The organism is Pseudomonas sp. UBA7500 (genome assembly GCF_002478435.1).
GTDB lineage: Bacteria > Pseudomonadota > Gammaproteobacteria > Pseudomonadales > Pseudomonadaceae > Aquipseudomonas > Aquipseudomonas palmensis.
In genome coordinates, this window is record NZ_DLNW01000051.1 from 56,359 (window position 1) to 114,029 (window position 57,671).

The 57,671-nt window shown below is 65.7% G+C and carries 48 protein-coding genes (2 of these 48 only partly in view); 26 read left to right on the forward strand and 22 right to left on the reverse strand.

Features of this window, described 5'->3' with window-relative positions:
* From B4I46_RS22295 to pmbA, 6 genes are all read right to left on the reverse strand, one after another.
* Window positions 1–697 carry the 5' portion of a ZIP family metal transporter gene (locus B4I46_RS22295; protein WP_058541430.1) on the reverse strand. It extends 197 nt beyond the left edge of the window, so the window shows 697 of its 894 coding nt (coding positions 1–697); the start codon lies at window positions 695–697; the stop codon falls past the left edge of the window.
* A gap of 11 nt (window positions 698–708) precedes the next feature.
* Entirely contained in the window at window positions 709–1,320 is a 612-nt protein-coding gene (locus tag B4I46_RS22300; protein ID WP_043862464.1) for a superoxide dismutase, read from the reverse strand.
* Between the two features lies 1 nt (window position 1,321).
* Window positions 1,322–1,783 (reverse strand): tetratricopeptide repeat protein, encoded by a 462-nt coding sequence (locus B4I46_RS22305; protein WP_043862465.1) that lies wholly within the window; start codon window positions 1,781–1,783, stop codon window positions 1,322–1,324.
* A gap of 29 nt (window positions 1,784–1,812) precedes the next feature.
* Window positions 1,813–3,189, reverse strand: a complete 1,377-nt coding sequence (locus tag B4I46_RS22310; RefSeq protein WP_286901911.1) for a class II fumarate hydratase — start codon at window positions 3,187–3,189, stop codon at window positions 1,813–1,815.
* Window positions 3,182–3,583: a hypothetical protein gene (locus B4I46_RS22315; RefSeq protein ID WP_043862467.1), complete on the reverse strand. Its 402-nt coding sequence runs from the start codon at window positions 3,581–3,583 to the stop codon at window positions 3,182–3,184. The genes B4I46_RS22310 and B4I46_RS22315 overlap by 8 nt, the downstream gene beginning before the upstream one ends.
* Window positions 3,584–3,752: 169 nt before the next feature.
* The gene (pmbA, locus tag B4I46_RS22320; protein WP_043862468.1) at window positions 3,753–5,099 is read right to left on the reverse strand and encodes a metalloprotease PmbA; all 1,347 of its coding nucleotides are present in this window, start codon (window positions 5,097–5,099) and stop codon (window positions 3,753–3,755) included.
* 108 nt (window positions 5,100–5,207) lie between these two features.
* Between pmbA and yjgA the strand changes: the two genes are divergently transcribed.
* Window positions 5,208–5,729 carry a ribosome biogenesis factor YjgA gene (gene yjgA / locus B4I46_RS22325; RefSeq protein ID WP_043862469.1) on the forward strand — a complete coding sequence of 174 codons (522 nt, stop codon included), beginning with the start codon at window positions 5,208–5,210 and terminating at the stop codon, window positions 5,727–5,729.
* A 42-nt stretch (window positions 5,730–5,771) separates the two neighbouring features.
* Here yjgA and tldD read toward each other — a convergent pair whose 3' ends face one another.
* The 8 genes from tldD to mreB form a co-directional block, all read right to left on the reverse strand.
* Entirely contained in the window at window positions 5,772–7,211 is a 1,440-nt protein-coding gene (gene tldD, locus B4I46_RS22330; RefSeq protein WP_043862470.1) for a metalloprotease TldD, read from the reverse strand.
* A gap of 2 nt (window positions 7,212–7,213) precedes the next feature.
* On the reverse strand, window positions 7,214–8,065 hold the full coding sequence (locus tag B4I46_RS22335; protein ID WP_054916383.1) for a carbon-nitrogen hydrolase family protein: 852 nt from the start codon (window positions 8,063–8,065) through the stop codon (window positions 7,214–7,216).
* Window positions 8,066–8,074: 9 nt separating this feature from the next.
* The gene (locus B4I46_RS22340) at window positions 8,075–11,890 is read right to left on the reverse strand and encodes a YhdP family protein (protein WP_123752931.1); all 3,816 of its coding nucleotides are present in this window, start codon (window positions 11,888–11,890) and stop codon (window positions 8,075–8,077) included.
* Window positions 11,891–11,969: 79 nt separating this feature from the next.
* A complete protein-coding gene (gene rng / locus B4I46_RS22345; RefSeq protein WP_043862473.1) occupies window positions 11,970–13,427 on the reverse strand; it encodes a ribonuclease G in 1,458 nt (485 codons plus the stop codon).
* Between the two features lie 88 nt (window positions 13,428–13,515).
* Window positions 13,516–14,121: a Maf family protein gene (locus B4I46_RS22350; RefSeq protein ID WP_286901918.1), complete on the reverse strand. Its 606-nt coding sequence runs from the start codon at window positions 14,119–14,121 to the stop codon at window positions 13,516–13,518.
* A gap of 37 nt (window positions 14,122–14,158) precedes the next feature.
* On the reverse strand, window positions 14,159–14,647 hold the full coding sequence (mreD, locus tag B4I46_RS22355) for a rod shape-determining protein MreD (RefSeq protein WP_043862475.1): 489 nt from the start codon (window positions 14,645–14,647) through the stop codon (window positions 14,159–14,161).
* Complete coding sequence (gene mreC / locus B4I46_RS22360) at window positions 14,647–15,636, reverse strand: rod shape-determining protein MreC (protein ID WP_370409067.1); 990 nt, start codon at window positions 15,634–15,636, stop codon at window positions 14,647–14,649. The genes mreD and mreC overlap by 1 nt, the downstream gene beginning before the upstream one ends.
* 205 nt (window positions 15,637–15,841) lie before the next feature.
* On the reverse strand, window positions 15,842–16,879 hold the full coding sequence (mreB, locus tag B4I46_RS22365; RefSeq protein WP_008371426.1) for a rod shape-determining protein MreB: 1,038 nt from the start codon (window positions 16,877–16,879) through the stop codon (window positions 15,842–15,844).
* A gap of 205 nt (window positions 16,880–17,084) precedes the next feature.
* Here mreB and gatC point away from each other — a divergent pair, with 205 nt between their 5' ends.
* The 6 genes from gatC (at window position 17,085) to B4I46_RS22395 (ending at window position 22,273) form a co-directional block, all read left to right on the forward strand.
* Window positions 17,085–17,372, forward strand: coding sequence for an Asp-tRNA(Asn)/Glu-tRNA(Gln) amidotransferase subunit GatC (gene gatC, locus B4I46_RS22370; protein WP_043862477.1), 288 nt, complete (start codon window positions 17,085–17,087; stop codon window positions 17,370–17,372).
* A gap of 16 nt (window positions 17,373–17,388) precedes the next feature.
* The gene (gene gatA, locus B4I46_RS22375; RefSeq protein ID WP_043862478.1) at window positions 17,389–18,840 is read left to right on the forward strand and encodes an Asp-tRNA(Asn)/Glu-tRNA(Gln) amidotransferase subunit GatA; all 1,452 of its coding nucleotides are present in this window, start codon (window positions 17,389–17,391) and stop codon (window positions 18,838–18,840) included.
* Window positions 18,841–18,851: 11 nt separating this feature from the next.
* On the forward strand, window positions 18,852–20,297 hold the full coding sequence (gatB, locus tag B4I46_RS22380) for an Asp-tRNA(Asn)/Glu-tRNA(Gln) amidotransferase subunit GatB (protein WP_054916385.1): 1,446 nt from the start codon (window positions 18,852–18,854) through the stop codon (window positions 20,295–20,297).
* A gap of 107 nt (window positions 20,298–20,404) precedes the next feature.
* Window positions 20,405–20,779 carry a septal ring lytic transglycosylase RlpA family protein gene (locus B4I46_RS22385; protein WP_043862480.1) on the forward strand — a complete coding sequence of 125 codons (375 nt, stop codon included), beginning with the start codon at window positions 20,405–20,407 and terminating at the stop codon, window positions 20,777–20,779.
* Between the two features lie 62 nt (window positions 20,780–20,841).
* Complete coding sequence (locus B4I46_RS22390) at window positions 20,842–21,885, forward strand: calcium/sodium antiporter (protein WP_043862481.1); 1,044 nt, start codon at window positions 20,842–20,844, stop codon at window positions 21,883–21,885.
* Between the two features lie 10 nt (window positions 21,886–21,895).
* Window positions 21,896–22,273, forward strand: coding sequence for a carboxymuconolactone decarboxylase family protein (locus B4I46_RS22395; RefSeq protein WP_286901959.1), 378 nt, complete (start codon window positions 21,896–21,898; stop codon window positions 22,271–22,273).
* Between the two features lie 20 nt (window positions 22,274–22,293).
* Here the strand turns inward: B4I46_RS22395 and B4I46_RS22400 are convergent, their stop codons facing one another.
* The 4 genes from B4I46_RS22400 to B4I46_RS22415 all read right to left on the reverse strand — a co-directional run bounded on the left by B4I46_RS22400 (window position 22,294) and on the right by B4I46_RS22415 (window position 26,622).
* Window positions 22,294–23,667, reverse strand: a complete 1,374-nt coding sequence (locus tag B4I46_RS22400; protein WP_043862483.1) for an amino acid permease — start codon at window positions 23,665–23,667, stop codon at window positions 22,294–22,296.
* 50 nt (window positions 23,668–23,717) lie between these two features.
* Window positions 23,718–24,659 carry an AEC family transporter gene (locus B4I46_RS22405; protein ID WP_054916387.1) on the reverse strand — a complete coding sequence of 314 codons (942 nt, stop codon included), beginning with the start codon at window positions 24,657–24,659 and terminating at the stop codon, window positions 23,718–23,720.
* Window positions 24,660–24,805: 146 nt separating this feature from the next.
* Window positions 24,806–25,366, reverse strand: a complete 561-nt coding sequence (locus B4I46_RS22410; RefSeq protein WP_043862485.1) for a response regulator transcription factor — start codon at window positions 25,364–25,366, stop codon at window positions 24,806–24,808.
* On the reverse strand, window positions 25,366–26,622 hold the full coding sequence (locus tag B4I46_RS22415) for an ATP-binding protein (RefSeq protein ID WP_054916388.1): 1,257 nt from the start codon (window positions 26,620–26,622) through the stop codon (window positions 25,366–25,368). The genes B4I46_RS22410 and B4I46_RS22415 overlap by 1 nt, the downstream gene beginning before the upstream one ends.
* Window positions 26,623–26,821: 199 nt before the next feature.
* Between B4I46_RS22415 and B4I46_RS22420 the strand changes: the two genes are divergently transcribed.
* From B4I46_RS22420 to B4I46_RS22485, 14 genes are all read left to right on the forward strand, one after another.
* Complete coding sequence (locus B4I46_RS22420; RefSeq protein ID WP_043862487.1) at window positions 26,822–27,535, forward strand: SIMPL domain-containing protein; 714 nt, start codon at window positions 26,822–26,824, stop codon at window positions 27,533–27,535.
* A 133-nt stretch (window positions 27,536–27,668) separates the two neighbouring features.
* Window positions 27,669–29,294 carry an ABC transporter substrate-binding protein gene (locus B4I46_RS22425; protein ID WP_286901963.1) on the forward strand — a complete coding sequence of 542 codons (1,626 nt, stop codon included), beginning with the start codon at window positions 27,669–27,671 and terminating at the stop codon, window positions 29,292–29,294.
* Between the two features lie 237 nt (window positions 29,295–29,531).
* On the forward strand, window positions 29,532–31,127 hold the full coding sequence (locus B4I46_RS22430) for an ABC transporter substrate-binding protein (protein ID WP_229589542.1): 1,596 nt from the start codon (window positions 29,532–29,534) through the stop codon (window positions 31,125–31,127).
* 72 nt (window positions 31,128–31,199) lie between these two features.
* Window positions 31,200–32,597, forward strand: a complete 1,398-nt coding sequence (locus B4I46_RS22435) for an OprD family porin (protein ID WP_286901966.1) — start codon at window positions 31,200–31,202, stop codon at window positions 32,595–32,597.
* A 74-nt stretch (window positions 32,598–32,671) separates the two neighbouring features.
* Window positions 32,672–34,267, forward strand: a complete 1,596-nt coding sequence (locus B4I46_RS22440) for an ABC transporter substrate-binding protein (protein WP_058541421.1) — start codon at window positions 32,672–32,674, stop codon at window positions 34,265–34,267.
* Window positions 34,268–34,339: 72 nt separating this feature from the next.
* Window positions 34,340–35,350: an ABC transporter permease subunit gene (locus B4I46_RS22445; protein WP_043862492.1), complete on the forward strand. Its 1,011-nt coding sequence runs from the start codon at window positions 34,340–34,342 to the stop codon at window positions 35,348–35,350.
* A gap of 11 nt (window positions 35,351–35,361) precedes the next feature.
* Entirely contained in the window at window positions 35,362–36,291 is a 930-nt protein-coding gene (locus B4I46_RS22450) for an ABC transporter permease subunit (RefSeq protein WP_116052929.1), read from the forward strand.
* Window positions 36,292–36,301: 10 nt separating this feature from the next.
* Window positions 36,302–37,270: an ABC transporter ATP-binding protein gene (locus tag B4I46_RS22455; RefSeq protein ID WP_054916393.1), complete on the forward strand. Its 969-nt coding sequence runs from the start codon at window positions 36,302–36,304 to the stop codon at window positions 37,268–37,270.
* Entirely contained in the window at window positions 37,270–38,238 is a 969-nt protein-coding gene (locus B4I46_RS22460; RefSeq protein WP_043862495.1) for a peptide ABC transporter ATP-binding protein, read from the forward strand. Before B4I46_RS22455 ends, B4I46_RS22460 begins: the two co-directional genes overlap by 1 nt.
* A gap of 130 nt (window positions 38,239–38,368) precedes the next feature.
* Window positions 38,369–39,202 (forward strand): AraC family transcriptional regulator, encoded by an 834-nt coding sequence (locus tag B4I46_RS22465; RefSeq protein ID WP_078479963.1) that lies wholly within the window; start codon window positions 38,369–38,371, stop codon window positions 39,200–39,202.
* Between the two features lie 38 nt (window positions 39,203–39,240).
* Window positions 39,241–40,647, forward strand: coding sequence for an NAD(P)/FAD-dependent oxidoreductase (locus B4I46_RS22470; protein ID WP_253087173.1), 1,407 nt, complete (start codon window positions 39,241–39,243; stop codon window positions 40,645–40,647).
* A gap of 25 nt (window positions 40,648–40,672) precedes the next feature.
* Complete coding sequence (locus tag B4I46_RS22475) at window positions 40,673–41,014, forward strand: cupin domain-containing protein (RefSeq protein WP_043862498.1); 342 nt, start codon at window positions 40,673–40,675, stop codon at window positions 41,012–41,014.
* 54 nt (window positions 41,015–41,068) lie between these two features.
* Window positions 41,069–42,148 (forward strand): polyamine ABC transporter substrate-binding protein, encoded by a 1,080-nt coding sequence (locus B4I46_RS22480; protein WP_054916396.1) that lies wholly within the window; start codon window positions 41,069–41,071, stop codon window positions 42,146–42,148.
* 117 nt (window positions 42,149–42,265) lie between these two features.
* Window positions 42,266–47,029, forward strand: coding sequence for a dermonecrotic toxin domain-containing protein (locus B4I46_RS22485; RefSeq protein WP_286901969.1), 4,764 nt, complete (start codon window positions 42,266–42,268; stop codon window positions 47,027–47,029).
* A 54-nt stretch (window positions 47,030–47,083) separates the two neighbouring features.
* On the opposite strand, the gene B4I46_RS22490 is transcribed toward B4I46_RS22485, so the two are convergent.
* Window positions 47,084–48,667 carry a peptide chain release factor 3 gene (locus tag B4I46_RS22490; protein WP_043862501.1) on the reverse strand — a complete coding sequence of 528 codons (1,584 nt, stop codon included), beginning with the start codon at window positions 48,665–48,667 and terminating at the stop codon, window positions 47,084–47,086.
* 342 nt (window positions 48,668–49,009) lie between these two features.
* On the opposite strand from B4I46_RS22490, the gene B4I46_RS22495 reads away from it, so the two are divergent.
* From B4I46_RS22495 to B4I46_RS22510, 4 genes are read left to right on the forward strand one after another with little or no spacing between them, the layout of a single operon-like run.
* Window positions 49,010–49,723: an ABC transporter permease gene (locus B4I46_RS22495; RefSeq protein WP_054916398.1), complete on the forward strand. Its 714-nt coding sequence runs from the start codon at window positions 49,010–49,012 to the stop codon at window positions 49,721–49,723.
* Between the two features lie 14 nt (window positions 49,724–49,737).
* Window positions 49,738–50,646 carry a glycine betaine ABC transporter substrate-binding protein gene (locus B4I46_RS22500; RefSeq protein WP_253087171.1) on the forward strand — a complete coding sequence of 303 codons (909 nt, stop codon included), beginning with the start codon at window positions 49,738–49,740 and terminating at the stop codon, window positions 50,644–50,646.
* Window positions 50,643–51,296, forward strand: coding sequence for an ABC transporter permease (locus B4I46_RS22505; RefSeq protein WP_043862504.1), 654 nt, complete (start codon window positions 50,643–50,645; stop codon window positions 51,294–51,296). The genes B4I46_RS22500 and B4I46_RS22505 overlap by 4 nt, the downstream gene beginning before the upstream one ends.
* Window positions 51,293–52,447, forward strand: a complete 1,155-nt coding sequence (locus B4I46_RS22510) for a betaine/proline/choline family ABC transporter ATP-binding protein (protein WP_043862505.1) — start codon at window positions 51,293–51,295, stop codon at window positions 52,445–52,447. The genes B4I46_RS22505 and B4I46_RS22510 overlap by 4 nt, the downstream gene beginning before the upstream one ends.
* A gap of 93 nt (window positions 52,448–52,540) precedes the next feature.
* Here B4I46_RS22510 and B4I46_RS22515 read toward each other — a convergent pair whose 3' ends face one another.
* The 3 genes from B4I46_RS22515 to B4I46_RS22525 all read right to left on the reverse strand — a co-directional run bounded on the left by B4I46_RS22515 (window position 52,541) and on the right by B4I46_RS22525 (window position 56,555).
* Window positions 52,541–54,967 (reverse strand): TonB-dependent siderophore receptor, encoded by a 2,427-nt coding sequence (locus B4I46_RS22515; RefSeq protein WP_043862506.1) that lies wholly within the window; start codon window positions 54,965–54,967, stop codon window positions 52,541–52,543.
* A gap of 107 nt (window positions 54,968–55,074) precedes the next feature.
* Window positions 55,075–56,049, reverse strand: a complete 975-nt coding sequence (locus tag B4I46_RS22520) for a FecR family protein (RefSeq protein ID WP_054916402.1) — start codon at window positions 56,047–56,049, stop codon at window positions 55,075–55,077.
* 17 nt (window positions 56,050–56,066) lie between these two features.
* Window positions 56,067–56,555 carry an RNA polymerase sigma factor gene (locus B4I46_RS22525; RefSeq protein ID WP_043862508.1) on the reverse strand — a complete coding sequence of 163 codons (489 nt, stop codon included), beginning with the start codon at window positions 56,553–56,555 and terminating at the stop codon, window positions 56,067–56,069.
* Between the two features lie 620 nt (window positions 56,556–57,175).
* Here B4I46_RS22525 and B4I46_RS22530 point away from each other — a divergent pair.
* Window positions 57,176–57,671, forward strand: the 5' portion of a protein-coding gene (locus tag B4I46_RS22530; protein ID WP_043862509.1) for a type III PLP-dependent enzyme. 668 nt of this gene lie beyond the right edge of the window; the window shows 496 of its 1,164 coding nt (coding positions 1–496); its start codon is at window positions 57,176–57,178; its stop codon lies off the right edge, out of view.

Below are 57,671 nucleotides of genomic sequence, written 5' to 3' on the forward strand. Positions count from 1 at the left end.
CCGCCGCCAGTGGCTCCACCAGCCCGGATGCCGCGCCGATCAGAAACGCCTTGAAACGGCCCATCCCCGCTCCAGCCAGCACCAACGCGATCACCAACCCCTCTGGCACGTCCTGCAGGGCGATACCCATGGCCAGGCTGTCGGCATCCGGCATGCCGCCACCGGCCGACACCCCGATGGCCATGCCTTCGGGGATGTTGTGGGCAATGATGGCGATCACGAACACCCAGATGCGCGCCGGAATCACCGGCCTGCCGGGCACGGCGACTAGGTCGTCCGGTGTTGCGCCCGAGACCCTGCGGTCCACCAGGTAGATGCAGAACGCACCGAACAGCAGGCCGAAGCTGATCAGGCCACCTGCCCCCCATTTGCCGAAGCCGACCGCCTGTGCGGCGTCCAACCCCGGGATGATCAACGAGAACGCCGTGGCGGCCAGCATCACGCCTGCGCCGAACCCCATCAGGGTATCGGCCACGGCCACCGGCATGCTGCGAATCACCAACACCGGCACTGCGCCCAGGGCGGTGCCCAGCGCACACATGGCCCCGCCCTCAAGCGCACGCAACATCCGCGGTTCCAGGTCCAGCCAGGCGAAGCCCTGTACCAGCAGCAACGCCGTCCCCACCAACAGCAGCAGTGTGCCCAGCGCCAACCTGAACAGGCGCACACCGCCAATGGCCATCACCTCCGAGCGCATGCCGCTAGGACTCACACCAGGGCAGCAACGTAGCGACGCTCTACTTCGGACCAGTTGATCACGTTGTAGAAGGCGCCGATGTATTCGGGGCGACGGTTCTGGTACAGCAGGTAGTAGGCATGCTCCCACACGTCCAGGCCAAGAATGGGCGTATTGCCATTCATCAGCGGGCTGTCCTGGTTGCCGCTGCTCTCTACCACCAGGGTTTTCTGCGGCGTTACGCTCAGCCACGCCCAGCCACTGCCGAAGCGGGTCAGCGCAGCCTTGGTGAACGCATCCTTGAATGCCTCGAAACCGCCCAGCTGGTCATCGATCGCCTCGCCCACCGCGCCGTGGGGCTGACCGCCGCCGCCGGGCGCCATCACTGTCCAGAACAGACTGTGGTTGGCATGCCCGCCGCCCTGGTTGATCACTGCGGCCTGCAGATTCTGCGGCAGGCTCTTGACGCTGGCGACCAGCTGCTCGATCGGCCACTCGGCGTATTCAGTGCCCTCGATGGCGGCATTGAGGTTGTTGATGTAGGTCTGGTGGTGCTTGCTGTGGTGAATCTGCATGGTCTGGGTGTCGATGTGCGGTTCCAGCGCATCGTAGGCGTACGGCAATGCAGGCAAGGTATGCGGCATATCAGTGGGTTCCATAATGAAGGGCTGGGGGCTGTAGTTGTTCCTGGCCGGCAAACAGTGCCGGCTGCGCCCCCTGGCGGTAGAGCAGACGTTCGGTACGGGGGTACTGGCCATACTCGCTGATGAAATTGAGCAGTTCGGTGTAGGTCTTGCTGCTCTGGCGCAGCGCCGCATCGCGCAGCAACGGCGAAAGGCGCTGATCCTGGCTGGCCTGCAACAGGCGCTGGTGGATGGCGCACAGGTACTCGGCGCTCTCCTGCGGCTGCTTGAGGCGCAAATGCAGGTCGGCCAGGTTGTGGTGCGAAATCACACAGGCGGCCACCGCCTCGTCGGCGTCCTGCCAGCGCTCGAACAACACCTGGGCCAAGGCCAGGGCCTGCAAGTACAACTCGCGGGCATCCACCAGATCGCCCTGTTGGAACAGGCGGTTGGCTATTTCAGTGGTGCGTTTCCAATGCTGCATGACAGAAACCTCCGAAGCGGTGGGCGGTGTCAGATACCGCCGGCCGTGAGTTTTTCAGGGTCGAGCAGGACTTCCAGCTGGCTGCGCGGCAGGTCGGTGTGTTCCAGCGCAACCTCGATGATCGGGCGCCCCTGCTTGTAGGCGGTCTTGGCGATTTCGGCAGCCTTCTGGTAGCCGATGATCGGGTTCAGCGCGGTCACCAGGATCGGGTTGCGCGCCAGGGCTTCCTTGAGCTTGGGTTCGTTGACCTTGAAGGTGGCGATGGCCTTGTCGGCCAGCAGACGGCTCACATTGGCCATCAGCTCGATGCTGCCCAGCAGGTTCTGCGCAATGATCGGCAGCATCACGTTCAGTTCGAAGTTGCCCGACTGGCCCGCCACGGCGATGGCCGCATCGTTGCCGATGACCTGCGCGGCCACCATGGCGGTGGCTTCCGGAATCACCGGGTTGACCTTGCCCGGCATGATCGAGGAGCCGGGCTGCAGCCCTTCAAGCTCGATCTCGCCCAGCCCGGCAAGCGGGCCGGAATTCATCCAGCGCAGGTCGTTGGCGATCTTCATCAGGGCCACGGCGGTGGCCTTGAGCTGGCCGGAAACAGCCACGGCGGTGTCTTGCGAGCCGATCAGGGCAAACAGGTTTTCCCCCGGCACGAACTGCACCCCGGTCAGGCCGCTCAGTTGCTGGCTGAAACGCGCGGCGAACGCGGGGTGGGCGTTGATCCCGGTGCCCACCGCAGTGCCGCCCTGGGCCAGGGCCTGCAGGCTTGGCAGGGTGTCGTTCAGGTGACCGATGCCCGCCTTGACCTGTGCCGCCCAGCCGCCCAGCACCTGGCTCATGCGCACGGGCATGGCGTCCATCAGGTGGGTGCGACCGGTCTTGATGAACGGGTGCACCTGCTCGGCCTTGTGCCCGATCACCTGCACCAGGTGCCTGAGCGCCGGCAGCAGTTGTTCGTGCAGGGCCAGCGCGGCGCTCACGTGGATGGTGGTGGGGATGATGTCGTTGCTGCTCTGGCCGCAGTTGACATGGTCATTGGGGTTTACCGTGTCGCCCAGCACACGGCTGGCCAGGGTCGCGATCACCTCGTTGGCATTCATGTTGGAGCTGGTGCCGGAGCCGGTCTGGTACACGTCGACCGGGAAGTGCTGCATGAAATCGCCAGCCAGCAACTGTTCCACGGCGGTGACGATGGCAGCGCCCTGTGCCTGGCTGATCTGCTCCAGCTCGACGTTGGCCTTGGCGGCGGCGGCCTTGGCCAGCAGCAGGGCCCGGATGAACTGGGTCGGCATGCGCTGCTGGCTGATCGGGAAGTTGTTCACCGCGCGCTGGGTCTGGGCGCCATACAGGGCCTCGGCCGGCACCTGCAGCTCACCCATGCTGTCACGCTCGATACGGGTATTACTCATCATCAAGTCCTTGCATCAGTTCAGCGAAAGAAATCGAAGGCAGCAGCGTGCAGTTCGCCAGTTGCAGGGCGAAGGGCTGCCAGCGCTGGCCGTGCTCGCCGCCGTCGAGCTTGCGCAGCTGCAGCAGCGGCTTCCAGGCCTGGTCCAGGCACAAGCAGCGCCAATGCCACGGCAGCATGCGGTCGCACGCGGTGTCGAGCAGCAGGCGGAAGGAAGTCAAGGCGACGGTCCAGGCCGAGGTCTCGGTGCAGCAGACCAGGTAGCGACCTTCGGCCAGGTAGTGTTCGATCAGGCGCGGCTCGTCGGGCTCGAGGGCACAGCGAATTCGCCGGCTCAGCCAGCGCCAGTTTTCGAGGTAGGGCAATTCGTGAAGGACAGGTCTCATGAACATCATCGCCTAGATAATGATAGTCATTATTAAGTGATAATCATAATCAGTTCAAGTGCGACCAAAGGCGAAAAGCAAAAAGCCCGGCACGGGGCCGGGCTTCGATGTGTAACCTGAGGTGGCCCCTTCGCCGGCAACGCCGGCACCTACGGGGACCGCGCACAGGCCGGCGGTGTCAGCTGCCGGCGACCGTCATGCGCTCGATCAGCACCGAGCCTGTGTGAATATTGCTCCGGGTTTCAAGATCGTTGCCGATAGCGACAATCTGCTGGAACATGTCCTTCATGTTGCCGGCAATCGTGACTTCCTGAACCGCAAACTGGATCTCGCCGTTCTCCACCCAGTACCCCGCTGCCCCGCGCGAATAGTCACCGGTCACCATGTTCAAGCCATGCCCCATCAGCTCGGTCACCAGTAACCCGCGCCCCATGCGGCGCAGCAATGCAGCCTGATCTTCGACCCCATGCGTCACGAACAGGTTGTGCACGCCACCGGCGTTGGCGGTGCTTGGCAGCCCCAGCTTGCGTCCGGAATAGGTGCTCAGCACATACGACACCAGCTCGCCATTTTCGACGAACGGCTTGGCATAGGTCGCCAGGCCGTCCCCATCGAACGAGGCACTGCCCAGGGCACGCTGCAGGTGCGGCCGCTCGTCCAGGGTCAGCCAGCTGGGGAACAGGCGCTGGCCCATGCAGCCTTCCAGAAACGACGACTTGCGGTACAGGTTGCCGCCGGAAATCGCCGACAGGAAACTGCCGAACAACCCGCCGGCCAGCTCCGCCGAGAACAGCACCGGTACCTCGCAGGTCGGCACCGGACGTGCGCCCAGGCGCGCCGCCGCACGCTGCGCAGCGCGACGCCCGATACTCTGCGGATCGGCCAGCAGCTCGCCCTGGCGGTTCACGTCATACCAGTAGTCACGCTGCATCTGCCCGTCACCTTCGGCGATCATCACGCAGCTCAGGCTGTGGCGGGTGGAGGCGTAGCCACCGATGAAGCCGTGGCTGTTGCCGTACACCCGGCATCCCTGGTGGGTGCTGAGTGTGGTGCCATCGGCGTTCTTGATGCGGGCATCGGTGTCGAACGCCGCGGCTTCGCAGGCCAGGGCCTTTTCGATGGCCTGCTCGGGGGTGATGTCCCAGGCGTGATAGAGGTCGAAATCCTGCAGGTCACGGGCCATCAGGGCCGGGTCGGCCAGGCCCGAGCATTCGTCCTCGGAGGTGTGCTTGGCAATGGCCAGGGCCGCCGCCACGGTTTCGCGGATGGCATCGCTGCCACTGGCCGAGGTGCTTGCCGAGCCCTTGCGCTGGCCCACATACAGGGTGATGCCGAAGCCCTGGTCGCGGTTGAACTCCACCGTCTCCACCTCGCGCTGGCGCACCGAGGTCGACAGCCCCTGCTCCAGCGATACGGCCACTTCGCAGGCGCTGGCGCCCTGGCGCCGGGCTTCGGCGATGATCTGTTCGACCTGTTCCTGCAACGCCGGCAGGGCCTGCGGACCTACGCTCTGGACTGCACTCATGGTTTTCTCCACTCAAATTCTGCGTTCGGCTCGGGTCAATCTACGACCGGACCGGACAAGCGGCCCCCGACTGGTTATCATGGCGGCGATTCTCAGCGGACTGCCCCCATGGTTGATTCTTACGACACCGCCTTCGACGGCGAAAAAAGCAAAACCCAAATCAAGCGCGAGATGCAGGCGCTGGTTGATATGGGCGAGCGCCTTACCACGCTCAAGCCCGATATCCTGGCCAAACTGCCCTTGACCGACGAACTGCGCGCGGCCCTGGAAGAGCACAAGCGGCACACCGCGAACGAAGCCAAGCGCCGTCACAAGTCGTTCATCGGCAAGCTGATGCGCGACCAGGACATCGACGCGATCCTCGCGCTGCTCGACCAGCTCGACGCCTCTTCGCGCCAGTACAACGAACGCTTCCACAACCTCGAACGCTGGCGCGACCGGCTGATCGGCGGCACCGACGACGTGCTGGAGAAGTTCGTCCAGGAATACCCGGACGCCGATCGCCAGCAGCTGCGCTCGCTGATCCGCCAGGCCCAGCACGAGCTGGCGCGCAACAAGGCGCCCACCGCCAGCCGCAAGATCTTCAAGTACATCCGCGACCTCGACGAAATCCAGCGCGGCCTGCGCTGATTCTCGCCACCGGGCAGGCACCCTGCCCGCCCGGTTTCATGCTCATGCGCCCGTGCCACCCACGGTGATCGCATCGATCTTCAGGGTCGGCTGGCCAACGCCCACCGGCACCGACTGCCCATCCTTGCCACAGGTGCCCACACCACTGTCCAGCGACAGGTCGTTGCCGACCATCGACACCCGGCTCATGGCCTCGGGGCCGTTGCCGATCAGCGTCGCACCCTTGACCGGCGCGGTGATCTTGCCGTCTTCGATCAGGTAAGCCTCGCTGGTGGAGAACACGAACTTGCCGCTGGTGATGTCCACCTGGCCACCGCCGAGGTTGGCGCAGTAGATGCCACGCTTGACCGAGGCGATGATCTCAGCCGGGTCGCTTTCGCCGGCGCGCATGTAGGTGTTGGTCATGCGTGGCATCGGCAGGTGCGCATACGACTCGCGCCGCCCGTTGCCGGTGACTGCCATGCCCATCAGGCGGGCATTGAGCTTGTCCTGCATGTAGCCCTTGAGAATGCCGTTCTCGATCAGTGTGGTGCATTCGGTCGGGGTGCCTTCGTCATCCACGCTCAACGAACCGCGGCGCCCTTCGAGGGTGCCGTCGTCGACGATGGTGCACAGGCTGGACGCGACCTTCTCGCCCAGGTGGCCACTGTAGGCCGAGCTGCCCTTGCGGTTGAAATCGCCCTCCAGGCCATGCCCGACCGCCTCGTGCAGCAGCACACCGGACCACCCGGCGCCCATCACCACCGGCAAGGTGCCGGCCGGTGCCGGAATGGCCTCGAGGTTGACCAGTGCCTGGCGCAGCGCCTCGCGGGCAAAACCCATCACCCGCTCGTCGGTGAAGTAGCGGTAGTCGGTGCGCCCGCCGCCGCCATGCCCACCACGTTCGCGACGGCCATTCTGCTCGACGATCACACTGACGTTGAAGCGCACCAGCGGCCGCACGTCGGCCGCCAGGCTGCCATCGGCAGCGGCCACCAGAATGCGCTCCCACACCCCGGCCATGCTCACGCTGACCTGCTGGATACGCGGGTCCAGGGCACGCGTGGCCACGTCGACACGCTTGAGCAGCTCGACCTTCTCGGCGCGGCTGAGCACATCCAGCGGGTTGCCCGGCGCATACAGCGCGGTCACGTCCTGGCTCTTGAAGGCCTGCACGCTGCCATTCTGGCCGGCGCGGGAAATGGAGCGCGCGGCGCGTGCAGCGGAAGTCAGGGCTTCGAGGTTGATCGCGTTGCTGTAGGCAAAGCCGGTCTTTTCACCAGACTGGGCGCGTACCCCGACCCCCTGGTCGAGGTTGAAGCTGCCTTCCTTGACGATGCCGTCTTCAAGCGCCCAGGACTCTGAAATCTGGCCCTGGAAGTACAGGTCGGCGGCGTCGATTCCCGGCCCGGCCAACTCGCCCAGCACCGATTGCAGGCTGTCGAGGGTCAGGCCGCCCGGCGCCAGCAGGTGATCGCTGACAGTGGATAACAACTCGCTCATAGTCACTCCGAGGTGTGCGCAGGCCGCAATGCGTCCTGCGAAAAAAAGCGCCGGTGCGAGGCCACCGGCATCCGCGCCCGAATGGACGCCTGTTCGCTGCTGTCGCGGGGCGCCAGCAGCACCGCTTCACCGCTGGCCTGCTGGGCAACGATACGCCCCCAGGGGTCGACGATGGCGGCATGGCCATGGGTTTCCCGTGGCCCCGGGTGCGTGCCGCCCTGGGCGGCCGCCAATACGTAACACTGTGTCTCTATGGCCCTGGCGCGAATCAGCACGTCCCAATGGGCCGCACCGGTTACTGCAGTAAAGGCTGCCGGTGCACTGATCAGTTCGGCCCCGGCCGCACGCAGCGCGCTGTACAGCTCGGGAAAGCGCAGGTCGTAGCACACGCTCAGGCCCAGGCGCCCCACCGGGGTATCGGCCACCACCACCCGCGCGCCGTGGGCATAATCGTCCGACTCGCGGTAGCGGCCACGGTTGTCGGCCACATCCACATCGAACAGATGCAACTTGTCGTAGCGGGCCACCTGCTCGCCGTGCTCGTCGACCAGCAGGGAGCAGGCATGGGCTTTGGCCTCGGGCCGGTCGAGCGGCGGCAGCGGCAAGGTGCCCGCTACAATCCATAACCTGAGGTCGCGGGCGGCCTGTTTCAACCAGGGCAGGATCGGCCCCTCCCCCAGCGCCTCGGCCCGGCCGATGGCGGCACTGTCGCGCCGGCCCATGGCAGCGAAGTTTTCCGGCAGCACCGCCAGCCGCGCGCCCCCTTCGGCAGCCCGCTCCAGCAGGGCACGGGCCCGCGCCAGGTTGCCCGGCACATCGTCCTGGCTGACCATCTGAATAACCGCTGACGTCATGTCCATGTTCTAGCGCGACTTCTCGAAAGGTTTGATAAAGCTAATCTTAGGCTCTTTCCACGGGCCCTCGACGCGGTAATGCACACTGGCATAGCGCGCCACCCGATCCCCCAGCAGCCGGTCCACCAGGAACAGCGCCCCGCCCACCGCTGGCGCGCCCACGATCAGCGCCGCCAGGGGCAGGTTGTTGGTCACCGGCAAGGTCACCTGCAAGGTCGCATCGACCCGGTCCCGAACCATGTCCAGGGTGCCATCGAGCTCGAGGTTGCTGGACGGGCCGGTCAGGGTGATCGGCTCGCGCGTCACATACACCCCCTCGCTTGCCACCAGCAGGCCCTTGACCCGGTCGTAGCTCAGGCCCTTGTCGAGCAGGTCGGAGAAGTCCAGGCGCAGGCGCCGGCCGATCGAGTTGAAATTGAGCAGACCGAACACGCGCAACGCCTGCGCCCCGCCTTCCACTTCGACGAACTGCCCCTTGCGCAGCAAGGCATCGAGGTTGCCGGAGAAGTGCTTGAGGCTGACCCAGGCCGGCGACCCCTGCCAGCGTCCGTCCACGTCCAGGCGGAAGTCGCGGCTGGTCACCGTCGGCGCGAAGCCCCAGGCGGTCAGCACATCGGCCAGGTTCTTGCCTTCCAGGCGCCCCTTGTACCAGCTGTCGCTGCGCCCCGGCGTGCCTTCCCAGGTGGCGGTGCCATCGATCGCCAGGCCCTTGAGGTTCAGGTCCAGGTCGTTCAGGGCCACGCCCTTGGAGGTGGGACGGGTTTTCAGCGCGACGCTGCCGAGCAGATCATCGCCAAGGAACAGCCTGCCGATGCTCAGGTCGATCGCCGGGATCTTGCGCGGGTCGACATCGGCCAGCGGGTCCGGTCCGTCCACTGCGCTGGCGTCGGCCGGGTCGGACGGCGGCAGGTGGAGGGTCGGCAGGTTGATCACGATCGGGGCGCCCTTGGCATCGGGCAGGCGGGCCGTGCCGATGACCTCCTTGCTGTCCAGGCGCAGGTTCCAGAAGTTGCTCCCGCGGTCCAGGCGTACCACTGCCTGGTTGAGGGTCTGGCCAAAGCCCTTGAGCTGGCCGATGCTCACGTCCACGCTGTTGAGCACCTGCCGGGCATTGCCGCCCGGATCGTCACCGGCCATCTGCTCGAACTGCTTCTGCCAGGGCTCAATGTCCAGCTGCGCGAGCCGGCCACGCACCCGCAGGCCCTGACCGGCCGGCAGTTGCGCCGTGCCGTTGCCCAGCAGCAGCTCACCGCGCCCCTGGCCGAGCTTGCCGGCAGGCGCGGCATAGGCCAGCCTGGCGACGTCGGCGTAGGCCACATCGAAGCGCTGTTGCGGCCCTTGCAGGTTCATCTTGAACTGCGTGGCCCGGGATTCGCTGACCGCCTTGCCGAACGGCGCCGGCAGGTCCACTTTCAGGCCCTTGAGGGTAGAGTCGATGCTCAGCTGGTTTTCGCGGCTACCGACACTGACCTGCAACTGGTAGGGGATTTCTCCGGAGGCTGGCAAGGGCTGGGTGAATTTCAGCCAGTCGGTCAGCGCCTTCAAGGCGATCTGGCCCTTGGCGGCGATACGGGTCTGCAGTTGCCCAGGCTGCCCCTCGGCAAAGATCTGTGCGCTGATGGGCTTGTCGAAGGCGCGCGCGGTGATGTTCTGGCCGCTGAGCCCCTTGTCGAAGTCGAAGCGGAAAGTGCCGTTCAACTGGCTCAGCTCCAGCGGCGGTTCACTCAGCTTCAGGCGCGCCTGTTCGGTGCTGAAGTCCACCAGCACCTTGGGCTGCTGGCCGTGCTCCAGGGGGATATCAAGCTTGAGCTTGCCCTGCAGCGGGCCCTCGCCTTCCCAGCCGGCGAAGGTCGGGCCGGTACCGATCGGCGCGTCCTGCAGGATCTTCACCCCGTCGGCCAGGCGCCCGTCGAACTCTCCGTCCAGGTACAGGTGGGTATGCTCGCCTTCGTTCACATGGGGAATGTTCACGTCCACATTGCGCACCCGGGTGCCGAGCAACTGGCCGCTGCGCGCCTTGACCCGCACACCGGTGTCCTCGATGAACACGTCGCCATCGACCTTGCTCACGTGGGGCCAGCCGGGCTGGAAGTCCAGCTCGGCGTCATGCACCTTGAAGAACAGGCTGATGCTGCGCGACTCGGGGGTCGCGCCGTGGTGCAGCGAGCCCTGGTACTGGAAGTAGCCTTCATCCACCGCGCCCTTGAGGATTGCGGTGCGCAACCAGTGGTCCAGCGCAGGGCTGAGCACTTCGGGCAGGTACTTGGCGGTGTAGCGGCCATCGCCGTCGACCAGGCCCACACGCAGGTCCATGTAGTCTTCGCGTGCATCGTCGAACAGCAGCCGGATCAGGAAGTCGCCGGCAATCCTGCCCTCGTCACCCAGCACCTTCAGGTACGGCGCAACCAGGGTGAAACCCTCGGAGTCCAGTCGCCAGGTCAGGCGTGCATTGGCCTTCAGGTAATGCCAGGGGTCGGCGAAGATCGGCGTCAGGTGCAGCATGAACTTGTCGGTGTCCAGGCGCAGCTCGCCCTGGCCCAGGTCGCCGCTGATGCTGCCGCTGACATTCCCGGCAGCGGGGGCGCCGTGGTAGGCATTGAAGCCGACGCGGTCCAGGTTGGCTGCAAAGCTCAGGCGCTGATCGCCTTCGGCCCTGGGCCGCACGTCCAGGCGCACATTGCGCAGGCCGCCGGTGACCTTGAGGCCCTCGACCACGGCCATGCCCGCCTCCGGCAGCGGCGCGAGCGCCTGGATCAGCGGGGTCAGCGGGGTCAAATCGAGGCGGTCGGCCTGGATTGCCCACACTTCATCGGCCGGCTCGGTGGCGGCGCTCTGCCTGAGTTGAACGTGGGATTCCCAGCGGGTGTCGCCCAGGCTCATGGCCAGGGAATCGAGCACCACGTCAAAGCCCTTGTCGCTACGCCTGAACCAGGCATTGAGCGCCAGGTTCTCGACCTTTACCGCCTTGCGACCGGCATGCGCACCCTTGAGCTGCGGCGCGTTGAGGCGCAGCGTCGCGGTCTGCAACTGGCCTTTGCCCCACCCTACCCAGGCCTCGCCACCGGCACGCAGTTCGCTGGCCGTGTACGGGCCCAGCAGCCGCGCCGGCACCCATTTGGCCCAGTCGCTCTGTGGCAGGCTGAGGTAGGCATCCACCGCACCGTCGCGCCACTGGTCGGCGCGCACGCGGCTGCGCAGGCTCAGGCTCATCGGCTGGCCGTCGGGCAGGGTCAGGCGCGCATCCAGGCGCTGGCGCACGCTGCCGGTCTGCAGCCCGAGGCTCACATAGGTCAGGGTCATCGGCTCATGCGCGAACGGCTCCAGGGTCACCTGGCTGTCGAGCACCGACACCTTCGCCACCACCTGGCTGCGTTCGAGCAACTGCTGTACATCCAGTGGCTGATCGTCCTGCACCGGCAGACCCTTGAGGCTCCAGTGACCGTTTTCATCTTCGTGCAGGTTCAGTTGCAGGCCGCCCAGTTCGACCTGGGCCAGGCGGACCTGACGCTGCATCAGGCTGGCCCACAGGTCGGGCACCACCTTGACCTCGTCCAGGCGCAAGGCGCCGGCGCCTTCGCCCAGCTGCACGTCGCGCACGCGCAACACCGGCGCAAGGCCGCTCCAGCGGCCTTCCAGGGCACCGATATGCACCGGCATGCCCAGTGCGGCCTCGGCCTTCTGCTCCACCTCGGCGCGGTACTCGGCAACCAGTGGCACCAGCTCGCGGCCAAGGCTGACGTACAACGCCACCAGCACGGCAAGCAAGGCGCACAGGCCAAGCCCCCAACGGGTCAAGATGCCCAGAACGCGGATCAGACGCTCCATGGCAAGGGCTCCCCGTGTGGTCCGTTAACTATGGCCCGGTACGCGCAGTTTTCCAGCGCAGGGTAGGTTTCAACGCGAGTCAGAGCAGCACCACATCGTATTGTTCCTGGGAATACATGGACTCCACCTGGAAGCGGATGGTTCGCCCGATGAATGCCTCCAGCTCCGCCACGTTGCCCGATTCCTCGTCGAGCAGGCGGTCCACCACCTTCTGGTTGGCCAGCACCCGGTAGCCTTCGGCCTGGTAGGCGCGGGCCTCGCGCAGGATCTCGCGGAAAATTTCGTAACAGATGGTCTCAGGGGTCTTCAGCTTGCCGCGGCCCTGGCAACTGGCGCATGGTTCGCATAGCACCTGTTCAAGGCTTTCGCGGGTGCGCTTGCGGGTCATCTGCACCAGCCCCAGCTCGGTGATGCCGATGATGTTGGTCTTGGCGTGATCACGTTCCAGCTGTTTTTCCAGGGTACGCAGCACCTGGCGCTGGTGTTCTTCGTCTTCCATATCGATGAAGTCGATGATGATGATGCCGCCGATGTTGCGCAGGCGCAGCTGGCGGGCAATCGCCGTGGCAGCCTCCAGGTTGGTCTTGAAGATGGTCTCTTCGAGGTTGCGGTGGCCGACGAAGGCCCCGGTGTTGACGTCGATGGTGGTCATCGCCTCGGCCGGGTCGACCACCAGGTAGCCACCGGACTTGAGCGGCACCTTGCGCTCCAGGGCGCGCTGGATCTCGTCCTCGACGCCATACAGGTCGAAGATCGGCCGCTCCCCCGGGTAGTGCTCCAGGCGGTCGGCGATTTCCGGCATCAGCTCGGCGACGAACTGCGTGGTCTTCTGGAAGGTTTCCCGCGAATCGATGCGGATCTTCTCGATCTTGGGGTTGACCAGGTCGCGCAGGGTACGCAGGGCCAGGCCCAGGTCTTCGTAGATTTCGGTGGGTGCGCCAACGGTCTTGATCTGGGCCCCGATCTGGTCCCACAAGCGACGCAGGTAGCGGATGTCCATGACGATCTCGTCGGCGCCGGCGCCCTCGGCCGCGGTGCGCAGGATGAACCCGCCGGCGTCCTGGATGTTTTCCTGGGCGATGCAGTCGGTGACCACCTGCTTGAGCCGCTCGCGCTCGCCTTCGTCCTCGATCTTGAGCGAGATGCCCACATGGCTGGTACGCGGCATGTACACCAGATAGCGCGACGGGATCGACAGCTGGGTAGTCAGGCGTGCGCCCTTGGAGCCGATCGGGTCCTTGGTCACCTGCACCACCAGGCTCTGGCCTTCGTGCACCAGGGCACTGATGGTCTCGACACTGGCGCCTTCGCGCTGGGAGATTTCCGAGGCGTGGATGAACGCCGCGCGCTCCAGGCCGATGTCGACGAACGCCGCCTGCATGCCGGGCAGCACCCGCACCACCTTGCCCTTGTAGATGTTGCCGACGATGCCCCGCCGCTGGGTGCGCTCGACGTGCACCTCTTGAAGAACACCGTTCTCCACCACCGCCACGCGTGATTCCATCGGCGTGATATTGATCAGAATCTCTTCACTCATGGCAGGCTCTCGTCAAAGGTCTTCAGCTAATGATGGATTGCCCGGCGGTTGCTGGCGAGCAATTAAAGGGGTACGGGCAGTTCCTCGCTCAACGGGGCGGCAGGCCTTGCCAGCAGGGAATGGCAAATTGCTCCAGCAGCTCGGCGGTTTCGCTCAGCGGCAAGCCGACCACCGCCGAGTAGCTGCCCTGCAGCGCCTTGACGAAAATTGCCGCCAGGCCCTGAATCGCATAGCTGCCGGCCTTGTCCTGCGGCTCGCCGCTGGCCCAGTAGGCCAGGGCCTGTTCGGGGCTGATGGGGCGCAGGCTGACGCGGCTGGCAACGTTCACGCTCAGGCAGCGCTCGCCATCGGTCACCGCCACTGCCGTCAGCACGTCGTGCTCGCGTCCGGACAATGCGGCCAGCATGGCCAGGGCGTCGGCCTGCCCCTGCGGCTTGCCGAGGATCTGCCCGTCGAGCACCACCGCAGTGTCGGCGCCCAGTACCGCCAGGTGCCTTTCCACGCCGCTGGCGCGCAACACCGCCAGGCCGGCAGCCGCCTTCTCGCGCGCCAGGCGCTCGACATAGGCGTTAGCCGGTTCGGCATCCAGAGGGGTTTCATCGATGCTGGCGGCCACCGGGGTGAACGGCACGCCGATCTGGGAGAGCAGCTCACGTCGGCGTGGCGAACCAGAGGCCAGGTACAGCGGGGTCATGTGACGTCTCCGTGTCAGCGTCGGTGGGCAACGCGAATCAGTTGATACTCAGGCGTCGGCGCAGGCCGCGCAAGGCGAAGCTGATCCAGGGCCACAGCAGCGCACTGATCACCGCCGGCCACACCAGCGCCAGGGTCGGCTGGCGGTTGCCGGTCAGGGCGCTGAGCCACAGCTGAACCAGCTGGGCCAGGCCGAAGATCACCAGAATCACCAGGCTCTGCTGCCACATGGGGAACATGCGCAGGCGCTGCTGCAGCGACAGCACCAGGAAGGTAATAAGCACCAGCACCAGGGCGTTCTGCCCCAGCAGCGTGCCGTACAGCACGTCCTCGGCAAGCCCCAGCACGAATGCGGTGGTCATGCCGACCTTGTGCGGCAGGTGCAGCGTCCAGAAGGCCAGCAGCAGGGCCAGCCACAGCGGACGGAAAATCTCCATGAACGGCAGCGTGGGCCACACGCTCAGCAGCAGGCCGATCAGGAAGGTCAACCAGACCACCCAACCGTTGCGGCTACGGGTACTGCTCATCAGTGTCTCTCCCGAGAAGTGGCCGGTGCGGCTGCAGGGGCAGCGGGCGCGGCGGCAGGAGCAGGTGCAGGGGTTGGCGCAGGCGTGCCCGGCGCAGCGGGTGCGGCAGGTGTACCCGGCGCGGCAGCCGGCATGCTGCCATCGATCGGGCTCTGCGCCTGGCGATCAGCCGCTTCCTGAGCCTGCGCGGCATCGGCGGCGCGCTGTTCGGGGGTACGGCTGTCGGAAAACACCAGCAACATGTAGCGGCTGCGGTTGAGCGCCGCGGTCGGCACCGCCCGCACGATGGCGAACGGCTGCCCGGAGTCGTGGATCACCTCGCGCACCGTGGCCACCGGGTAGCCGGCCGGGAAGCGCTGGCCCAGGCCGGAACTGACCAGCAGGTCGCCTTCCTTGATGTCGGCGGTGTCGGCCACGTGGCGCAGTTCCAGGCGTTCGGGATTGCCGGTGCCGCTGGCAATTGCGCGCAGGCCGTTGCGGTTGACCTGCACCGGAATGCTGTGGGTGGTGTCGGTGAGCAGCAGTACCCGCGAGGTGTACGGCATCAGCTCGACCACCTGGCCCATCAGGCCACGGGCGTCGAGCACCGGCTGGCCCAGCACCACGCCGTCGCGTTCGCCCTTGTTGATCAGGATGCGGTGGGTAAAGGGGTTGGGGTCGACGCCGATCAGCTCGGCCACCTCGACCTTCTCGTTGACCAGCGCCGAGGAGTTGAGCAACTCGCGCAGGCGCACGTTCTGCTCGGTCAGGGCCGCCAGCTTCTGCAGGCGACCTTGCAGCAGCAAGGCTTCGGTCTTGAGTTTCTCGTTCTCGGCGATCAGCTCGGTGCGGCTGCCGAACTGGCTGGCCACCCCCTGCCACATGCGTTGCGGGAAGTCGCTGATGGTATAGGAAGGCATCAGCACCAGCGCCATCTGGCTGCGCAGCGGCTTGAGCAAGGTAAAGCGGGCGTCCACCACCATCAGGGCGATAGACAGCACAACCAGCACAAGCAGGTGCACGCCCAGCGAAGGGCCTTTGGCGAAAAGCGGTTTAATAGGCCGCTCCTCGAAGATTCAGGGGGTCATTCATACGGCAACGCACCGGCCTGCTTGCAGGATGGATGGAAACGACGCCCACACGCGCCACCAGCACATACAGGTAGCACTGTGGGCGCTACCTGTAAACCGGGGGACGGGGTGGGCGGTCAGCAAATCACTCGCTGGAGAGCAGGTCCATGGTGTGTTTGTCCATCATCTCCAGCGCGCGACCGCCGCCACGGGCGACACAGGTCAGCGGGTCTTCGGCGACGATCACCGGCAGGCCGGTTTCCTGGGCCAGCAGCTTGTCCAGGTCGCGCAGCAGCGCACCACCACCGGTCAGCACCAGGCCGCGCTCGGCGATGTCCGAAGCCAGCTCAGGTGGCGATTGCTCCAGGGCGCTCTTGACCGCCTGCACGATGGTCGCCAGCGATTCCTGAAGGGCTTCGAGCACTTCGTTGGAGTTCAGGGTGAAGGCACGTGGCACGCCTTCGGCCAGGTTGCGGCCGCGTACGTCGACTTCACGCACTTCGCCGCCCGGGTAGGCAGTACCGATTTCCTGCTTGATACGCTCGGCGGTGGACTCGCCGATCAGGCTGCCGTAGTTGCGGCGCACGTAGGTGACGATGGCCTCGTCGAAACGGTCGCCACCCACACGCACGGATTCGGCGTATACCACACCATTGAGGGAGATCAGTGCGATTTCGGTGGTACCACCACCAATATCGACGACCATCGAACCACGGGCTTCCTCGACCGGCAGGCCGGCACCGATGGCGGCGGCCATTGGCTCTTCGATCAGGAACACTTCACGGGCACCGGCACCGAGGGCCGACTCGCGAATGGCGCGGCGCTCTACCTGGGTCGACTTGCACGGAACGCAGATCAGCACGCGAGGGCTGGGCTGCAGAAAACTGTTTTCGTGAACCTTGTTGATGAAGTACTGCAGCATCTTTTCGCAGACGCTGAAATCGGCGATCACGCCGTCCTTCATCGGACGAATGGCAGCGATGTTGCCGGGCGTACGGCCGAGCATGCGCTTGGCCTCGGTGCCGACAGCGACGACACTTTTCTGGTTGCCGTGAGTACGAATGGCCACAACCGAAGGCTCATTCAGGACGATACCGCGCTCACGCACGTAAATAAGGGTGTTGGCAGTGCCCAGGTCGATGGAAAGATCGCTGGAAAACATGCCACGCAGTTTCTTGAACATGGGAAAGTGACCCTAGGCAACGCGTGGGTAAAAAAGTGCGGCAAACTCTAACAACGGCGGGGATTTTGGGCAAGGCGCCAATATGTTAAATTGGCAGTTTTTCCGAGCAAGCCAGCACACAATCGCGGCCTTATGACCGTAAATCTGCCAGCATGTTCCTCATTCGCGGACCAATTCCGTTTTTTGTTTTCCCCTGGAGATCCCCATGGCGCTTGAACGCTGCGACGTGGAAAAGATCGCTCACCTGGCCCGCCTGGGCCTCAATGAAGCCGATCTTCCGCGCACTACCGATGCCTTGAACAGTATTCTGGGTTTGGTCGACCAGATGCAAGCGGTCGACACCACTGGCATCGAGCCACTGGCCCACCCCCTTGAAGCCCGTCAGCGCCTGCGTGCCGACGTGGTAACAGAAAGTAACCAGAGAGACAGCTACCAGGCCATCGCCCCGGCGACCGAAAGCGGCCTGTACCTGGTTCCTAAAGTCATCGAGTAAGGGAATAGAGCCTGCCATGCATCAACTGACCCTGGCCGAGATCGCCCGCGGACTCGCCGACAAAGCCTTTTCTGCCGAAGAGCTGACCCGCACGCTGCTGGCGCGCATCCAGCAGCTCGACCCGCAAATCAACAGTTTCATCAGCGTCACCGAAGACCTGGCCCTGGACCAGGCGCGTGCCGCCGACGCCCGCCGTGCTGGCGGTGAAACCGGCGCCCTGCTGGGCGCCCCCATCGCCCACAAGGACCTGTTCTGCACCCAGGGCGTGCGCACCAGCTGCGGCTCGAAGATGCTCGACAACTTCGTCTCGCCGTATGACGCCACCGTGGTCAGCAAGCTGGCCGAGGCCGGCATGGTCACCCTGGGCAAGACCAACATGGACGAGTTCGCCATGGGTTCGGCCAACGAATCCAGCCACTACGGCGCGGTGAAGAACCCGTGGAACCTCGAACACGTGCCGGGCGGTTCGTCCGGCGGTTCGGCCGCTGCCGTGGCCGCGCGCCTGCTGCCGGCCACCACCGGCACCGACACCGGCGGTTCGATCCGCCAGCCGGCGGCGCTGACCAACCTCACCGGCCTCAAGCCGACCTACGGTCGCGTGTCGCGCTGGGGCATGATTGCCTACGCCTCCAGCCTCGACCAGGGTGGCCCGCTGGCGCGTACCGCCGAAGACTGCGCGCTGCTGCTGCAGGCCATGGCCGGTTTCGACGCCAAGGACTCCACCAGCATCGACGAACCGGTGCCCGACTACAGCGCCCCGCTCAACGCCTCGCTGCAGGGCCTGCGCATCGGCCTGCCGAAGGAGTACTTCGGTGCCGGCCTGGACCCGCGCATCGCCGACCTGATCCAGGCCAGCGTCAAGGAGCTGGAAAAGCTCGGCGCGGTGGTCAAGCAGATCAGCCTGCCGAACATGCAGCACGCGATCCCTGCGTACTACGTCATCGCCCCGGCCGAAGCCTCGTCCAACCTCTCGCGTTTCGACGGCGTGCGCTTCGGCTACCGCTGCGAAGACCCCAAGGACCTCACCGACCTGTACAAGCGTTCGCGCGGTGAAGGCTTCGGCCCCGAGGTGCAGCGGCGCATCATGGTCGGCGCCTACGCGCTGTCGGCCGGCTACTACGATGCCTACTACCTGCAGGCGCAGAAGATCCGCCGCCTGATCAAGAACGACTTCATGGCCGCCTTCGAAGAGGTCGACGTGATTCTCGGCCCGACCACGCCCAACCCGGCCTGGAAGCTTGGCGCCAAGAACAGCGACCCGGTCGCCGCCTACCTGGAAGACGTCTACACCATCACCGCCAACCTCGCCGGCCTGCCAGGCCTGTCGATGCCGGCCGGTTTTGTCGACGGCCTGCCGGTCGGCGTGCAACTGCTGGCCCCGTATTTCCAGGAAGGCCGCCTGCTCAACGTCGCGCACCGCTATCAGCAAGTGACTGATTGGCACACCCGCGCACCTACCGGCTTCTGAGGGACAGACACATGCAATGGGAAGTTGTGATCGGGCTGGAAATTCATACCCAGCTCGCCACCCAGTCGAAGATTTTCTCCGGCAGCGCCACCACGTTCGGCTCCGAGCCGAACACCCAGGCCAGCCTGATCGACCTGGGCATGCCCGGCGTGCTGCCGGTGCTCAACGAAGAAGCCGTGCGCATGGCCTGCATGTTCGGCCTGGCGATCGACGCCGAAATCGGCGAGCACAACGTGTTCGCGCGCAAGAACTACTTCTACCCCGACCTGCCCAAGGGCTACCAGATCAGCCAGATGGAGCTGCCGATCGTCGGCAAGGGCTACCTGGACATCGCCCTTGAAGACGGCACCGTCAAGCGCATCGGCATCACCCGCGCACACCTGGAGGAAGACGCCGGCAAGAGCCTGCACGAAGACTTCAGCGGCGCCACCGGCATCGACCTGAACCGCGCCGGCACGCCGCTGCTGGAAATCGTCTCCGAGCCGGAAATGCGCAGCGCCAAGGAAGCCGTGGCCTACGTCAAGGCGATCCACGCACTGGTGCGCTACCTGGGCATCTGCGACGGCAACATGGCCGAGGGCTCGCTGCGCTGCGACTGCAACGTGTCGATCCGGCCCAAGGGCCAGGTCGAGTTCGGCACCCGCTGCGAGATCAAGAACGTCAACTCGTTCCGCTTCATCGAGAAGGCGATCAACACCGAGGTGCAGCGCCAGATCGAACTGATCGAGGATGGCGGCCGGGTGATCCAGGAAACCCGCCTGTACGACCCGAACAAGGACGAGACCCGCTCCATGCGCAGCAAGGAGGAGGCCAACGACTACCGTTACTTCCCCGACCCGGACCTGCTGCCGGTGGTCATCGAGCCGGCGTTCCTCGACGCCATCCGCGCCACCCTGCCCGAACTGCCGCCGCAGAAGCGCGAGCGCTTCCAGAGCCAGTTCGGCCTGTCGGCCTACGACGCCAACGTGCTGGCCTCCAGCCGCGAGCAGGCCGACTACTTCGAGCAGGTGGTCGGTGTGTGCGGCGATGCCAAGCTGGCGGCCAACTGGGTCATGGTCGAGCTGGGCAGCCTGCTGAACAAGCTGGGCCTGGAGATCGACCAGGCGCCGGTCAGCGCCGCGCAACTGGGCGGCATGCTGCAGCGCATTCTGGACAACACCATCAGCGGCAAGATCGCCAAGGTGGTGTTCGAGAAGATGGCCGCCGGTGAAGGCGATGCCGACCAGATCATCGAGGCAGAAGGCCTGAAACAGGTGACCGACACCGGCGCGATCGAGAAGGTACTGGACGAAGTGCTGGCGGCCAACGCCGAGCAGGTCGAGCAGTACCGCGCGGCGGACGAGGCCAAGCGCGGCAAGATGTTCGGCTTCTTCGTCGGCCAGGCGATGAAGGCGTCCAAGGGCAAGGCCAACCCGCAACAGGTGAACCAATTGCTCAAGAGCAAGCTCGAAGGCTGAACCGCGTCGCCTGCATTCGCCGGCAACGCCGGCTCCTACAAGGACGCACCAATCCCTGCAGGAGCCGGCGTTGTCGGCGAAGGCCACACCACGGAGTAACCGGATACATGTGGCGTCCCCTTAGCGCACTGCTCGCGCTTTTCACCCTGCTCGCCGGCTGTGCCAGCCACACCCTCGACCCCCGCGGTTACGACCAGACCGGCACTGCCTCCTATTACGGTTCCCGCCATCACGGCAAACGCACCGCCAGTGGCGAACCCTTCGACCAGCACGGCCTGACCGCCGCCCATCGCAGCCTGCCCTTCGGCACCCGCGTGCAGGTCACCAACCTCGCCAACGACCGCCGCGTCGTGGTACGCATCAACGACCGCGGCCCGCATACCCGGGGTCGACTCATCGACCTGTCACGCGCCGCCGCCGACCAACTGGGCATGCTCCGTAGCGGAACCGCGCGGGTACGGGTACAAAGTCTCAGCAACTGACCCTGCTTCGGAGCACGACCATTTTCGACCTGGCCGCTTTACCCACCTTCAGCCTGCTGCAACTGGCCCTGGGCCTGCTGCTGCTGATCACCGGCGCCGAACTGCTGGTGCGCGCCGCCCTGCGCCTGGCCGCCAGCCTGCAGGTGCGTCCGCTGATCATCGGCCTGAGCCTGGTGGCCTTCGGCAGCAGCGCCCCGCAACTGACCGTGAGCCTGCAGGCGGCCTACACCGGCGCACCCGACGTGGCGGTGGGCAGCGTGATCGGCAGCAACATCTTCAACGTGCTGGTCACCCTGGGCCTGGCCGCCCTGATCATCCCCCTGCGCGTTTCGCGGCAACTGGTACGCCTGGATATCCCGCTGATGATCGGCGCCAGCCTGCTGGTGTACCTGCTGGCCCTGGACGAGCGCATCGGCCGCCTCGAAGGCGCCCTGCTGCTGCTCGGGCTGGTTGCCTACCTGGCCATCCTGTGGCATCAGTCACGCCACCACGCACGCACCTACCCCGCCCCCGGCCCGCGGCCGCAGCGTGGCGTCGGCTTCTGGTTCGGCACCCTGGCACTGATGCTCACCGGCCTGGGCCTGCTGAGCCTGGCCGGGCACCTGTTGCTGGAGGCAGCAGTGGAAGTGGCCGTAGACCTGGGCCTGTCGGAGCGGGTGATCGGCCTGACCGTGGTGGCGGTATGCACCTCGCTGCCGGAGCTGGCCACCTCGCTGATCGCCGCCTTGCGCGGCGAGCGTGAAATCGCCGTGGGCAACGTGATCGGCAGCAACCTGTTCAACCTGCTGGCGGTGCTCGGGCTGACCGCGCTGGTGGCCCCGGTGCCGCTGTCGATCTCGCCCAACGCGCTGGCCTTCGACCTGCCGGTGATGCTCGGCGTGGCCGTGCTGACCCTGCCGGTGTTCTATTCCGGCTACCGCGTCACCCGCGCCGAAGGTCTGGTGTTCCTGTGTCTTTACCTGGCCTATGGTCTGCACGTGGTGGCCTTCACCACCGGCATGCCGCTGGCCAACCGTCTGGAGCAGCTGATGCTGCTTTATGTCCTGCCGACGCTGGCGGTGGTGCTGATGTACACCACCGTGCGCGCCTGGCGCCGCCAACACTAAGGAAAACAACATGGGCGAGAGCAAAAAAACCGGCGAACAGGTTCGCCGCCAGGTCATGGGCGATGCATTCGTGGACCGTGCACTGGGCAATGCCACCGAGTTCACCGAGCCGCTGCAGGCGTTCGTCAACGAGCACGCCTGGGGCAGCGTGTGGAGCCGCGAGGGCCTGCCGCTGAAAACCCGCAGCCTGATCACCCTGGCGGCGCTGACCGCGCTCAAGTGCCCGCAGGAGCTCAAGGGCCACGTGCGTGGCGCCCTGAACAACGGCTGTACGGTGGAAGAGATTCGCGAGGCGTTGCTGCATTGCGCCGTGTACGCCGGCGTACCGGCGGCGATCGATGCGTTTCGCGCCGCCCAGGAAGTGATCGACAGCTACCAGCAGGGCTGACCGATCACCCCGCAGGGCCGTCAGCCGGCGACGGCGGCGGCCTTCTGCCCCTTCTTCTTGAGCCAGAACGCCACGCCCAGGGTGGCGATCCAGGCCGGAATCAGCAGTACCGAGATGCGGATCGGCGGGGTCAGGTACATCACCACCAGAATCAGCACGATGAACGCCAGGCACAGGTAGTTGGTGACCGGGTGCCCCCAGCTCTTGTAGAAGGTCGACTCGCCGGCAGCGATCTTGGCCTTGCGAAACTTCAGGTGGGTGATGCTGATGCTCGCCCAGTTGATCACCAGTGCCGACACCGCCAGCGCCATGAGCAGGCCGAAGGCTTCGCCCGGCATCAGGTAGTTGATCAGCACGCACAGGCCGGTGGCCACCGCCGATACGCCCAGCGCCGCCAGCGGCACGCCACGACGGTTGATCTTGAGCAGTGCGCGCGGCGCATCACCCTGGCTGGCCAGGCCGAACAGCATGCGGCTGTTGCAGTACACGCAGCTGTTGTACACCGACAGCGCGGCAGTCAGCACCACCACGTTGAGAATGGTGGCCACCAGGTTGCTGTCCAGGTTGTGGAAGATCATCACGAACGGGCTGCCGCCCTGCACCACCTTCTGCCAGGGGTACAGCGACAGCAGCACCGCCAGTGCGCCGATGTAGAAGATCAGGATGCGGTACACCACCTGGTTGGTCGCGCGTGGAATGCTGTAGCGCGGGTTGTCCGCCTCGGCCGCGGTGATGCCGACCAGTTCCAGCCCGCCGAAGGAGAACATGATCACCGCCATCGCCATCACCAGCCCGGTGATGCCATTGGGGAAGAACCCGCCGTACTGCCACAGGTTGGCCACGCTGGCATCCGGCCCGCCGCTGCCGCTGGCCAGCAGCCAGGCGCCGAAGCCGATCATGCTGACGATGGCGATCACCTTGACCAGCGCGAACCAGAATTCCAGCTCGCCGTACACCTTGACCTGGGTGAGGTTGATCAGGTTGATCGCCACGAAGAAGATCGCTGCAGTGGCCCAGGTGGGGAAGTCCGGCCACCAGTACTGCACGTAGATACCCACCGCCGTCAGCTCGGCCATGCCCACCAGCACATAGACCACCCAGTAGTTCCAGCCCGAGACGAAGCCGGCGAACTCGTTCCAGTAGCGGTGCGCAAAGTGGCTGAAGCTGCCCGCCACCGGTTCCTCGACCACCATCTCACCCAGCTGGCGCATGATGAAAAAGGCCATCAGGCCGGCGATGGCGTAGCCCAGCAGCACGGCAGGGCCTGCCATCTGGATGGTCTGGGCGATGCCCAGGAACAACCCGGTGCCGATGGCGCCGCCCAGCGCGATCAACTGGATGTGACGGTTCTTCAGGCCGCGATGCAAACGCTCGGGCGTGATCTGGTCTTGCATGAAGTGTCCTCAGGCAGGGAGGCCGTTATTTTGAGTGTGGGCGACAGGATCTAGATCCAGCCGCCCCACTGCAAGATAAATATGCCGATATTCGTCGTAACTGCGGCCATCAGCGTGGTAATCACGATGATCGAGGCGGCCAGCTGGTGATTGCCGTTGGCCGCGCGCGCCATCACATAGCTGGACGCGGCGGTGGGGCTGGCGATGTACAGGAACAGCACCCCCAGCTCCGCGCCGCGAAAGCCGCACAACCAGGCACCGAAGGTGGCCAGCAGCGGCAGCCACACCATCTTTACCAGGCTGGCACTCAGCGCCATGCGCCCGCTGGCGTGCAACGAGGCCATCGACAGCGTGCCGCCGATGCAGATCAGCGCCAGCGGCAGGGTCATCTGCGCCAGGTAGTCACCGGAGGTCAGCAGCCAGTTGGGCAGCCCCACCTTGGCATACGCCAGCACGCCGGCCACCAGCACACTGATGATCAGCGGGTTGCGCAGGATGCTCTTGAGGATGCTCCAGGGGTCGGACTTGATGGTCGGGCTGTACACCGCCAGCACCACGGCCGACAGCGAGTTGTAGAGCAGGATCACCAGCCCGGCCAGCACCGCGCCGATGGAGATGCCATGATCGCCGTACATGCTCCCGGCCAGCGCCAGGCCGATGACCGCATTGTTGCCGCGAAAGCCGCCCTGGGCGTAGATGCCGCGATCTTCACGGGGGCAGCGCCAGATCGCGATCAGCCAGGCCAGGCCGAAACTGCCCAGGGTGGCGACGGTGAAATACAGCAGCAGCGAGGGCTGGACCGCCGCCTCGAGATCGGCGTGGTAGATGCCCAGAAACAGCAGCGCCGGCATGCTCACGTTGAACACCAGGGCCGAGGCGGTCTGGATGAAGCTGTCGTTGATGGCGTTGATGCGGCGCAGCAGCACGCCCATGAACATCATCGCGAACACCGGCGCGGTGATGTTCAGGGTCTGGAGAAAAAGGGCGAGCATGCAGGTGGTCCCGTCGGCGTCGTTAGGGAGCTAATCATACGTCAACCTTGGGGCTGCCATGCAGCCCCTTCGGCGCCAGTGCCGGCGCCATCAGGTTCACACCGACCACGTAGGAGCCGGCCTTGCCGGCGAAGAGGCCCTGAGGTTCAGCGCCGAACCGGGCGCTTCTGCAATTTGCGCTGCAGGGTACGCCGGTGCATGCCCAGCGCCCGCGCCGTGGCCGAGATATTGCCCTCATGCTCGGTCAGCACACGCTGGATGTGCTCCCACTGCAGGCGGTCCACCGACATCGGGTTTTCCGGTACCAGCGTGTCCAGGTCGGCGTGCTCGGACGCCAGCGCCGCCAGCACGTCGTCGGCATCGGCCGGCTTGCACAGGTAATTGCAGGCGCCGCGCTTGATCGCCTCCACCGCGGTGGCAATGCTCGAATAGCCGGTGAGGATCACCACGCGCATCTCCGGGTCCAGTTCCAGCAGCTTGGGCAGCAGCACCAGCCCGGAGTCGCCCTCCATCTTCAGGTCCAGCGTGGCGTAGTCCGGCACGTCCTGCTGGGCAATCTGCAGGCCCTCTTCGGCAGAACCCGCCGTGCTCACGCGAAACCCGCGCCGGCTCATGGCCCGGGCCATCACCCGGGTAAACGTGGCGTCGTCATCCACCAGCAGCAGGTGCGGCAGCTCTTCGCCTTCAGCCTGAATTTCATCACTCATCACACGTCTCCTCGCGCGTCACGCGGCAGGCGCAGCTCGGTGAGCGTACCGCCTTCCTCATGACTATAGAGTTTTACCGAGCCGCCAGCACGGGTCACGCTGGCCTTGCTCAAGAACAGGCCAAGGCCGAAGCCCTTGCCCTTGGTGGTAAAGAAGGGTTTGCCGATCTGCTCGGCGATTGCCACCGGCACGCCGGGGCCATGGTCGCGAATGCTGATCACGATGTCCTCGGCGTCCCAGTCTAGGTACACCTCCAGGTCATTGGGGCAGGCATCGGCTGCATTGTTCAACAGGTTCAGCAGGGCCTGGGTCAGGTCCGGCGGCGGCGCCAGGCGCGGCACCGTACCCTGGCCCAGGCGCTGGAAGCGATAGCTGGCCTCGGGGCGCATCAGGTGCCAGCGGTTGAGCGCCTCGTCCAGCCAGAAGCTCGCCTCCTGCTCTTGCACCGCCATGCGCCGATTGGCCTCGGCGGCGCGCACCAGGTTCTGCAAGGTGTGCTTGCACTGCTTGACCTGCTCCTGCAGCGTCTCCAGGTCTTCCTGCAGCAGCGGGTCGGTGTGGTCCTGGCGCATCTCGTTGATCAGCACGCTCATGGTCGCCAGCGGCGTGCCCAGCTCATGGGCGGCACCGGCGGCCTGGGTGGCCACGGCCAGCAGTTGCTGGTCGCGCAGGCCTTCCTCGCGGCGCTGGGCCTGGAACTGCTGCTGGCGACGCAGCTCTTCGGCCATCTTGGCGGCAAAGAAGGTGATCACCCCGGCGGCCAGGGCAAAACTCAGCCACATGCCGTAGATCTGCATCTTCTCGCGGGCCATGGGGAAGGTTTCGAGCGGGAAGTACTGCACCAGCAGCAGGGTGTAGGCCACCAGCGCAATGCCCGACAGAATCAGCGAATACAGCCATGGCAGCGTCACCGCGGCAATCGCCAGGGGTACCAGGTAATAGGACACGAAGGGGTTGGTCGAGCCCCCGGAAAAATACAGCAGCGCACTGTGGATCAGCAGGTCGCAGGCCAGCTGCACCGCATACTCCAGCTCGGTGACCGGCAGCGAGGTGCGCAGCCGGATGGCCGTGAGCACGCACAGCACCATGGAGAACCCCAGGGTGATGCTCAGCGCCAGCCACGGCAGTGGCAGCAGTTCGGTCCAGTAGGCGACCGCCACCGAACCGGCCTGGGCGGCCAGCACCAGGGTGCGGATGAAGGTCAGGCGCCAGAGGTTCTGACGTGTGGCAGACAGCATGAGTACGGGGGCGAGCATGAGCTCTCCTGATGAGTGCTCCAGGTGAATCGTGGCGAGTATACCCAAGCTGCACCCCGCGCTGCAGCAATGCGGCAAAGCGCCACAGGCACACCGGCATCGATGATGGCTTTTTGAACCTCGTCGGTTTGTGCGAGTCTGATGGGGTCTGCGTGGTCGGGATCGACCGCCGCCACGCCTCAATTTCAAGGAGTTGCCCATGCACACTGTGTCTCGCGCCAGTACCACCCTCGTCCTCGCGACCGGCCTGTTTGCCAGCTTTGCGGCACTGGCCGACGAGCCTCGCTACAACCAGGTCTCACTGCGCGCCGAAGCCAGCAAGGAAGTCGCCCGCGACCTGATGGTCGTGACCCTGTACACCGAGGCGCAGAACACCGACCCGGCCAAGCTGGCCAACGAGATCACCACCAGCATGAACAAGGCGCTGGAAAAGGCCCGTGCGGTCAAGGACGTCAAGCTCAGCCAGGACAGCCGCAACAGCTACCCGATCTACGACAACAAGAACCAGAAGATCACCGGCTGGCGCGAACGTGCCGAGCTGCGCCTGGAAAGCGCGAACTTCCCGGCGCTGTCCAAGCTCACCGGCGAGCTGCTGCAGGACCTGAAGATGGGCGGGATGGATTTCGCCATCGCCCCGGCCACCCGCAAGAGCAGCGAAGACGCCCTGCTCAAGGATGCCATCGACGCCTTCAAGGCCCGCGCCCAGCTGACCACCGAAGCCCTCGGCGGCAAGGGCTACAAGGTGGTCAACCTGAACCTCAACAGCAGCGGCTACCCGCACCCCTACGCCCGCGGGGCCATGATGATGAAGGCCAGCATGGACGCCGAAGCCGCGCCAAGCCCGGAAATCGAAGCCGGTACCAGCCAGGTCAGCCTCAGCGCCGACGGCACCATCGAAGTGCTGATGCCCTGATTCACCCGCGGGCAACGCCTGCATCGCTGTCAGCTATGGTTTGAGGGTCGCGCTGGTCAACAGGCCAGCCTCCCTGCCCGCCGAGCGGCCCCACTGGCCGCCCGGCGCACCAATGACATCGATGAGGCCAACAATGCTCAAACACGCGGTCCTTCCCTACCTGCTCGGCGCAGGCCTGCTGGCCGGCGCACCGCTGGCCCATGCGGCCAGCAACCTGGTGTTCTGCTCCGAGGGCAGCCCGGCGGGCTTCGACCCGGGCCAGTACACCACCAGCACCGACTTCGACGCCTCGGCCGAGACCGTCTTCAACCGCCTCAGCCAGTTCGAACGCGGCGGTACGGCGGTGATCCCCGGGCCTGCCACACGCTGGGACATCAGCGACGACGGCCTGAGCTACACCTTCCACCTGCGCGAAGGCGTGCAGTTCCACAGCACCGACTACTTCAAGCCCAGCCGCCCCTTCAACGCCGATGACGTGCTGTTCACCTTCAACCGCATGCTCGACAGGAACCTGCCGTTTCGCAAGGCCTACCCCACCGAGTTCCCCTACTTCACCGACATGGGCATGGACAAGAACATCGTCAAGCTCGAAAAACTCGACGAACACACGGTCAGGTTCACCCTGGCCAGCGTGGACGCCGCGTTCATCCAGAACATGGCCATGAGCTTCGCCTCGATCCAGTCCGCCGAATACGCCGAGCAACTGCTCAAGCAGGGCAAGCCGGCCGACATCAACCAGAAGCCGATCGGCACCGGCCCCTTCGTGTTCGCCAAGTACCAGAAAGACGCGCAGATCCGCTTCAAGGGCAACAAGACCTACTGGCAACCGCAGGACGTGAAGATCGACAACCTGATCTTCGCCATCACCACCGACCCGTCGGTGCGCATGCAGAAGCTCAAGAAGAACGAATGCCAGATCACCCTGTTCCCGCGCCCGGCCGACCTCAAGTCGCTGGAAGCGGACCCCAACCTGAACCTGCCGCACCAGGCCGGCTTCAACCTGGGCTACATCGCCTACAACGTGACCGACCCGATCAAGGGCACCACCGCGCCCAACCCCATGGCCCAGCTCAAGGTGCGCCAGGCCCTGGACATGGCGGTGAACAAGCAGCAGATCATCGACGCGGTGTACCAGGGCGCGGGGCAGCTGGCAGTCAATGCCATGCCGCCCACCCAGTGGAGCTACGACGACACCATCAAGGACGTGCCCTACGACCCGGCCAAAGCCAAGGCGCTGGTGCAGGAGGCCGGGGTCAGGGAGGGCACCGAGATCACCCTGTGGGCCATGCCGGTGCAACGCCCCTACAACCCCAACGCCCGGCTCATGGCCGAGATGATCCAGGCCGACTGGGCGAAAATCGGCATCAAGGCCAGCATCGTCAGCTACGAGTGGGGCGAATACATGAAGCGCGCCAAGGCCGGTGAGAACGGCGCCATGCTGATCGGCTGGAGCGGCGACAACGGCGACCCGGACAACTGGCTGGGCACCCTCTACGGCTGCGACGCGGTGAACGGCAACAACTTCTCCAAATGGTGCGACCCCGCCTACGACGCACTGATCAAGCAGGCCAAGGCCACCCCCGACCAGGCCCGACGCACCGAGCTGTACAAGCAGGCGCAGCACATCATCAAGGCGCAGGTGCCGATCACCCCGATCGCCCATTCCACGGTGTACCAGCCGATGCGCAAGACCGTGCAGGACTTCAAGATCAGCCCCTTCGGCCTGAATGCCTTCTACGGCGTAAGCGTCAGCCAATAGACACGCAACGCGATGTTTAGCCTGTCCCTGCGGGCGCCGAGCTCATCGGTGCACGCGGGGCACTGATACCTGCTTGAAAATTACGACACCACACCAAGATTTTTCCCACGCCTCACACCCACTTCCTTACCTGCACGCCCGCCGCCCGCGTCCCTACCGTGGAGCGCGTGGTGGTGCTGGCACCCTGCTGTCGCCGCGCCCCCCACGCCTCGTACAACAACAAAGGAATGGGACCGCATGCGTATTTCTCCGGTTTTCGCCGCACTGCTGGGCCTGGGGGCACTGGCCTATGGCCCGACAGCCCTGGCCAAGGGCAACCTGGTGTTCTGCTCCGAGGGCAGCCCGGGCGGCTTCGATATCGCCCAGTACACCACCTCCATCGAAAACGACGCCGCCGAGCCGCTGTACAACGGCCTGGTGGAATTCGAACGCGGCGCCACCCGCGTCATCCCCTCGCTGGCGACCGGCTGGGACGTTTCCGATGACGGCCTGACCTATACCTTCCGCCTGCGCCAGGGCGTGAAGTTCCACGCCAACAAGGACTTCACCCCCACCCGCGACTTCAACGCCGACGACGTGCTGCTCACCTTCCAGCGCATGCTCGACCCGCAGCACCCGTTTCGCGTGGCCTACCCGGCCGAGTTCCCCTACTTCGTCAGCATGGACCTGGACAAGAACATCGCCCGGGTCGAAAAGCGCGACCCCTACACGGTGGTCTTCACCCTCAACAGCGTCGACGCCGCCTTCATCCAGAACCTGGCCATGGGCTTTGCCTCGATCGTCTCGGCCGAATACGCCACCCAGCTGATGGCCAGCGGGCGCCTCAGCGACTTCGACCAGAAGCCGATCGGCACCGGCCCCTTCGTGTTCCAGCGCTACCAGAAGGATGCGCAGATCCGCTACCGGGCCAACCCCGACTACTGGGACCCGCAGCAGGTCAGGCTCGACCAGCTGATCTTCTCGATCAACACCGACGCCTCGGTGCGGGTGCAGAAGCTGCGCAAGGGGGAATGCCAGGTCACCGTCAACCCGCGCCCCGCCGACCTCAAGGCCCTGGCCGCCGACCCGAAGATCAACATGCTCGACCAGCCCGGCTTCAACCTGGGCTACATCGCCTACAACGTGCAGCACCCGCCGTTCGACCAGTTGCAGGTGCGCCAGGCCATGGACATGGCGGTGAACAAGGCGGCCATCGTCAAGGCGGTGTACCAGGATGCCGGCCAACTGGCCGTGAACTTCATGCCGCCCACCCAGTGGTCCTACGACCCGAGCATCCGCGATGCCGGCTACGACCCCGACAAGGCCCGCGCCCTGCTGGCCGCCGCCGGGGTCAAGCCCGGCACGCGCATCACCCTGTGGGCCATGCCGGTGCAGCGCCCCTACAACCCCAACGCCAAGCTGATGGCCGAGATGCTCCAGGCCGACTGGGGCAAGGTCGGGCTGGACGTGAAGATCGTCAGCTACGAATGGGGCGAGTACATCAAGCGCACCAAGAACGGCGAGCACGACGTGATGCTGCTGGGCTGGACCGGTGACAACGGCGACCCCGACAACTGGATGGGCACCCTCTACAGCTGCGGTGCCATCGGCAGCAACAACGTGTCGATGTGGTGCGACCCCGAATACGACGCCCTGGTGCAGCAGGCCAAGCGCATCACCGACCCCGCCGCGCGCACCGCGCTGTACCAGCAGGCCCAGCAGCGCATGAAGCAGCAGGTGCCGATCACCCCGGTCGCCCACTCCACCGTGCATCAACCGCTGAGCGTCCGGGTACAGGACTTCAAGGTCAGCCCGTTCGGGCGCAACAGTTTTTCGGGCGTCAGCGTCGACTGACCTCTGCCCGCCCCCTCCCAAGGTTCACCGCCGCACCCGCCGGGCTCACGAGGCCCGGCGGCTAATAAAAACATGCAAAGGAGCATCACCTTGAGACCTACCCGACACGCAGCACTTGCCCTGGCCCTTGGCGGCCTGAGCGCGCTGGCCCAGGCCGAGCCCGTCAGCCAGGATTTCGTTGCGCTTACCCTGCGCACCACCTCCGACCAGGCCCAGGCCAGCGGCTTTATCGACGGCCAGCGCCTGTCCGGCTCGACCCGCAACTGGTACGCCCACGAGCACGCCACCCGCGGGCCACTGTGGTCGTACAGCAAGCGCGACGGCAGCCGCCACCCCACCAGCAGCCGCGACAACTGGGTCCAGGGCACCCTCCTCAACTACACCTCCGGCTTCACCGAGGGCACCGTGGGCCTGAGCACCGAAGTGGCGCTGTACAACGCGGTGGCCCTGCAGCGCGGTCGCGCCAGCGTGGCCGGGCCGAACAACCGCACCCTCACCCACGGCGACGGCGAGGTGCTCGACCAGTGGAGCAAGATCGGCCTGGCCAACCTCAAGGCCCGGGTGTCCAACACCACCCTCACCGCCGGCCGCCAGTCCATCGACACCCCGGTGATCGCCTACATCGGCAACCGCGCACTGCCCTCCAGCTTCCAGGGCGTGAGCCTGCACAGCGCCGAGTTCGACAACCTGAGCTTCGACCTGGGCACCTTCGACCGCGTGTCGATGCGTACCGAGCAGGGCCAGAGCAAGTTTCGCTCCGAGTATGGCGATTCCCGCCAGTTCACCGACCGGGTCAGCATGGCCGGGGTCAACTACCAGCCGCTGCAGAGCCTGAGCACCAGCCTCTACGTGTCCAAGGTCGAGGACCTGTGGAACCAGTACTACTTCGGCGCCAACCACCTGCTGGGCGACAACGCGGTGCTGGGCCTGAACACCGGGCTCAACTACTACAAGACCCGCGACGCCGGCCAGAGCAAGCTGGGCGCCATCGACAACGACACCTTCAGCCTGTCGCTGGCCCTGACCCACCAGGCGCACACCGTGTCGGTCGCCTACCAGCAGGTCAACGGCAACGAGTACTTCGACTACCTGCACGACACCAACGCGATCTTCCTGGCCAACTCGCTGCTGTCGGATTTCAACGGCCCCAACGAGAAATCACTGCAGATCGGCTACGTGCTGAACATGGCCCCCTTCGGCGTGCCCGGCCTCAAGTTCAACCTGTACAACGCCCGCGGCTGGGGCATCGACGGCACCCATTACAAGGGCGGTGGCTACGACGTGAAGAACCTCGACGGCGAGCACCACGACGAATGGGGCATCGGCACCAGCTATGCCGTACAAGGCGGCGCGTTCAAGGACACCACCGTGCGCGCCACCTACACCACCCACCGCGCCAGCAAATTGCAGGGTGACGGGAGCCTGAACGAGGTGCGCGTGGTCACAACCATTCCGTTCAACATCCTCTAGGGCGGCAGGTCGCGGCCGATTCGCCGAATCGGCCGCGATGGCTACGCTGGTTTAATCGAATGCAGGGAAGTGTCATGAAACAGTCAACCCTACAGGCTGCCCTTGCAGCCATCCTGTTGAGCGCCGCAGCCCCGCTGATGGCCAAGCCCCTGGTGGTGTGCACCGAGGCCAGCCCCGAGGGCTTCGACATCGTGCAGTACACCACGGCCGTCACCGCCGATGCCGCCGCAGAAACCCTGTTCAACCGCCTGGTGGACTTCAAGCCCGGCACCACCGAGGTGCAGCCGGCCCTGGCCGAACGCTGGGAGGTCAGCCCCGACGGCCTGACCTACACCTTTCACCTGCGCAGCGGGGTCAGGTTCCACACCACCGACTACTTCACCCCCACCCGCGACCTGAACGCCGACGACGTGCTGTGGAGCTTCCAGCGCCAGCTCGACCCCGCCCACCCCTGGCACGACAAGACCAGCATCGGCTTCCCCTATTTCGAGAGCATGGGTTTCCAGCACCTGCTCAAATCGGTGGAAAAGCTCGACCCGCACACCGTGGCGTTTCACCTGACCCGCCCCGAGGCGCCGTTTCTGCGCGACCTGGCCATGGCCTTCACCTCGATCTATTCCGCCGAATACGCCGACCAGTTGCTCAAGGCCGGCACCACCGCCGAACTCAACAGCAAGCCGGTCGGCACCGGCCCGTTCATCTTCCAGCGCTACAACAAGGACGCGCAGGTGCGCTACAGACCCAACCCGGACTACTTTCGCGGCAAGCCGCCGAGCGATGCACTGATCTTCGCCATCACCCCCGACAACAACGTGCGCCTGCAGAAGCTGCGCGCCAACGAGTGCCAGGTGGCGCTGTACCCCAAGCCCGACGACATACCCGGCATCAAGGCCGACGCGCGCCTGAAGGTGGCCGAAATGGAGGCCCTGACCACCGGCTACATCTCGCTCAACACCGAGCACAGGTACCTGAGCGACGTGCGCGTACGACGCGCCATCAACCTGGCCTTCGACCGCGAACACCATGTCGAGCAACTGTTCGGCAAGGGCAACGCCCTGCTGGCGGTGAACCCCTACCCGCCGACCCTGATGGGCTACAACAGCCAGAACCGCAACCCGCCCCGCGACCTGGAACAGGCCCGCGCGCTGCTCAAGGAGGCCGGCGTACCCGAAGGCACCGTGCTCACCCTGTTCACCCGCAACGGCGGCGGGCCCACCAACCCCAACCCGCGCCTGAGCGCCGAGATGCTTCAGGCCGACCTTGCCCAGGTCGGCCTGAAGGTCGACATCCGCGTGATGGAATGGGCCGAGATGCTGCGCCGCGCCAAGGCCGGCGAAGCCGACATGGTGTCGGCCGGCTGGGCGGGCGACAACGGCGACCCGGACAACTTCCTGACCCCGCTGCTCAGCTGCGCCGCAGCGAAGAATGGGGAAAACTACGCACGCTGGTGCAACCCGCGATTCCAGGTGCTGATCGACCACGCCCGCGAAACCGCCGACCCCGATCAACGCGCCGCACTCTATGTCCAGGCACTGGCGGTGTACGATGAGGCCAAACCGTGGATCAACATGGCCCACCCGAAGGTGTTCACCGCCCTGCGCGAGAACGTCGAGGGCTACGTCATCAACCCGATGACCAACAACAACTTCGCCACCACGCGGGTGAAGTAGAACGATAACGCTTGCAGCGCCCGCCCCCGGGCGCTCGCAGGCATGCCTTAGGCTGATGAGGTACACCACACGATGTTTAGTTTTATTGCACGGCGTCTGGGCCTGTTGATCCCGTCGTTCTTCGGCATCACCCTGCTCACGTTCGCGCTCATACGCCTGATCCCCGGTGACCCGGTGGAGGTGATGATGGGCGAACGCAGGGTCGACCCCGAGATGCACGCCCAGGCCATGGAACGGCTCGGCCTGAACAAGCCGCTGGCGCAGCAGTACCTGGACTACGTCGGCAAACTGGCCCAGGGCGACCTGGGCGAGTCGCTGCGTACCCGCGAAAGCGTGTGGCACGAGTTTCTCGCGCTGTTCCCCGCCACCCTCGAACTGGCCATGGCCGCGCTGCTGTTCGCCGGCATCGTCGGGCTGCTGGCCGGGGTGATCGCCGCGCTCAAGCGCGGCTCGCTGTTCGATCACGGGGTCATGGGCATCTCACTGGCCGGCTACTCGATGCCGATCTTCTGGTGGGGCCTGATCCTGATCATGTTCTTCTCGGTCGGGTTGGGCTGGACGCCGGTGTCCGGGCGCATCGACCTGCTCTACGACATCGAGCCGACCACCGGCTTCATGCTCATCGACACCCTGCTCAGCGACGAGGAAGGCGCGTTCAAGGACGCGTTGATGCACCTGATCCTGCCGGCCATCGTGCTCGGCACCATCCCGCTGGCGGTGATCGCACGCATGACCCGCTCCTCGATGCTCGAAGTGCTGCGCGAGGACTACATCCGCACCGCACGGGCCAAGGGCCTGTCGCCGGCACGGGTGGTGTTCGTGCACGGCCTGCGCAACGCGCTGATCCCGGTGCTTACGGTGGTCGGCCTGCAGGTCGGCACGTTGCTCGGTGGCGCGGTGCTTACCGAAACCATCTTTTCCTGGCCGGGCATCGGCAAATGGCTGATCGAAGCCATCGGCGCCCGTGACTACCCCGTGGTACAGAACGGCATCCTGTTGATTGCCTGCCTGGTGATCCTGGTCAACTTCGTCGTGGACATCCTCTACGGCCTGGCCAACCCACGCATCCGACATCAGCGCTGAGGCCTTCGCTCATGACCAATCCGCTTGCAAAAAACGCTGCCGTCGACGCCGCGCCGCTCGACCAGAGCCTGCTCTACCCCTCCCCCTACAAGGAATTCTGGCACGCCTTCTCACGCAACAAGGGCGCGGTGGCCGGCCTGCTGTTCATGTGCCTGATCGTGTTCTGCGCGCTGTTCGCCCCGTGGGTGGCGCCGCACAACCCCAGCGAGCAGTACCGCGACTTCCTGCTGACCCCGCCGGTATGGCTCGAAGGCGGCCAGTGGCAGTTTCTGCTGGGTACCGACGAGCTGGGCCGCGACCTGCTCTCGCGGCTGATCCAGGGTTCGCGCCTGTCGCTGCTGATCGGCCTGTCGTCGGTACTGATCTCGCTGATCCCGGGCGTGCTGCTGGGCCTGCTGGCCGGGTTTTTCCCGCGCCTGCTTGGCCCGTCCATCATGCGCCTGATGGACGTGATGCTGGCGCTGCCCTCGCTGCTGCTGGCGGTGGCCATCGTGGCGATCCTGGGCCCTGGCCTGATCAACACCGTGATCGCCATCGCCATCGTCTCGCTGCCGGCCTACGTGCGCCTGACCCGCGCCGCGGTGATGGGCGAGCTGAACCGCGACTACGTCACCGCCGCACGCCTGGCCGGGGCACGCCTGCCGCGCCTGATGTTCGTGACCGTGCTGCCCAACTGCATGGCGCCGCTGATCGTGCAGGCCACCCTGAGTTTCAGTTCGGCGATTCTCGATGCCGCCGCGCTGGGCTTCCTGGGCCTGGGCGTGCAACCGCCGACCCCGGAGTGGGGCACCATGCTGGCCTCGGCCCGCGACTACATCGAACGCGCCTGGTGGGTGGTCAGCCTGCCGGGCCTGACCATCCTGCTCAGCGTGCTGGCAATCAACCTGATGGGCGACGGGCTGCGCGATGCGCTGGACCCGAAACTCAAGAATGCCGCCTGAGGAGAAGCCCATGTCACTTCTACACATCAAGAACCTGAGCGTGCGCTTCGGCGACGCCTCGGCGGTACCGGTGGTCGACGGCCTCGACCTGAACGTGGAAAAGGGCGAGGTGCTGGCGATTGTCGGCGAGTCCGGCTCGGGCAAGTCGGTGACCATGATGGCGCTGATGGGCCTGATCGACGCCCCCGGGCGCATCACCGCCGACGCCTTGACCTTCAACGGCAGCGACATGCTCACCCTGAGCGGCCGGCAGCGGCGCAAGGTGGTCGGCAAGGACATGGCGATGGTCTTCCAGGACCCCATGACCGCACTCAACCCCAGCTACACCGTGGGTTTCCAGATCGAGGAGGTGCTGCGCCAGCACCTGGGGCTGCGCGGCAAGGCGGCTCGCCAGCGTGCGCTGGAGCTGCTGAAGAAGGTCGAGATCCCGGCCCCGGAAAGCCGCCTGGATGCCTACCCCCACCAACTCTCCGGCGGCATGAGCCAGCGCGTGGCAATCGCCATGGCGATTGCCGGCGAACCCAAGCTGCTGATCGCCGACGAGCCCACCACGGCCCTGGACGTGACCATTCAGGCGCAGATCATGGAGCTGCTGCTCAACCTGCAGAAAGAGCAGGACATGGCGCTGATCCTGATTACCCACGACCTTGCCGTGGTGGCCGAAACCGCCCGCCGCGTGTGCGTGATGTATGCCGGCCAGGCAGTGGAAGTCGGCCAGGTGCCCGAGCTGTTCGAGGTGCCTGCGCACCCCTACAGCGAAGCCCTGCTGGCAGCGATCCCCGAGCACAGCGAAGGCGCCGAGCGCCTGGCGACCCTGCCCGGCATCGTGCCCGGACGCTACGACCGGCCCCACGGCTGCCTGCTGTCGCCGCGCTGCCCCTACGTGCAGGACCACTGCCGCCAGCAGCGTCCGAGCCTGGACCCCAAGGCCCACAGCCTGGCCCGCTGCTTCTACCCGCTCAACCAGGAGGTGGCGTGATGAGCGTCGTACTGACCGCCCGTGACCTCACCCGTCATTACGAAGTGTCCCTGGGCCTGTTCAAGGGCCATGCCCTGGTACGCGCCCTCAATGGGGTGTCGTTCGAACTGGAGGCCGGCAAGACCCTGGCCGTGGTCGGCGAATCCGGCTGCGGCAAGTCGACCCTGGCCCGCGCCCTGACCCTGATCGAGGAACCGTCGTCGGGCTCGTTGCAGATCGCCGGGCAGGAGGTGGCCGGTGCCAGCAAGCAGCAGCGCCGGCAACTGCGCCGCGATGTGCAGATGGTGTTCCAGAGCCCCTATGCCTCGCTCAACCCGCGCCAGAAGGTCGGTGACCAACTGGCCGAGCCGCTGCTGATCAACACCCGGCTGTCCAGGGCCGAACGCCGCGAGAAGGTGCAGGCGATGATGCAGCAGGTGGGCCTGCGGCCCGAGCACTACCAGCGCTACCCGCACATGTTCTCCGGTGGCCAGCGCCAGCGCATCGCCCTGGCGCGGGCCATGATGCTGCAACCCAAGGTGCTGGTGGCGGACGAGCCGACCTCGGCGCTGGACGTGTCGATCCAGGCGCAGGTGCTGAACCTGTTCATGGACCTGCAGAAGGAGTTCAACACCGCCTACGTGTTCATCTCGCACAACCTGGCGGTGGTGCGGCATGTGGCCGACCAGGTACTGGTGATGTACCTGGGGCGCCCGGCGGAAATGGGGCCCAAGGAGGATATCTATGCCAGGCCTTTGCACCCTTACACCCAGGCCCTGCTGTCGGCGACCCCGACCATTCACCCCGACCCGCTCAAGCCAAAGATCAGGATCGTGGGCGAGCTGCCCAACCCGCTGAACCCACCGCCGGGGTGCGCGTTCCACAAGCGTTGCCCGTATGCCACCGAGCGCTGTGCCAGTGAAGAGCCGGCGTTCCGGCCAGTGGGTACACGGCAGGTGGCGTGCCACTATGCGGAGCAGTTTCTCTAGAACCGCTGCGCCAGCAATCGCGGGTCAAGCCCGCTCCCACACGGATCACTGCTGTCCTTGTGGGAGCGGGCTTGACCCGCGATAGGGCCCTGCAGGTATTCTGCTTTCCTACCTCCAATGAGCCAGCCCCATGGCCGCACACCCGATCCCCGACGGCCCCGAACACACCGCCGAAACCGCCGCCACCGTGCTGCGCTACCACCTGTGCTGGAAACACCGCGACCTCGACGGCGTGATGGCGCTCTATCACCCCGACATCCAGTACAACGACTTCTTCCAGAACCGCGTACTGCACCTGGCCGAGCTGCGCGAATACGTGGCCGCCAGCATGCCGCGCCAGGATGGCGAGGACATCGTGCACAGCGACCGCATCCGCACCGACGGCTGCACCGCCTTCATCCAGTACCAGGTAACGCTGCGCGGCGGCGACGGCATCACCGCGTTTCGTGCCAGCGAGGCCATCACCGTGCGCGACGGCCTGATCTGGCAGGTCAACGAATACGCCTCGCTGGTGCGCGAGCCTTCACGCCACACCGGCCACCCCAGCCTGCGCCCGGCCGCCAGCCGCCTGGGCCTGTCACCGCGCCAGCTGAGCTTCATGGCCCAGGACCTGCAGCACTACTTCACCCGTCGCCAACCCTATCTGGACCCGCAACTGGACCTGCAACAGGTCGCCCGCGAGTGCGGCTACAGCCGCAACCAGATCTCCTACCTGCTCAACCAGGTGCTGGGCCAGAGCTTCTACCGCTACGTCAACCAGGCCCGCCTGCAGCATCTGCTGGCTGAACTGGAGCGCGCAGGGCCGGCGCCCAAGGTCGATGACCTGGCCTTCGCCGCCGGCTTCAATTCACTGTCGGCGTTCTACAAGTGCTTTCGCCAGCACACCGGCCTGTCGCCCAAGGCCTACGTGCAACAGATTTCTCTGCGGACACGCACGCAAGACAATCCGCCCGCCCAGCCCTAGCATCGGCCCACACCGTTACGGATGTGGAGCCGAACACAATGCAGGCATGGCGCAGTATCAGCCTTTGGATGGACCAGCTTGACGAGCCGCTGATCGCGCGCCCGGCGTTGCGCCAGGACCTGGACGTGGATGTATGCATCATCGGCGCCGGCTACACGGGCCTGTGGAGCGCCTACTACCTCAAGCGCCAGGCACCGCACCTGAACATCGCCATCGTCGAGGCCAACATCGCAGGCTTCGGCGCCTCGGGGCGTAACGGCGGCTGGCTGATGGGCAACCTGCTGGGCGAAGACCGCCTGCTGGCCGACTGCTCCCCCGAACAGCGCCGCGACGCCTATGACCTGCTGCACGGCATCCCCGACGAAGTGGAAACGGTACTCGAGCGCGAAGGCATCCACTGCGACTACCGCAAGGGCGGCGCCCTTTATTGCGCGGCGCGCTACCCCGAGCAGGAAGCGAGCCTGCGCAGTTACCTGCAAAAGCTCTACCGGCAGGGCCTGAACGAGGCCGAGTATCGCTGGCTGAGCCCGGTCGAACTGGCCGCGCAGCTGCGCATCGCCAAGCCCTATGGGGCGATCTACACGCCGAACGTGGCCACCGTGCACCCGGCCAAACTGGTGCGCGGCCTGGCCCGGGCCGTCGAGCGTCTGGGGGTGAAGCTCTACGAGAACAGCCCGGTCATCGACTGGCACAAGGGGCAGGTACGCACCGCCCAGGCACAGGTGCGCTGCCAGTGGGTGGTGCCGGCGGTGGAAGGCTATGCCGTCGGGCTGCCGCCGCTGGGTCGCTATCAGTTGCCGGTACAGAGCCTGCTGGTGGCCACCGAGCCGCTGCCTGAGCAGGTGTGGGAGCAGATCGGCCTGAACGCCGGTCAGGCCTTCAGCGAAAACAGCCGCCAGGTCACCTACGGCCAGCGCAGTGCCGACAACCGCCTGGTGTTCGGCGCCCGCGGCGGCTATCGCTTCGCCGGGCGCCTGCGCGAAGACTTCACCCTCAGCGACAGCGAAATCGGCCTGCGCCGCTACCTGTTCGGCGAGCTGTTTCCGCAGCTCAAGAACGTCGACATCACCCACGCATGGGGCGGCAACCTGGGCATGGCGCGGCGCTTTCGCCCGCACATGCTGTGCGATGCCGAGCAGGGAATCGCCCTGGCCGGCGGCTATGGCGGCGAAGGCGTGGGCGCCAGCAACCTGGGCGGGCGCACCGTGGCGGCGCTGATCCTGGGCCAACGCAACGCACTCACCGCCCAGCCCTGGGTACACCCCGCGGCGCGCCTGACCAGCCTGGCGCGCTGGGAGCCCGAGCCATGCCGCTGGCTCGGCTACAACGCGATCATCAAGAGCTTCGTCCACGAAGACCAGACCCTTGCCAACCCGGCCAGCGCCCCCTGGCGCCGGCGCCTGGCCAGCGGTGTGGCGGACTTCATGGAAAGCCTGATGCACTGACTTCCCCCTGCACAGGACCACCGGCATGCGCATTACCCAGTTCAAGCACACCCATAGCGTCGCTCTCGAACAGTCAAACCCGGTGGCCGTGCCCCTGGGCGAGCCGGTGGCGGTCACCTCGGTGACCTGCGTGGAGCGCAACGACGGCGTCGAAACCGGCATCTGGGAATGTACCCCGGGCCGCTGGCGGCGCCAGATCGAGCAGCAGGAGTTCTGCCACTTCATCAAGGGCCGCTGCACCTTCACCCCCGATGGCGGCGAGCCGCTGACCATAGAAGCCGGCGACGCACTGATGTTGCCGGCCAACAGCACCGGTATCTGGGATATCCACGAGACCGTGCGCAAGACCTACGTATTGATTTTCTGATCCTTTGATCGCCTGCCTCCTTCGACAAAAACAGACCAAGCAAGGAATCCGGACATGCGCCCATTGCTCTTCGCCCCGCTGTTGCTGGCCGCCTCCATCGCCCAGGCGGCCGACTCGGTAAAAATCTACAACTGGTCCAGCTACATCGCCCCCGACACCCTGAAGAACTTCCAGGCCGCCAGCGGCATCGTGCCCACCTATGACGTGTTCGACAGCAACGAGACCCTCGACGGCAAGCTGATGACCGGCAATTCGGGCTACGACGTGGTGTTCCCCTCCAACCACTTCATGGCCCGGCAGATCCAGGGCAAGGCGCTCAAGGCGCTGGACAAGCGCCAGTTGCCCAACTGGAAGAACCTCAACCCGGTGCTGCTCAAGGCGCTGGAAGTCAACGACCCGGGCAACCGCTACGGCTTCCCCTACCTGTGGGGCAGCACCGGCATCGGCTACAACATCGACAAGGTCAAGGCGGCGCTGGGCGAGAATGCCCCGGTGGACTCCTGGGACCTGATCTTCAAGCCAGAGAACATCAGCAAGCTCAAGAGCTGCGGCGTGGCGATCCTCGACAACGGCCCCGAACTGCTGCCGATCGCGCTCAACTACCTGGGCCTGCCGCACCACAGCCAGGACCCGGCCGACTACGAGAAGGCCAAGGCCCTGCTGATGAAGGTGCGCCCGTACATCAGCTACTTCCACTCCTCCAAATACACCGGCGACCTGGCCAACGGCGATATCTGCGTGGTGGTGGGCTTCTCCGGCGACGTGCTGCAGGCCAGAAACCGTGCAGAAGAGGCCAGAAACGGGGTGAAGGTGGGCTATGAGATTCCCAGGGAAGGCGCGCCGATGTGGTTCGACATGGTCGCCATGCCCGCCGATGCCCCGGACGAAAAGGCCGGCTATGCCTACATGAACTACCTGTTGCAACCCGAGGTGATGGCCGACATCAGCAACCATGTGCAGTACGCCAACGGCAACCAGGCAGCCGACCGCCTGGTGGACCCGGCACTCAAGGCCAACAGCATGATCTACCCGACCGATGCCATGCTCGGCAAGCTGTTCGCCCTGCAGGCCATGCCGGCCAAGATCGACCGCCTGCGCACCCGTATCTGGACCAGCATCAAGGCCGGCAACTGAGCCACCCTGCAATAGATACCACCCTCGGCCTGTGTGCCCCGGCAGCCTGAAGCCCTTGCCGGGGCAACAGCGCAGCCCGCCCGTTGCCCGGCGCCCACCCACTGCCGAGCACACACCATGCCCTTGAAGACCCTGCCGTACTTTCACCGCGTTGCGCTGCGCCAGCGCTTTGCCGATCACCTGGCACAGGCCCGAGACAGCCTCGATGAAGAGGAGCATCGCTGGCTGCAAGGCTGGCTGCAGGCGCCAGGGCCCGACGCGCCGCGAATCGACCGCCTGAGCGCGATCACCGCCAGCGCCCACGCCAGCGAACTGACCGCCAGCCTGCTGCTGAGCCGCAGCACGCACCCCCGTGTTTTTTTCTACCACCCGTTGCTGGGGCTGCTGCGCTTCGAAGACCGTACCCAGCTCAAGCACCACCTCGTTGAACTGCTGAACAGCGGCCACCCGCACGTACTGCTGCACTACATCGCCCCCAGGGATCGCCTGCTGGCAGGCCAGGGCGGCATCGTGGATGTTCAGGTCGAACGGCTGGAGGACGAGGTGTTCGAGTACCTGATGCTGGTCATCGCCGCTCGCCAGGGCCAGGCGCTGAGCGAGCTGCAGCAGCAGGTACTGGGCCAGCCGCCAGCCGACTCGTTGTGGGAGCAGGCGCTGGCCACCACCACCGCTACCGCTGCAGCGGCGCCGCAGCGCCTGGCGGCGGCACGCGACTGCCAACGGCAACTGCACCGGTACTGGCATACCGCCAAGGCCGGCAGCGAAACCCCGGCCCGGCAACTGGCCCGCCTGATGGGCGCGCGCGTGCGCGAGGCGATCACGCGCCAGGCCTGGGCCGGCGCCCTTGCCGAAACCGACCATGCAGCGCTGCTGCAATGGCTGGACACCGAGGCCCTCTCGCCCCTGCAGGCGTTCAGCCTCAACGTCACCACCGCGCAAGGCCACAGCCAACTGCTGGAGGGCGTGCTCGCGCTCGACACCCGTGCCGGCCCGGTGTTCACCTGGTGTGCTGCACGCGGGCTGGAGCGCCATGCCAGCAAGCGGGCGTTGTTATCGTCGCTGACCGACCCCCGGTTGCGCGACAGCTGGCGCCCGGTGGTCAGCCCATCGCGGCAGAGCCAGCTGGGCGCCTGGCGCATCAGCGCCCTGCACCTGCAACCGCTGGCCGCCCCTGCACTGGACAGCTGGGTTGGCCAGGTGCTGAGCGCCCAGCAACAGGACATCGAAACACAACTGCGCCATGACAGCGGCCAGGACGGTTATCAGGCATGCCGCCAGGCGCTGGACCTCGACAGTCGACTGGCCGGCGAACTCGCGCGTCTGGGCACCTCGCCCCACGCCCACGACAGCCCGGCCACCCTGGCCCGGCTGCAAGCGTCGGCACAGGCAGCCGGCGCTGACCTGGAGGAACTGAACCGGCTGGTGAGCGCACTGACCGGCCACGCGCAGGCACTGTTCGAAGAGGTACCAGGCCTGGAGACGGTGACTGCGGCAGGGCTCGACCAGGCCCTTGCCGCAGTGCTGGACAAGGGCCCGCCAGTCCCCCAGGTACGCCTGGGCCAGCCCGGCGCCGGGCGCACCTGGCTGAGCCTGGCCGAACTGGTGTGGCAGCGGCTCGGCGGTATCGGTACCTCGCTGGATGAACGCTGGCTGGTCAGCGGCCCGGTGGTGGCCGAACAGCCTGTGGCCTTGCCTGCGCTCGACCTGGCGCTGGCCCGACAGGCTGTCGCACAGGTCGCCGATGCCACCGGCAGCCAACTGGCGAGCGCCCTGACGCAGTATCAAGCGCAGCGACGCACGTACCTCAAGCACCTGTGGCAACTGGCCCTGACCCTCGAATACCGCCTGCTCGACCACGACAGCCTGCTGCCAGCCCCGGCACGCGCGCTGATTCACGCCGCCCTGTTTCCGGCGCCCTCGCCGGCAGCGCCGGCCTGGGCCTGGCAACTGGCCCTGGACCAGGCGCCCAGCAGCGAGGCCCTGCTGCTGACCCGCCAGCCGCTCGAGGCACAGCCCGATCTGTGGCTGCTGTGGACCCTCGACCAGGGCTTTGCCGCATTCACCTCGCGCCTTGCGCTGGAGCAGGCCGTCGCAGCGCGCTACCCCGCCGCGCAACGCTTTCAATGGCTGGCGCTGGCAGGCGCGCCTGCGCACCACCTGCAGAGCTGGCAGGCCGAACACGACGTGGCCGCAACGCGGCGCGCCTTCGACCGGCTCACCCGGCGCGGCGTGCCTGCCGCACACCTGCCCGACCTGCTGCGCAGCACGCTCGACACGCCTGGCACGCTGCGCTACCTGCAGCGTCTGCAGCGCCTGGCCAGTGCCCGGCGCCTGCGTGGCCATCTGCCTGACTGGCTGGCGCAGGCCGCCCCCAGCGAACAGTACGGCTACCTGCAGGTTCTGGGGCGCAACCTGCTGCAAAGCCCGTCACCACAGGACTACCTGTTCGACATCCCGGCGGTGACCGACTATGCCCGCCAACGGGTTCAGGCCCGCCTGGACCAGGACTTCGCGGCCGGCCGCTACCCTGCCGACCAGCTGTTGATCACCACCACGCGCTGGGTCACCGCGTTGCCGCCCACCGGTGAGGTCCCCACAGGCGAAGCGGCCGCCAGCATCCAGCATCGCCAGACGCTGGTCGACTACGCGCTCAACCATTACCGCGACTGGGACCACGCCATCACCGCAATCACGCTCGAGGGCGACATGACCGTGCCTGCGCGCATCGATGCCGCCTACCTGCGGGCGCTGGTGCGCGAACTGGACCTGGGTCAAGGCTATCGCCAGCTGCTGGCCGAGCAACTGGACCGCGACCATGCGAGCTACCCCAGGCGCCTGCGGCTGTTCTGCCGGCAATTGCCGGGGCAACTGCTGGAAGCGGCGTGGCGCGCCCGGCTCCAGGGGCAACTGGGCGCAGCCGACGTCGAGTGCATCCGCGCCGTCGTCGAGCAGCCCGACGCCACCGCCCGTGACCAGCTGCCAGCCCCCGCCGCACAACTGGTGCCCCTGGAACTGATCGCCGACAGCGGCCTGCCCCCCGATACCGTGCCCGGGGTGTACCTGTTCATGTACGCCAGCCCCGCGCCCGGCCCCGTGGTGATGTACACGCCGTACCAGGCCGGCGGTCTGTTCCAGGCCTTCAGCAGTTCGGCCGACCTGCTGCAGCAGCTTCGCAGCGTGCCGGCCCTGCAGGCCCGGATACTGGCCTGCATGCCCGACACGATGCGCCCGCGCTACGACCACGGTGGGTTCACCGAGGCCCACCTGCCCTACAGCGCCGAATTCGATTTCGAGCTGCCCCTGTATGCCCAGCAGCCGGTGACCCTGGCCTGGCGCCCGGTGCATGGCAACGCCCTGCAGTACCTGTTCGAGACCAATGCAGCGTTGCTGCAGGGCATGGCCCATACGCAACTGGTGAGTACCGCCGAAGCCCGCTGGGCCACCCTGAAAGAGGTACTCGGGCTGCTCTGGAGCCAACTGACCCTGTTCATCCCCGGCCGCATCGGCCTGCTGCTGGCCGCGTGGCAGGGCGAACTGTCGCTGCTGCAATTGGCCGAGCGCCCCTCGGGAGACTGGGCGCAGGCCTTGTCGGAACTGACCTGCACCCTGGTGCAGGGCCTGCTGGCCGGGCATGGCGTGCGCGAACAGGGCCCTGGCGCACTGCCGGCCGACGAAGGCGAATTCTGGCGGCGCCTGGGGCAGGCGTCGCACCAGCGGCTGTCCGCCTACGAAGTGCCGCAGCAGTCCCTCGATGGCCTGGCCAGCCGCGAGCAGATCTATACCGACGTCGATGGCCAGACGCAGTTCGCCTGCCTGGAGGGCAAGGTGTACGGCGTTCGCCAGCTGGACCAGCGCTGGCACCTGAGTGCGCCGGACATCGACGAACCAGGGCCACGCCTGCGCAGCGAAGGCAACGGCCGCTGGCAGATCGACCCGCAGCAGGCCATACCCGTGCTAAGTGGTGGCATCATCGGCAGGCTGGGCGGGTGGGCCTCGCGTCAGGTGATGGCCGGCAACGATATCGTCATCCGGGCCGTGGGCATGCGCCAGATCCAGCGACTCATGCCGGCCCGCGCGCGCATGCTGCGCCAGGCTCACCGCACGGCGCTCGACTACCTGGGCATCTGCCTGGACAACCTGCAGCAGGCCAGCCCGGTGCAACGCATGCCGGCACAGACCCGCACGATCCTCAGCGATTTCTTCGGCGTCGAACCCGACGAAGCCCTGCTGCAGCGCGTACGCGAACCGGTGGAAAAACTCTTCGAACTGATGACCTCGCAGGACTATTCGGTCGCCACGTCCAGGCGCTACATCCTGGCCAGCAATATCGGCAACTACACCGGCATCGCCTTCACCTCGCCCCATGACCCGCTCCGGCAACTGTTTCTGCTGGACGCCTATTTCGACGTCAGCTACCTGGGCAGGCTCCAGCTCAGGCCCGAGCTGTCCTGGCAGGAAGCCGATGCCATTGCGCGTGCCAACTGCCTGCTGCACGAGTTCTCGCATATCGCCTATGACACACGCGACATGCGCTACCTGGATGCCTCGCTGGCATTTGCCGACCTGCTCATGCCCGGCGAGCAGCAGGATTGGCTCAGGCGCCAGCACGACGAGGCGTTCTCTCACCGTTCACCGGCCCGGCGCCTGTTCGTGGTGCGCTCACGCGACGGTACCCGACGCGACATCACCCGTGACGACAACAAGGGCCTGAGCCTGATCCTCAAGATCGCCGACACCCGTGACCTGGCGGTCGCGCGCCAGCGCTTTCTGGACGATGCGGTGGTGCGCTCGCGAATCATGCTCAAGAACGCCGACTCGCTGACCCTGCTGGTCTACCGCCTGGGCCAGGCAAGCCATCGCCCACCGGCGGCGGGGGGCTGAAACGAAAACGCCCGCGCAGCCAGGGGGCTGCGCGGGCGTGGGGTGTGCGAAAACTCAGTGGTGTTCGCGGGTGGCGCGGAATTTCACGTCCGGCCAGCGTTCTTCCATCAGCGCCAGGTTGACCCGGGTCGGCGCCAGGTAGGTCAGGTGACCGCCACCGTCGATGGCCAGGTTTTCCACGGCCTTGTTGCTGAATTCCTCGAGTTTCTTCTTGTCGTCGCAGCTGATCCAGCGCGCCGACCACACGGTGATCGGCTCATAGCCGCACTCGACCTTGTACTCTTCCTTCAGGCGGCTGGCGACCACGTCGAACTGCAGCACACCCACGGCGCCGAGGATGATGTCGTTGCTGCGCTCGGGGAAGAACACCTGGGTGGCGCCCTCTTCGGCCAGTTGCTGCAGGCCCTGGCGCAGCTGCTTGGACTTGAGCGGGTCCTTCAGGCGCACGCGGCGGAACAGCTCAGGGGCGAAGTGCGGGATACCGGTGAAGCCCAGGCTCTCGCCCTCGGTGAAGGTGTCGCCGATCTGGATGGTGCCGTGGTTGTGCAGGCCGATGATGTCGCCGGCGAACGCCTCTTCGAGCTGCTCGCGCTCGGACGAGAAGAACGTCAGGGCGTCGCCGATGCGCAGGTCCTTGCCGGTGCGCACGTGGCGCATCTTCATGCCCTTCTCGTACTTGCCCGAGCAGATGCGCATGAACGCGATGCGGTCGCGGTGCTTGGGGTCCATGTTCGCCTGGATCTTGAACACGAAGCCGCTGAACTTCTCTTCGGTCGGCTCCACGGTGCGCTCATGGGCCACACGTGGCAGCGGACGTGGCGCCCAGTCGACCACCGCGTCGAGCACATGGTCGACACCGAAGTTGCCCAGCGCGGTACCGAAGAACACCGGGGTCAGCTGGCCGTTGATGAACTCGTCCTGGTCGAACTCATGGCAGGCGCCCTGCACCAGTTCCAGTTGCTCGATGAAGCGCTCGTACTCGTCACCCAGGTGGGCGCGGGCTTCATCCGAGTCGAGCTTCTCGATGATCTTCACCTCGGTACGCTCGTGGCCGTGGCCCGGGGTGTACACGATGATGTAGTCACCGGCCAGGTGGTACACGCCCTTGAAGTCGCGGTAGCAGCCGATCGGCCAGGTGATCGGCGCGGCCTTGATCTTGAGAACCGCCTCGATCTCGTCGAGCAGCTCGATCGGGTCGCGGATATCGCGGTCGAGTTTGTTGATGAAGCTGACGATGGGCGTGTCACGCAGACGGCACACGTCCATCAGGGCGATGGTACGTGGCTCTACGCCCTTGCCGCCGTCGAGCACCATCAGCGCCGAGTCCACTGCGGTCAGGGTGCGGTAGGTGTCTTCGGAGAAGTCTTCGTGGCCGGGGGTATCGAGCAGGTTGACCATATGGTCGCGATACGGGAACTGCATCACCGAGGTGGTGATGGAGATGCCGCGCTGCTTTTCCATTTCCATCCAGTCGGAGGTGGCATGGCGGTCGGACTTTCGCGATTTCACCGTACCGGCGACGGCAATCGCCTTGCCCATCAGCAGCAGCTTCTCGGTGATGGTGGTCTTACCCGCATCGGGGTGGGAAATGATGGCGAAGGTGCGGCGTTTCGCGACTTCGGCGGCCTGGTTGGTCATGGGAAATCGCCTGACTGGAGATTCAAAAAAGGGCGGCGATTATAGCCCAAACTCACCCCCTAACTGAACCACTGGGTCGATCTGCGCTGGCCAAATGCCGCTTCGGATGGGAACCTTTGCAACTGCGGAGACGTCCACTGCCCTGTTACGAGATGTTACGTATACGGTTTTCAACCGTTCGTCAGGGTGGGTTTCATCGGCAACATGCGCCTGACGAGGCTGCGCTCATGGCGTGTTCCGCTCTACCGGAGCGACCCGCTGCTTATCGCGATCACACTGCCTGCTGCCTGGACCGGCAGCCGCCACGGGAGTGTGCCCGCCGACAAAAAAAGGAGTCCGCCTGTGGCTAAACGCTATGGCAAGGGGCTGATGGGATGGGCCGCCGCGCTCGTCATCCTGGCCCTGCTGATCCACTGGATCGGCATCGATACGATCGCGCACTACCGCGCCGATCTGTGGTTCTACCTGCAAGCGCACCTGATGCTGGTGGCGTGCTCGATGGTGGCGGCGCTGGCCGTGGGTATCCCCGCCGGCATTGCCTTGAGTCGACCGCACCGGGTCGACCGCGCCGAACGCTTCATGCAGATCTTCAACATTGGCAACACCGTTCCCCCCCTGGCCGTTCTGGCCATCGCCCTGAGCTTTCTGGGCATCGGCGCAGGCCCGGCAATCTTCGCGCTGTTCCTCGCCTCCCTGCTGCCCATCGTGCGCAACACCTACGAAGGCCTGAAAAACGTCCCCGCCTCGCTCAAGGAAGCCGCCACCGGCATCGGCATGACCCCGCGCCAGACGCTGTGGCGGGTCGAGCTGCCCAACGCGGTACCGATCATCGTCGGCGGCGTTCGAGTGGCACTGGCAATCAACGTGGGTACCGCGCCGCTGTCGTTCCTGATCGGCGCCAACAGCCTGGGCAGCCTGATCTTCCCCGGCATCGCCCTTAACAACCAGCCGCAACTGTTGCTAGGCGCCGCCACCACGGCCTTGCTCGCCCTGCTGCTCGATGCGCTGGTCAGCCAATGCAGTCGCCGCTGGCTCGAACGCGGCCTGGCCAACTAAGCGAAGGAACCCCCATGAAAAGAATCGCCTTGTTGCTGGGCGCGGCCCTGCTGTTCGCAGGATTCGCCCAGGCCGCCGACAAACCCCTGATCCGCCTCGGCGCGCGGGTGTTCACCGAACAGACCGTGCTGGCCGAAATCACCGCGCAGTACCTGCGCAGCCACGGCTTCGACGTGCGCATCACCGGCGGCCTGGGCAGCACCCTGGCGCGCAGCGCGCAGGAAAGCGGCCAGCTGGACATGGTGTGGGAATACACCGGCGTGTCGCTGGTGTCCTACAACCATATCGACGAACGCATGGACAGCGCCGAGGCCACCTACGCCCGGGTCAAGCAGCTGGACGCGAAAAAGGGCCTGGTGTGGCTGGCACCCTCGAGGTTCAGCAACACCTATGCCCTGGCGCTGCCGCGCAACATCGCCGAGCAGTACCCGCAGGTCAACAGCATCAGCCAGCTCAATCAGGTGCTGCGCGACGAGCCCGACCGCAGCCATGTACTGGCGCTGGACACCGAGTTCGCCAACCGCCCCGACGGCCTGGTGGGCCTGACCCAGACCTACGACCTGCAGTTCACCCGCCGCGACATCCGCCAGATGGACGCCGGGCTGGTGTACACCGCGCTGCGCAACGGCCAGGTGTTCAGCGGGCTGGTGTACACCACCGACGGGCGCCTGAGCGCCTTCGACCTCAAGCTGCTGGACGACGACCTGCATTACTTCCCCGACTACACCGCCGCCCCGGTGGTGCGCCAGGCCGTGCTCGACGCCCATCCGCAACTGGCCGGGCTGCTCAAGCCGCTGGCCGAGCAACTGGATGACGAGACCATGCGCCAGCTCAATGCCAAGGTGGACGTCGAGCACCAGAGCCCGAGCAAAGTCGCCGCCGCCTACCTGCGCCAGCATCCACCTGCCGAGGAGCAACCATGAGTCTGCTTGATACCTTCGCCCACCTGGACTGGGCCCAGGTGCTGCAACTGACCTGGGAGCACATCACCCTGGTCGGCATCGCGGTCACCCTGGCCATTCTGATCGGCGTGCCGCTGGGCATCCTGATGACCCGCTTTCCTGTGCTTGCCGGGCCTCTGCAGGCCAGCGCCACGGTGCTACTGACCGTGCCGTCGATCGCCCTGTTCGGCCTGCTGCTGCCGTTCTATTCCAAGTTCGGCCAGGGCCTGGGCCCGTTGCCGGCGATCACCGCGGTGTTTCTGTATTCACTGCTGCCGATTCTGCGCAACACCTACCTGGCACTGACCAACGTCGAGCCCGGCATACGCGAAGCCGCCCGCGGCATCGGCATGACCTTCGGCCAGCGCCTGCGCATGGTCGAGCTGCCGATTGCGGTGCCGGTGATTCTGGCCGGTGTACGCACCGCCGTGGTGATGAACATCGGCGTGATGACCATTGCCGCGACCATCGGTGCCGGTGGCCTTGGCGTACTTATCCTGACCTCCATCAGCCGCAGCGACATGTCGATGCTGCTGGTCGGCGCCGTGCTGGTGAGCCTGCTGGCCATCTTCGCCGACCTGCTGCTGCAAGCCCTGCAACGCTCGCTGACTCCAAAAGGACTGCTCAAATGATCGAACTTCAGAACCTGTGCAAGACCTTCCACAGCAACGGCAAGGACGTAAAGGCCGTCGACTCGGTAAGCCTGACGGTCAACGAAGGCGAGATCTGCGTGTTCCTCGGCCCGTCCGGGTGCGGCAAGAGCACCACCCTCAAGATGATCAACCGCCTGATCGCGCCCACCTCGGGCAAGGTGCTGATCAATGGCGAAGACACCACCGACCTGGACGCGGTGACGCTGCGTCGCACCATCGGCTATGTGATCCAGCAGATCGGCCTGTTCCCCAACATGACCATCGAGGAGAACATCACCGTGGTGCCGCGCCTGCTCGGTTGGGACAAGCACAAGTGCCACGAGCGGGCCCGCGAGCTGATGAGCATGATCAAGCTCGAGCCCAAGCAGTACCTGCACCGCTACCCGCGTGAACTGTCCGGTGGCCAGCAGCAGCGTATCGGCGTGATCCGCGCGCTGGCGGCGGATGCGCCGCTGCTGCTGATGGACGAGCCGTTCGGTGCGGTCGACCCGATCAACCGCGAGATGATCCAGAACGAGTTCTTCGAGATGCAGCGTGCATTGAACAAGACCGTGATCATGGTCAGCCACGACATCGACGAGGCGATCAAGCTGGGCGACAAGATCGCCATCTTCCGCGCCGGCAAGCTGATCCAGATCGACCACCCCGACACCTTGCTGGCGCACCCGGCAGATGACTTCGTGAGCAACTTCGTGGGCCAGGACAGCACCCTCAAGCGCCTGCTGCTGGTGCGTGCCGAGGATGCGGCGGACAACGCGCCATCGGTGAGCCCCGAGACGTCGGTGGCCGATGCGCTGGAGCTGATGGACGAACATGACCGTCGCTACGTGGTGGTCACCGATGGCCAGAACAAGGCGATGGGCTATGTGCGCCGGCGCGACCTGCACCGTCAGCAGGGCACCTGCGCGGACTTCCTGCGCACGTTCAACGCCACCGCCGCGCATGACGAGCACCTGCGCATCCTGCTGTCGCGCATGTACGAGTTCAACCGTTCGTGGTTGCCGGTACTGGACGCCGAGAACGTGTTCCTGGGCGAGGTCACCCAGGAATCGATTGCCGCGTACCTGAGCTCGGGGCGTTCGCGGGGCATGAAGACCAGCATCGTGTCGCCGGCCGAAACGGTGGCCTGAATAGCTCCACCGCGATCTACTGCCGAACAGACAAGGCTGACAACGCCGGTCCGGCAGGCCATGGCCTGTGCGATCGGCGTAGCGAAGGCGTTGTCAGAACCCTACACTGGCCTGCACATAGAACGTGCGCGGCTCGCCCAGGTAGATCCCCGAATTGTTGTCGCTGGAACGGGTGAAGAACTGCTTGTCGAAGATGTTCTTCACCCCCGCCGCCAGCTTCAGGTTCGACAGCTGGGCACCAAAGTCATACCCGCCCCGCGCACTCCAGGTCACATACCCCGGAATGTCGCCATACTGCCCATCAGCCGTCGGTTCGGTGATGTAGTCGCCGGTGAAGGCACCTTTGCTGGTCATGCCGGTACCCGGAGCACGCTGTTTGGATTGCGCATAGGCGTCCACATTCCAGGTCCAGCGGTCCACCTGGTAACGCAGCCCGGCATTGGCGATCTGGCGTGAGTAGAACGGCAGGTCGCGCCCTTCGAAGCCCGGGATCGCCCCTTCATAGGTGGCGCGGGTGTAGGTGAAGCCGGCGTTCGCACTCAAGCCCTGCAGACGCGGGTCCAGCCCTGCCAGGTCGTAGTGCATCGAGGCCTCGATGCCCTGGTGCTTGGTCGCGCCCAGGTTGGTCCAGCCCACGTCGTTGCTGATGTACTGCAGCTCGTCATCGAAGTCGATGTAGAACGCGGTCAGCTCGCCGCCCCAGTTGCCGTTGTCATAGCGCGTGCCGATCTCGTAGGTCTTGGCCTTCTCGGCCTGCAGGCCGTTGGCGGTCTGGTCGCCCTGCCCGCCCTGGCCCAGCTGGAAGTACTGCAGGCTGCCGAACGAGGTCTCGTAGTTGGCGAACAGCTTCCACGCATCGGACAGGTGATACATCACGCTCAATGCCGGCAGCGGTTCGTTGCTGGTCACGCTGCGGCTCTTGGCAACCACCGGCTTGTTGCCCAGGCCCATGACCGGGCGATCGTTCCAGTCGGTGTTGATGTGCTCGAAACGCACGCCCGGGGTGATGGTCCAGTTGCCCACGTCGATCTTGTTGTCGATGTAATAGGCGCTGGCCTCGGTGCCGCCTGTACGGTCCTGGTACACGTGGCCGTCGGATTCCGGGGTCACGGTGGGCACGTTGTCGATCAGCGCCAGGCGCGTGGCCTGCTCGTGCATGGCTTCCTTGAGGTAGCGATAACCGACGCTGACCTCCTGGGTGGCCGGGCCGGTGACGAACACCCGCGACAGGCGCGGCTCGACGGCAAAGGTGTGGTAGCTGCGCGGGTACGACGACAGCGTCTGCTGGTCGCGCGCGGCAATGCTGCTGCCACGGAAGCTGTCGGTGTAGTAGGTCTGCACCTCGAACTGGGTCACGTCGTCGATCTGGCGCAGGTACTTGAGCGAGACATCCTTGCGCCGACCGGTGAAGTTGTCGTGGTCGCGGTCGGACTGGTAGGGGTTCTTGTCGAACTGGGCCTGGGTCAGGCCGCCGGGCATGTCGGCCTTGCCATCGTAGTAATGGAAGTTCAGCGACAGCTCGTCACGGTCGGTCAGCGCCCAGTGGGTCTTGAACAGCACGTCGTCGATGTCGTTGCTGTTGTTGCTGCTGCGGTAGCCATTGCCCTTGACCCCGGAGTACAGCAACGCCGCACCCAGGCCATTGTCGGCGGTGCCGCCAAGGAAGGCCGACTCGATGTGCTTCCAGCCGCCATGACGCGAGGTCTGGATCGTGGTGCCCAGCTCGCCGGTGGCCTTCTCGGGGATGGCTCGGGTGACGAAGTTGATCACCCCGCCGACGTTCTGCGGCCCATAGCGCACCGAGCCTGCGCCGCGCACCACGTCGATGCTGTCCAGGTTGCCCGAGGAAATCGGCGCCATCGACAACTGCGGCTGCCCATACGGGGCAAATGCGGCGGGAATGCCGTCGATCAGCACCGTGGAACGCGGCGACAGGCGCGAGGTAAGCCCGCGCACGCCTACGTTCAGCGCGATGTCGCTGCCGCCGGTGCCGTTGGAGTCCTGCACCTGCACACCCGGCACCCCGCGCAGCACGTCGCGCACGCTCAGCGCGCCCTGCTCGACCATGGCTTCACGGCGTACCACGGTGCGCGCACCGGGGTGGTTCTGCACCACGCTTTCCTGGGCGTCGCCCAGCCAGTCGCCGACCATGCTGATGTCGGTAGGCGCCAGCTCCAGGGTGCCGGGCGCCGTGCTCACTGGCTGCGCCGCGTGCAGCACCACGGTGCCCTGGGAAATCTCGTAGGTCAGCCCGCTGCCCTGCAGCAGGGCCTGCAGCGCCTGTTCGGGGGCCAGGTTGCCGGACACCGCCGGGGCCTGCTTGCCGGCCACCAGGTCGGGGCTGAAGAACAGTTGCAGCGATGTCTGCCGGCCCAGCTGGCCCAGCGCCGCGGCCAGCGGCTGGGCCTGGATCTGGATGCTGGTGGGTGCCGAATCGGCGTAGCTGTTGGCGATGCCGCCGCTGACGGCCAATGCCAGTGCCAGCGGCAGCCAGCGTTTGGAAACCTTGTTGTTGTTCACGTCGTCGAGAAGTCCTGAGGGTCAGAAAATCGGCCACCGCCTGCGAATGAAAATGCTTGGCAGTTGCAGTTGGGCAGGAAGACGAACAACGGGAAAAAAACCTGAATCTATTTTGCGATTATTTCTTGCGAGCCATCGGCATGGGCCTTGATGGCCACCGGCAGGATGCTGGGCAAGGCGCGCAGCAGGGCGTCGGTGTCATCGGTGCTGAAGCTGCTGCTGAGGCGCAGCGCCGCCGTTTTGCCGGGAGCCACGCGCAGCGGGTGTTCGCGGTAGCGCGACACCTCGCGCACCACCTCGCCCAGCGGCACATCGTTGAACACCAGTTTGCCGCCGCGCCAGGCGGTCAACGCGGCGGCGTCCACCGTATAGGGCGCTGCCACCGCGCCATGGGCATCGATGTGCGAACCGAGGCCGGCGCTCAGCAGCGCCTGCCCCTGGCCGTCGCCCTGCACGCGCACCGAACCCTGCTCGACCGCCACGCGGGTCTGCTCGCTGTCGCGGCGCACATCGAAGCGCGTACCGGTGACCGTGACCTTGCCATGGCCGGTGCTGACCACGAAGGGGCGGGCCGTATCATGGGCAACGCTGAACATCACCTCGCCCTGCTCCAGGCGAATGTCCCGCTGCCCGGCACTGAAACTCACCTGCACCCGCGTGCGGCCGTTGAGCTCCAGGCGCGAGCCATCGGGCAGGTCGAGCTGGCGACGCTCGCCCAGGCCGGTCTGCATCTGGCCCTGGTAATTGAGCTGGTGCTGCTGCCAGCCGAACCAGCCAAGCCCTGCCGCGACCGCCACCACACTGGCTGCCAGGGCCTGGCGCAACAGGCGTCGACGCGGCAGCTGGCGTACCGGGTCGGGCGCACACAAGGCCTGCAGGCGCTCGCGCGGCAGCAGGTCGGCCGCGCCCCACAGGCGCCCGAGCAGGTCGTACTCATATTTATGCTGGGGGTGCTGCGCCAGCCAGGCATGCAGTTGCGCCTGCTGCTGGGGCGTCAGGGGCGCATCGCGGCCACGGGCGAACCATTCGGCGGCCTGGTCGCGCACGGCGTCATCGCCGCAGGGGCATGTGCCCTGATTCATGAAAACATTTGCCTGACTCATCTCGTTGACACATCCAGGTGCTCACGCAGATGCCGGAGCGTGCGGATCATATACTTTTCGACCATGTTCTTGGTCAAGCCCATGCGCTCGGCGATCTCGGCCTGGGTCAAGCCTTCGAGCTTCTGCCAGATGAACACCTTGCGGCAGTTGAGCGGCAGCTCGGCCAGGGCGCGCTCCACGCTGTCGGCCAGCTCCAGTGCATGCACATAGGCCTCGGGGTCATCGCCCGGGGTGGGCGACAGGTCCAGCCCTTCCTGCTCCAGGGCCTGGCGCCGGTCTTCGCGCCGGTAGCCGTCCACGGCAATGTTGCGTGCCGTCTGGTGCAGATAGGCGCGCGGCTGCTCGACTGGCAGGGCGGGGTTTTCCAGCACCCGCACAAAGGCATCGTGCGCGAGGTCCTCGGCCTGCTGACGACTGCGCAGCTTGCGTGTCCAGGTGCCGATCAGCTCATGGTAGTGGTCGAGGAAGCCTTTGTGTCGAGACACGGTGCGGGGGTCGTCGCTAGGCGGGAGGGAGGTTGCGAATAGTAATGTTTCTTATTAAACCCGGCAATCACCGCCGAGCGATTGCCCTGCAACAGCGCCCATGCGAGCGGCTAAAAATATGCACACACGCCCCGCTGCGAACGGTGCCCGTGCCCTGCCCGTTCAAGCTGTTTGCGTGCGCTTGCCCAACCTTTTGGGGCCATCGTCGCCGAAGTTGACGCCATCGTTGTTTTAGCTGAGTTGGCCTGCAAAAGCTGCGAACGTGCGGGTATTTTTAACGCTTCGCAAAACTTCGGGAACATCTGCCTGTCATCCGGGTCGGTTAAAACGAGGGGTGTCTGCAACGTGCGTCAGCGTAGCGAAAAAACGCGAGATTTTTTGTTGATCTTGAATCCTTCAGGTCCTAAAGTTCGCGCCGAGCGTCCATGCTGGAAACGATCCATCCGGCTCAAGTACTGACGACGAGACAGCAAGGTCACCCGCTGCGCAGCTTCTGCGACCCGGTTGACCTTTTTGCTTTCGGCGACATGCCTTGGGAAGTAGGCGAACCAAAGTGGGGATACGGAGGGCGCTCAGTTGCAGCCACTTATTCATTCAGTTTGCCCATGGAGTCCCCCAGCATGTCGATCCAGGTCGAAGACTACTTCGCACGCGATACCTTCAACAAAATGAAGGCGTTCGCCGACAAGCAAGAAACCCCGTTCGTGCTCATCGACACGGCCATGATCAGCAAGGCCTATGACGACCTGCGCGCCGGTTTCGAATTCGCCAAGGTGTACTACGCGGTCAAGGCCAACCCTGCGGTCGAAATCATCGACCTGCTCAAGGACAAGGGCTCGAACTTCGACATCGCCTCGATCTACGAGCTGGACAAGGTGATGGCCCGCGGCATCGGCCCGGAGCGCATCAGCTACGGCAACACCATCAAGAAATCCAAGGACATCCGCTACTTCTACGAGAAGGGCGTGCGCCTGTACGCCACCGACTCCGAAGCCGACCTGCGCAATATCGCCAAGGCCGCACCGGGCTCGAAAGTGTATGTACGCATCCTCACCGAAGGCTCCACCACCGCCGACTGGCCGCTGTCGCGCAAGTTCGGCTGCCAGACCGACATGG

Bases quoted from the DNA above. Each gene is read 5' to 3' on its own strand.
- B4I46_RS22435 (WP_286901966.1), top strand. From the start codon at position 31,200: ATGCAAAGGAGCATCACCTTGAGACCTACCCGACACGCAGCACTTGCC.
- B4I46_RS22385 (WP_043862480.1), top strand. From the start codon at position 20,405: ATGTGGCGTCCCCTTAGCGCACTGCTCGCGCTTTTCACCCTGCTCGCC.
- B4I46_RS22430 (WP_229589542.1), top strand. From the start codon at position 29,532: ATGCGTATTTCTCCGGTTTTCGCCGCACTGCTGGGCCTGGGGGCACTG.
- B4I46_RS22305 (WP_043862465.1), bottom strand. From the start codon at position 1,783: ATGCAGCATTGGAAACGCACCACTGAAATAGCCAACCGCCTGTTCCAA.
- gatC (WP_043862477.1), top strand. From the start codon at position 17,085: ATGGCGCTTGAACGCTGCGACGTGGAAAAGATCGCTCACCTGGCCCGC.
- B4I46_RS22400 (WP_043862483.1), bottom strand. From the start codon at position 23,667: ATGCAAGACCAGATCACGCCCGAGCGTTTGCATCGCGGCCTGAAGAAC.
- B4I46_RS22485 (WP_286901969.1), top strand. From the start codon at position 42,266: ATGCCCTTGAAGACCCTGCCGTACTTTCACCGCGTTGCGCTGCGCCAG.
- B4I46_RS22395 (WP_286901959.1), top strand. From the start codon at position 21,896: ATGGGCGAGAGCAAAAAAACCGGCGAACAGGTTCGCCGCCAGGTCATG.
- B4I46_RS22500 (WP_253087171.1), top strand. From the start codon at position 49,738: ATGAAAAGAATCGCCTTGTTGCTGGGCGCGGCCCTGCTGTTCGCAGGA.
- gatB (WP_054916385.1), top strand. From the start codon at position 18,852: ATGCAATGGGAAGTTGTGATCGGGCTGGAAATTCATACCCAGCTCGCC.
- B4I46_RS22450 (WP_116052929.1), top strand. From the start codon at position 35,362: ATGACCAATCCGCTTGCAAAAAACGCTGCCGTCGACGCCGCGCCGCTC.
- B4I46_RS22420 (WP_043862487.1), top strand. From the start codon at position 26,822: ATGCACACTGTGTCTCGCGCCAGTACCACCCTCGTCCTCGCGACCGGC.
- B4I46_RS22460 (WP_043862495.1), top strand. From the start codon at position 37,270: ATGAGCGTCGTACTGACCGCCCGTGACCTCACCCGTCATTACGAAGTG.
- B4I46_RS22480 (WP_054916396.1), top strand. From the start codon at position 41,069: ATGCGCCCATTGCTCTTCGCCCCGCTGTTGCTGGCCGCCTCCATCGCC.
- B4I46_RS22340 (WP_123752931.1), bottom strand. From the start codon at position 11,890: ATGGAGCGTCTGATCCGCGTTCTGGGCATCTTGACCCGTTGGGGGCTT.
- B4I46_RS22405 (WP_054916387.1), bottom strand. From the start codon at position 24,659: ATGCTCGCCCTTTTTCTCCAGACCCTGAACATCACCGCGCCGGTGTTC.
- B4I46_RS22310 (WP_286901911.1), bottom strand. From the start codon at position 3,189: ATGAGTAATACCCGTATCGAGCGTGACAGCATGGGTGAGCTGCAGGTG.
- B4I46_RS22490 (WP_043862501.1), bottom strand. From the start codon at position 48,667: ATGACCAACCAGGCCGCCGAAGTCGCGAAACGCCGCACCTTCGCCATC.
- B4I46_RS22415 (WP_054916388.1), bottom strand. From the start codon at position 26,622: ATGCTCGCCCCCGTACTCATGCTGTCTGCCACACGTCAGAACCTCTGG.
- rng (WP_043862473.1), bottom strand. From the start codon at position 13,427: ATGAGTGAAGAGATTCTGATCAATATCACGCCGATGGAATCACGCGTG.
- B4I46_RS22510 (WP_043862505.1), top strand. From the start codon at position 51,293: ATGATCGAACTTCAGAACCTGTGCAAGACCTTCCACAGCAACGGCAAG.
- B4I46_RS22425 (WP_286901963.1), top strand. From the start codon at position 27,669: ATGCTCAAACACGCGGTCCTTCCCTACCTGCTCGGCGCAGGCCTGCTG.
- B4I46_RS22505 (WP_043862504.1), top strand. From the start codon at position 50,643: ATGAGTCTGCTTGATACCTTCGCCCACCTGGACTGGGCCCAGGTGCTG.
- B4I46_RS22445 (WP_043862492.1), top strand. From the start codon at position 34,340: ATGTTTAGTTTTATTGCACGGCGTCTGGGCCTGTTGATCCCGTCGTTC.
- gatA (WP_043862478.1), top strand. From the start codon at position 17,389: ATGCATCAACTGACCCTGGCCGAGATCGCCCGCGGACTCGCCGACAAA.
- B4I46_RS22455 (WP_054916393.1), top strand. From the start codon at position 36,302: ATGTCACTTCTACACATCAAGAACCTGAGCGTGCGCTTCGGCGACGCC.
- B4I46_RS22315 (WP_043862467.1), bottom strand. From the start codon at position 3,583: ATGATGTTCATGAGACCTGTCCTTCACGAATTGCCCTACCTCGAAAAC.
- B4I46_RS22335 (WP_054916383.1), bottom strand. From the start codon at position 8,065: ATGACGTCAGCGGTTATTCAGATGGTCAGCCAGGACGATGTGCCGGGC.
- B4I46_RS22300 (WP_043862464.1), bottom strand. From the start codon at position 1,320: ATGCCGCATACCTTGCCTGCATTGCCGTACGCCTACGATGCGCTGGAA.
- B4I46_RS22350 (WP_286901918.1), bottom strand. From the start codon at position 14,121: ATGACCCCGCTGTACCTGGCCTCTGGTTCGCCACGCCGACGTGAGCTG.
- B4I46_RS22410 (WP_043862485.1), bottom strand. From the start codon at position 25,366: ATGAGTGATGAAATTCAGGCTGAAGGCGAAGAGCTGCCGCACCTGCTG.
- mreB (WP_008371426.1), bottom strand. From the start codon at position 16,879: ATGTTCAAGAAACTGCGTGGCATGTTTTCCAGCGATCTTTCCATCGAC.
- mreD (WP_043862475.1), bottom strand. From the start codon at position 14,647: ATGAGCAGTACCCGTAGCCGCAACGGTTGGGTGGTCTGGTTGACCTTC.
- B4I46_RS22465 (WP_078479963.1), top strand. From the start codon at position 38,369: ATGGCCGCACACCCGATCCCCGACGGCCCCGAACACACCGCCGAAACC.
- yjgA (WP_043862469.1), top strand. From the start codon at position 5,208: ATGGTTGATTCTTACGACACCGCCTTCGACGGCGAAAAAAGCAAAACC.
- B4I46_RS22470 (WP_253087173.1), top strand. From the start codon at position 39,241: ATGCAGGCATGGCGCAGTATCAGCCTTTGGATGGACCAGCTTGACGAG.
- tldD (WP_043862470.1), bottom strand. From the start codon at position 7,211: ATGAGCGAGTTGTTATCCACTGTCAGCGATCACCTGCTGGCGCCGGGC.
- B4I46_RS22440 (WP_058541421.1), top strand. From the start codon at position 32,672: ATGAAACAGTCAACCCTACAGGCTGCCCTTGCAGCCATCCTGTTGAGC.
- B4I46_RS22520 (WP_054916402.1), bottom strand. From the start codon at position 56,049: ATGAATCAGGGCACATGCCCCTGCGGCGATGACGCCGTGCGCGACCAG.
- B4I46_RS22475 (WP_043862498.1), top strand. From the start codon at position 40,673: ATGCGCATTACCCAGTTCAAGCACACCCATAGCGTCGCTCTCGAACAG.
- pmbA (WP_043862468.1), bottom strand. From the start codon at position 5,099: ATGAGTGCAGTCCAGAGCGTAGGTCCGCAGGCCCTGCCGGCGTTGCAG.